The sequence below is a fragment of the Sediminibacillus sp. JSM 1682029 genome (assembly GCF_041366435.1).
In the GTDB taxonomy this organism is placed as follows: domain Bacteria; phylum Bacillota; class Bacilli; order Bacillales; family Amphibacillaceae; genus Sediminibacillus; species Sediminibacillus terrae.
Genome location: NZ_JBEWYY010000001.1, coordinates 689,055 through 746,725, shown reverse-complemented (window position 1 = coordinate 746,725; position 57,671 = coordinate 689,055). Strand labels below are relative to the sequence as shown.

Below are 57,671 nucleotides of genomic sequence, written 5' to 3'. Positions count from 1 at the left end.
AACTGAAGACTTGGCTATGGAGGATCGCCATCAATCATTGCAAAGATTTTTTAAAGAGTTGGTACACCAGAAATGTTTTCACCGATGGGTATGAATATTTTCAGAAGGTCATCAACCAAGATGATGTAGAGAATACAGTGATTCAGAACAGTGAGGATCGGGAGCTAATGGTTGTCGTCATGGAACTGTCAGTGAAATACAGAGAGGTCATTTATTTGTTTTATTATGAGGATTTATCGTTAAAGGAAGTATCGATGGTAACCGGGAAAAATCTAAATACCGTGAAGACACGATTAAGAAAAGCAAGAAAATTGCTGCGAAAAAAATTAGAGGGGTGAGCAAATTGGAGAAAAGGTTGAGCAAATTGAAAAACACAATGGACAAAACGATTTTCAAGGATTTGGACTTTTCGGAACGTCACAGAAGTGCCGTCTTCCAGGTAATAGAAAAAGAAGGGGAGAAAGAGGAGGATGTTTTCCGGGCTGTATTACAGCTGCTTGTTCAAGAGAAGACAGGTGTTGAACTAGCAAAACTACTCAGGGCAAGGGGAATAAAAAAATTCGATAGTAACGAAGGATTTCTTTACACCACGCTCCATCGACTGGAGCTAAAAGGTCATTTGACAGCCAATTGGAATGAGCGGAGAGAAAAACGGTATCGATTAAACCAGAGAGGAAAGCGCCTTTTGGAAAGAATGGAAAAAAACAGTTATAAACAGGGTGATTTGAAGGTATGGCTGGAAGTGACAGTTAATGAATAACAGCAAGAAAATTTTTCTTGAAACCGTTGGAACAGAGATAAAATCACCGTCTGTCCGAAAAATGATTGTGACTGAGTTGGAATACCATATCGATAAAGAGAAACAACGTTTTATAACATCAGGAATGGACGAAAAGGATGCAGAAGAAAAAGCAGTTGCACAAATGGGGAATCCTGTTCCGCTAGGGAAAGAATTGAAAAAACTTCACCGCCCCAAAGTTGATTGGTGGATCGCAGTTCTATTTATCATGGCTCTCTGTTTAGGCTTTTTACCTTTGATGGCGATAGGCGGAAATTTGGGGTTCGTGCCACATAAAATTATCTATGCAATATTTGGGTTAGTGATCACAGGTGGACTGATGCTGTTTAACTATTCCAAAATAGTCAAATTCCGATGGGCAAGTTATCTTGGCGGACTGTTTTTGTCATTCCTTTTATTCCTTTTTCCAACTGCTTACGTAAACGGCTTCCCTTATGTCGAACTGGGGCCGCTCGCTTTTAACATTCTGGACACGATTCCGTTCTTTTTCATTAGCTGGACAGGGTTTTTAAGGGATAAAAGAATGAATGGACTTGTCCTTTGCATTCTCTATCTGATTCCATTTTTGATGTTTGCGTTTATCGGAAATATTTTGGCGATGCTTCTCTATACACTTATTCTTATAGGTATGGTTGTGTGGGCTGATACGGCTCGACCTAACAAAATATATTTGCTCCTGATGGGTGCAGTTGGACTGGTTATCGGTTTAGCAACACGCTTAAAAACATATCTCCCAGGGGAATACACGCAAGAAAAAACGTTTGTTTATTCCAATATTCAAGAAGTATTTACCCATGCAAATTGGCTGGGGATGGGAGGGGATCAAGCTGCAGGTGTGCCGGAAGCTCATACGGATTTAGCCCTTGTTACCATCATTCAACAGTTTGGTTGGCTGACCGGATTATTCACTGTAATCGTGCTTTTTGGACTTCTGGTAAGAATGCTTTTCATTTTCCCGCGTGTCAATGATCCATTAGGAAAAGTACTGATTGGCGGTGCAATCACTTTGCTTGCCTTTCAAACATTCTACAACTTGGGTATGATTTTGGGGATTTTCCCTCTTGTGGGGGTACCGCTGCCATTCATCAGCTATGGGTCTTATCTGATAGTATTTAATGCTATCATGCTTGGACTCGTGCTCAGTGTTTATCGTAGAACATCGACTTTCCATGCAATCAAAGCATAGTGAATACTAAAACCCGTTTGAGCAAAAGATGCCAAACGGGTTTTTCTGCTGTTTGTATTTGTAACTATTGCTGAATTCCATCTTTTATCCACGATTTAAACTGAAAAGCATGTGCAGCATTCATTTTGTCTGCTTCGTTTTAGATTTCAAATATTGGCTAGTTTTAGCTGCGATTTCTCTTGCTTCATTGGCAAAAGGGGTATCCTCGAAAGCCTTATAAAACGGCCGGAGCAGTGATTCCACAACCGCAATTCGGATATCGTCGGCAGAAAGTTCTTCAAACAAGACATCAGCTAAATCGAGCATGTTTTTTGGTGTTTGCTTTGTCGAGATATCCTGTCTCAACCTTCCTAATAAGTGGAGAATGTCCCCTTTCGGTACCCGATGAATTTCAATTTTATTCTTCAACATTTCCATCGCTTCCAAATCCAGAAGTGCAGTGTTTTCTCTTACCATTACAGGAATGATTTCTTTAATATAGAGAATGATCGTCCTGGCTGCTTTTATCGGATCGAGCGCGGCATCATGGGTCATTCGCCATGTAATGGAAATGTGCTGCATCATTCCGTAAAAAAGCACAGCTGCTTCATATGAATAGGGCCGGACTGCTTCCCCGAAAACATCTGTAAACCGCTCAGCCAGCCATTCATGCTCATGAAGGCGATGCAGGGAAATCATTTTTTTCAATTCTTTATCCCCGGAATGAAGGATCGAATTGTACACAGCGATAAGGTTTTGCTGGTGGTTGATATTTAAAAGAACCGATATTTGCTGGATCAACAATTCGATATCAGCCGGGTCTTTACCGGCCAGCATTTCCTGTCGCTGTAGACTTGCTTCATAACGGGCCCTTTCTAAAATGACGAGTACGCACTCATTTTTTGAGGCAAAATAATTATAGAAAGTGCCTTTGGATATACCAGCCCTCGTTATGATGTCTTGAAGCGAAGTTTGCTCTATTCCTTTTTCGATAAACAGCTGCAAGGCGCTGTCGATTACTTGTTTTTTTCGATCACTCATATAATTCCTCCAGAAAATTATACCATTGGTATATTTTATAAAAGCTTATATATTAAGGCTGTCTATTTATTATTTCAAAACCCTTGATTTAATTATACCACTGGTATAGAATGTCTCAAGTGACCGAATTTTATGGTGAAGTAAAAGCTTCTTAATGATTTTCACTGTCCTGATTTTTTATTCAGCGACAATCAGACATAAAGCAACTTCCTATGAACTAATTTTATCTTAATAAGAAAGAAGGAATACTATGGTTGAAAGTCAAAACGCAGCATCCTCTCCGCAAAGTATCAATAAAATCCCGTTGATGATCGTGCTGATATCCGGAGCGTTTGCTGCTATATTGAACCAAACCTTGTTAGCGACTGCTTTGCCGCACATCATGAGGGATTTGGATTTGAATGCAAATACTGCCCAGTGGCTGCAGTCCATTTTCATGCTGGTAAACGGAATTATGATTCCAGTTACCGCTTTTTTAATTGAACGATTTACCACGCGTAAATTATTCTTTACTGCCATGGGGCTTTTTGGACTAGGTACAATAATTTGCGCATTCGCCCCTGGCTTTACGACTCTGATGGTCGGCAGAGTCCTGCAAGCATCCGGAGCAGGTATCATCATGCCGTTGATGCAGACCATCTTGTTTTTGATATTCCCTGTGGAGCGGCGCGGAACCGCGATGGGAATGTTTGGATTGGTTATTGCTTTTGCGCCGGCAATCGGTCCGACGCTATCCGGATGGCTAGTGGAAAATTATCCGTGGAGAAGCTTGTTTTATGTTATCTTCCCGATTATCGTGATTGATTTGATTGTTTCTTACTTTATTCTGAAAAATGTAACCGAACAAAAGAATCCAAAGGTCGATGTCTTGTCGATTATACTTTCCTCGTTAGGATTCGGCGGTCTGTTATATGGATTCAGTACTGCCGGTAACAGCGGCTGGACAAGCTATCAAGTAGTAATATCGATGATTGTCGGTGCGATAAGCTTATACTTCTTCATCAATCGTCAATCGAAGCTTAAACAACCGATTCTCCAGTTCAAAGTGTTTAAACACAAGATGTTTACGATTACTACAGCTCTTGGTATGATCGTCTTTATCGCCATGATTGGCGGAGCGGTTATCTTGCCGCTACTCATGCAGAATATGCTTGGCTATACTGCCTTTGAATCAGGGCTTATGCTTCTGCCGGGTGCTTTATTGATGGGGGTAATGAACCCGGTTATGGGAAGGCTGTTCGATAAATTCGGTGCCAAGTGGCTGGCCATTATCGGTCTAACCGATTTGGTTGTCACTACTTTCATGTTTACGAATTTAACAGCTGAAACGACCTTTACCTACCTGGCAACGGTCAATGCAGTCAGAATGCTTGGTGTAGCGATGGTCATGATGCCGGTGACGACGGCTGGCTTGAATCAACTGCCGCCGCATTTGATTCCACATGGAACCGCCATGAACAATACGATGCGTCAGGTGGCAGGAGCTGTCGGTACAGCGCTCCTGGTAACGGTTATGACCAATAATATCCAGCCTGAAAATGGCATCGATGGCGCTGTCCATGGAGTGAACGTTTCCTTTATCGTGGCGGGTGTCACTGCCATACTCGGGCTTATCCTGTCATTCTTTATCAAAAATTCCCGTCCTTCTGTGGAAGAGGGGACAGAGCAAGCTTAAATGCTAAAAAATGAAAAAACCAGTCAACTGTTAAAGTTGACTGGTTTTTTGCTATCTACTCGCAGAGAAGGAGGAGTGCTTCTGGAAGCTTTCAAATTTTAATCGTAAAAGACTACAAGTCGGTGCTATCTCTTTTTAAAACGAGAATTCCGTCTCCACACTCATCTATAAAAAAATTAATCTGTAACCATGTACGTTAGTCTTTCTCTGGATTTAAACCATTCCAGAAGAAATCAATAATCTGTTCTGCAGCTTCCGTTGTCGTCAGAAATATGCCGTTGCCATTCCGATCGCGATAGTTGCCGACCCGGAGCAATGCTACATAGGCATGGGCGGCAAAAGTAGGATGGATGGTGGATATTTCTCCTTTGTCTACTGCCTCTGTCAATGCTTGTTCAATCGATTTATATAAGTGTTCCTCGGCCTTTTGCATTCTGACGGTTTGTTCTTCTGATAAAGTATTTTTTGTCTCCCGCATGAAACTGTCTAAGTCAATATCGAACGTGGCAGTCAAGTGTGCTTCGGCAATTTCCAACAGGCGTTCGCGCAAAGGAATATTTTTCTGTAAAATCCCTTGGATTTGCCCATGAATCCGGTTCATTAGTTGTACGATGGTTTCTGTAAACAAGGCTGCCTTGCTTGGATAGTAATAATAAACGGTAGCTTTGGTGACGTTGGCGGCCCTGGCTACGTCGTCCACGGATACCTCCTGATAACCATTGGTCAAAAAAAGCTCGATGGCTGCCTGGAGGATGATGTCGGTTGTCGGTTGTTTTCGGTCACTTGCACGCGGTCTTCCCAGCGGCCGTTGGTTATTCGCGGTCAATTTCGTTCTCTCCTTGTTTCTTTTTACTTTTTGCAAGTATACCATAAGTTTTTCAATAAGAAATTTACTCTTGATTGAAAATTAACTTACCAGTATATATAATTGTATGCAGTAGTTATCTTTCAACCGGAGAAGGGGATTGCATGAATAAATTTCTGGAATGGTTAGGCAAAGCGGCAGCTGGCATAAAAACCAGATGGTTGACCGTGGTGATATGGATTGCGCTTGTGGCAGTAGTATCGATGGTGTGGCCGCAAGTGAATGAAGAAGAAACAGGATCGAATAATCTGTTACCGGAAGACGCGATGTCGGAAAAAGCCGCCACGCTTTCTGACGAACAGTTTCCTGATGATTCTGGTGTTCCGTTACTTGTTGTATGGTACAGAGATGGCGGATTGACAGACAAAGATTTTTCATCTGTAATATCTTTGTTTGGCGATTTGGAAGATAACCCGCTCGAAAATCAAAAGATGATTCCGCCGTTCGGAGAAATGCCGGTACCTGCATTGCAAGGTGCGGCCTCTGAAGATGAAATGGCACTGACGACTCCGATATTTTTCAAGGAGGAAGCTTCTACAGATGAGCTTCAATCGGCGATGGACAGTTTGCAGAAACGTATAAGTGACCGCTCGGAGAAGCAGGTCTTTGAAAAAGACATCGACTCTGAAGGGCTTCACGTAAGATTTACCGGCCCGGCAGGCATTCAGACGGATACCACCGCGTTGTTCAGCCAGGCGGATGTGACTTTGTTGATTGCGACTGTCTTATTGGTGTTGGTGTTGCTGATTGTGTTATACCGTTCCCCAATATTGGCGGTTGTTCCGCTGATAGGAGTTGGTTTTGCATATGGATTGATCAGTCCATTGCTAGGTTTCTTTGCTAGTCGAGGCTGGATTGTCGTCGATGCACAGGCAGTATCCATCATGACTGTCCTGTTATTCGGAGCCGGAACAGATTACTGTTTGTTCCTTGTTTCCCGTTACCGGGACGAACTGCAATTGGAGGCCAATAAATATAAGGCACTGCAGCTGGCGATTGCCAATTCTGGTGGCGCCATCATGATGAGTGCACTTACTACGGCAATCGGATTATTGACTCTGTCACTGGCACAGTATGCCTCTTACGACCGTTTTGCTGTTCCATTCAGTCTTGCTATCGTGATTATGTGCCTTGCAGTGCTAACCTTGCTTCCGGCAATTTTGGCCATCTTCGGCAGAACAGCCTTCTTCCCATTCATACCAAGAACAGATAAGATGGTGAAGGAATTAACAGAGAAAAAAGGAAAACCAGTGCGGCAGCCAAAAACGAGAAGCAAATTCAGTAAAGCGGCAGGACGACTGGTTACGGAGAAGCCCTGGGCACTCATTACTGTCTGTCTTCTCATCTTGGGCGGATTGGCAGCATTCGTTCCAAAAATCGACTACACGTATGGCGTGCTGGATTCTTTTCCGGATGATATGCCCTCACGGGAAGGTTTTGCTCTAATTGCTGAACACTATCCACCAGGAGAAATTGCCCCAGTCGACATGATCGTCGAGGCCGATGGAGGGATGGATGAAATGCAATCGGTATTGGCTGGAATGGAGAATGTCGCGGAGGTAAGTGATCCGACATTTAGTGAGAACAATGGGAATTTCGTTCATTACTCCATCACGTTATCCATCGATCCATACTCTTCTGAAGCCGTGGCCATGATTCCGGATTTGAAGGAGGGCGTTGTGGACGTTTTGGAACAGGCGGGTGTGGAAAATGCCGGTGATCGTGTCTGGCTTGGCGGAGAAACAGCAAATCTATTTGACACCGAACAAATAACCAGCCGTGATCAAAATATCATTATTCCGGTCATCCTGATAATCATCGCTATTTTACTGCTGGTATATTTGCGTTCGATTGTTGCAATGACTTATTTATTGTTGACGGTTGTTTTGTCCTTCTTCTCCGCCTTGGGGTTGGGTTGGCTGATTATCCATTACGGCATGGATGAACCGGCGATGCAAGGTCTTATCCCGTTGTATGCCTTTGTCTTCCTTGTAGCACTCGGCGGGGATTACAACATTTTTATGATATCGAGTATTTGGAGAAACCGGAAACGGATGCCTTTAAAACAGGCAATTGCTGAAGGGGTAGGCGAGACCAGCAGTGTCATCACATCCGCAGGTCTTATTTTGGCAGGGACATTTTCGGTATTAGCTGTGATGCCGATGCAGGTGCTGGTTCAGTTTGGAGTCGTAACCGCCATCGGCGTGTTGCTGGATACCTTTATCGTCAGGCCGCTTCTCGTGCCTGCTATTACGACAGTGCTCGGCAACTATGCGTTCTGGCCAGGGGCTTTATGGAAAAAAACAGATGCTCAAAGTCAGGAAAATAGAAGCTAAATATAGGAAGAGCATCGTCGATTAAAACTGACGGTGCTCTTTGTATATGTTGGAATGTTTCTTTTGATTTTGGGGGGGCTGTAATAGAAGCGGTTGCAGATAAGTTATAATTAATTGTGCGGAAAAAGCTTATAGGTTGGTAGTTCACTCCCTGATGAAAGCGGGTGGACATAGGAGTGTATTTGGATTGCTGGTTTTGTAATCAGCTTCGGAATGCCTTGCCGGTTCTACGCCAGAGAAAAACAAGCAGTGCCCATGTTTTCGTGGGTTAGAAAAAGGAAACCGATCTAACCTGCCCTTTAAAAAGAGCAAGATTACACTTCGGCAGGGTACCTCGCTTTCAGCGGGCACCTCTTCAGCTAACTTGGTAAAGAAAAGCACTTTACCAAGTTGATCTTCAGCTCGCGCTCATCCCGCAGGAGTCTGCGTACCTTGCCTCCGTGCCTGTGGAATTATTCGCAAACGAGCGATGCGTTTTTTCTCATATCGTTGTAGAAAGAAAGCTAAACTGAATGGAAAGAATGGGAAGACGAGTACTTCTTTTTAATTTTTTTGGTGCAGGTTCGCACGTTCCAATTTCTAAATAAAAAACCTTCCGTGCTGATGTTCGTCTTCGTCATTGTTTGGAAATACTCACACGCAATAGAAGAGTAGAGTTCTATTTATTTTGTTTTGATCATGTAAAAATTAGACCCCGAAAACATAGCGTAGTAGCTTGTCGTAGCATACGAAGCAAGCATCAAACAACAGGATAGTAAGAAGTCTAAATAAGGGACACAAAAATTAACAACCGAACGAATTTGATCGATAGTTAAAATTCGTTCGGTTGTCGCTTTGGTGGCCATGCTTTTGTCCGGCCATTTTTGAGAGTATCCCAGTAAATTAAACAACCTTACGGCAAGCATCTGCACACTTCATACAGATATCCGCACATTTCTGGCAATGTTCTTGTTCATGTTTTTTGCATTCATTTCCACAGTCCTCACAAATTTTTGCGCATACGGAAGCCAATTCTTCTACATATGGCGTGCCTCTCGTAATTGCTTGAGCGAGGTAACCGCAAATATCTGCACATTCCCGATCAAGGCGAATGCATGGGGCCATCATTTTTACGTCGTCTTCTTTCAGGCAAGCATCGTAACAATGGTTGCACTGTACCATACAGTCGTGCAAGGTGTCGAGGAGCTCTTGGTATTTTTCGTGTGCCATTATAATATCCCTCCATTAAGTAATTATATATATATATCTTCCCAATTCAGGATGAATTAAACGAATAAGCCTTAGATAAAGAGAGAAGGGGACTGAACGACCTAAAGAGTCGCCGATTAATAAGCGAATGAACTTGGTGGACAAGTGCACAATAATGCCATAGGTCATTATGCATAGGAGAAACATTACCTTTGTCTTATGGACTGCGACAAAGGTAATGTTAGTGTTTCTTGAATGGCGCTTACATGTGGCTTATGATGATAACGTCTGATATTATCTAATTTTATTGAAAGGAAGTATAGTATGGCTCAATCATCTGTAAAGGTTGCAATACAGAAGTTTGGTAATTTCCTTAGTTCCATGGTATTGCCAAACATTGGCGCTTTTATTGCCTGGGGATTGATCACGGCTTTGTTTATTCCGGATGGAATCATTCCGAATGAAGAACTTGCCAAGTTGGTCGATCCGATGGTTAAGTACTTATTGCCGCTGTTAATCGGTTATACCGGCGGTAAACTGGTTCATGATCAACGTGGAGGGGTGGTCGGTGCGATTGCGACCATCGGTGTGATTGTCGGAGCTCCCGATACACCAATGTTCCTCGGCGCAATGATCATGGGACCGCTTGGTGGATATGTGATCAAAAAGTTCGACCAATTAATCGAAGGGAAAATTAGAACAGGATTCGAAATGTTGGTCAATAACTTTTCTGCAGGTATTCTTGGTGGACTGCTTGCAATTCTGTCTTTCCTTGCCATTGGTCCGGCTGTAGATGGCTTCACGCAAGTGTTGGTCGTGGGCGTCGATTGGTTAGTGGGCGCAGGTTTATTGCCATTGACTAGTATCCTGATCGAACCGGCAAAAATCCTGTTCCTGAATAATGCAATCAACCACGGTGTGCTTTCTCCGATTGGGCTGGAGCAGGTACAGAACGCCGGGAAGTCTGTATTGTTCCTATTGGAAGCGAATCCCGGACCGGGTCTTGGTGTTTTGCTTGCCTTCTCTCTATTCGGTAAAGGTTCTGCAAAACAATCCGCTCCAGGTGCAGGAATCATCCACTTCTTGGGCGGTATCCATGAGATTTATTTCCCGTATGTATTGATGAAACCGATGTTGTTCATTGCTGTCATTCTAGGCGGTATGAGTGGTGTCTTTACATTGGTACTGTTGGGCGGAGGCCTTGTAGCTCCTTCTTCGCCGGGAAGTATAATTGCAATTACAGCTGTTACTCCTCCACAGACAATGGCTTATGTCGCCAACTATGCAGGAGTGATTGTTGCAGCGGTCGTTTCATTTGTCATTTCGGCAATTGTTCTTAAATCCGGTAAACAATCAGAAGAAGATATTGATGAAGCAACTAAGAAAATGGAAGAAATGAAAGGAAAGAAAAGTTCTGTAGCCGGCTCTGTATCTTCTCGTGGTGGAGAAAACACTGCAGAGCAGGGTGTAATGCCGGAAGAAGTAGACAAAATCGTCTTTGCTTGTGATGCCGGCATGGGCTCAAGTGCTATGGGAGCTTCTTTGCTCCGCAAAAAGGTGAAGGAAGCTGATCTTGACGTTACCGTGACGAATACGTCCATCAGCAACCTGCCGAGTGACGCGCAAATAGTCATTACACAGGAAGAATTGACACCGCGGGCGAAAAGCAAGCTTCCGAACGCTTACCATATTTCGGTGGATAACTTCCTATCCAGTCCCGAGTACGACAAGCTGATTGATAGTCTCGAGAGTGGGGTATCAGAAGAATTGGCGGAACTGACGGACGAGGCACAGGAAGAAGCGACAGAGCAAGATCCTGGGCAAGCAGAAGACGATGATCTGCTTCTCGAAGAGAACATTTTTATCGGGCAAGAGTTTGATTCCAAGGAAGACGCAATCCGCTTCGCTGGTGAGGCTCTGGTGAAAGCAGGCTATGTGGAAGAAAGCTATGTCGATGCCATGATCGAACGCGACAACATAACATCCACATATATGGGGAACAATGTAGCGATTCCTCATGGCACGGAAGATGCAAAAAAAGCGGTGCTCAAGTCTGGTTTCACGGTCGTACAAGTACCGAATGGCGTTGATTTTGATGGAGAAGAAACCAAACTGATTTTCGGTATCGCAGGAAAAGACGGTACCCACTTAGAAATCCTTTCAGGAATTGCTGTCATTTGTTCTGAAATGGAAAACATTGAACAGATGGTCCAGGCGAAAACAGCAAAAGAACTGAAAGATATCATCAACAGTAAATAAACGCAGCTTAGAGAAGAAAGGCGGGGTATTCCTGCCTTTCTGTTCTCATTTCAGTGAAAAGTTGGAATGATGGACTAAAAGAGATCCGTAAGTATTTTCTTGTTTTTCTGAACAGATGGACAAAGTACGTAGAAGAACATTTTAAAGTAGAAATGAGTGGGTAATATGTTTATTACATCACGAGAAAAATCCATCATCGATTTGATTGTCAGAACCTCAGGAAAGCATACCGCACAATCTCTGGCTGCATTTCTCAATGTAAGCGTCAGGACGATTCAGCGGGATTTGAAATCAATAGATAAACTATTGCAGCAATTTCAGTTGGAATTGACCAGAACGTCGAGTGATGGGCTCGTCATCGATGGAAAAAATGAGCATATTTACCGTCTGATGCAGCACCTTTCCAGTCTGAATCCGACAGACGAAACGCCGGAGGAGCGAAAACTTTATCTGCTGATCACCTTGCTGCAGGATGGGCCGTCTTTTAAGACGCAGGTGCTGGCAAAACAGCTTGGAGTAAGCACGGCTACTTTGAGTGCTTATCTAGATGACTTGGCAGCCTGGTTGGAGAAATTTCGGGTAAGGCTTTCGAGGAAACGTGGCGTAGGGGTGGAATTGTATGCGCAGGAGTCTGACAAAAGGAAAGCTTTGGCAGGCTATTTTTCCGTCCACTTCCATGAAGAACTGATCGAGCAGTTGTACTTGCTGCAAAAAGGGAACCAAGTTGAGGGGCCCGTGTTGGGTTACTTTTCACCGCAATATTTATTGGAAGTAGACACTTTGGTCAGCAGGACGATCAATAAGGGACAAACCAGACTGGCCGACAGTGATTACATCGGTTTGGTTATCCATATATGCATCACCATGCAGCGAGCGGAAAATCAGTATCCGATCGAGGAAAGGGATCAATATGTGGACAAATCCTCTATGGAATACCGGGGAATGAAGCAAATTTGTGAAGAGTTGACACAAAAGTATGCGTTGCCTCTCACGGAAAGAGATGTGCGATTTCTCTCGGTTATTTTAAAGGGATCCAAACTGCAGGCTGCCGATGCCATTGAATATGACAGCATCATGCTGGGCAGGCTGATCAAAAATGTCATCGCGGATGTTTCCAAACAACTCCACGTCCATTTGTCTGATGACTTCTCGTTATTTCAAGGGCTGCTCGCGCATATGGAGCCTTCTTTGTTCCGCTTGCAACAGGGAATGGAGTTATTCAATCCTTTGACTGAAGATATAAAACGGAAATATCCAGTATTGTTCATGGCGGTGAAAAACAATCTGGAAGAACAATTTCAAGATGTCCGGTTTCCTGATGAAGAGGTTGCTTTCATCGTGCTGCATTTCGGTTCGGCTTTGCTGATGAATGAGGAGAAAGCATCTATAGAGGCGGTGGTTGTCTGTCCGACAGGGATCGGGGCGTCGAAAATGCTGGCCAGCCGCATTCAACAGGAAATTCCGGAAATTCAAAAAGTAGAGATTTTGTCGATCAATGACTTTCAACATGCGGATGTGGAATCGTTCGATATCGTCATTTCAACCGTCCGGCTGCCTTTCACAGAGTTTGATTACATTCTGGTCAGTCCCCTGCTCAGCGAAGAAGACACGGAAGCGATACACGATTTTTTGCAACGAAACCTGGAAAAAATGACAAGCAAAAAACACTACCTACGACCAGCGGACGAAAGTGGCTCTGTAAATCAAACAGAACAACCGGCAATTCAGGATTTGCTGAAGGAAATCAAGGAGGTCCATTCCAGCATTGAAGGAATCTTGGCTAATCTTCGGGTTTACCGCCAACAGCAAACGGCTGATCATCGGGCAGTACTGGGGAGAATGGTCGAACAAGCTGAGGCCGACAACCTGCTGGATGATTCGCAAAAGATCGTGGAAGAGCTGGAAGAACGTGAAAATAGAGGCGGCTTAGGAATCCCTGGGACGAACATGGGCTTGTATCATTGCCGGGATGACCATATCCATGAATTGATTTTTCAAGTATCCCATTTAGAACAGCCTTGTACCATTAAAGGAATGGATGGACAGGAAGTGCAAATGAAAAATCTATTGTTAATGCTGGCACCCGATAGTATGAGCCCGCGCGAGCAGGAAGTACTTAGCCTGATCAGCACGAGTATCATTGAAAACGACGTCGCAATGATGATTTTTTCATCCTCTAACGAAGCAATGATTCGCAAAAAATTGGAGGATTTGTTTTTAGATTACCTTCAAAATAACTTGATAAAGGAATGATGACGTTGAAACAAACGGTGCACTTTGGTGCAGGAAATATCGGCCGTGGTTTTATCGGCGGTTTATTTGCCGAATCAGGTTACCATGTAACCTTCGTCGATATCGCAGATCAAATTATTGATAAACTGAATGAACAAAAAAGCTATCAGGTAAAATTGGCTACAGAGCAGGAACAAACGACTACGATTGAAAATGTATCCGGCTTGAATAATATGAAGCAGGAAGATGAAGTGATAGATGCAATCAAGAGCGCTGTTTACTTGACCACGGCAATCGGGCCGAACATTCTGCCGCGGATCGCCCCATTGATTGCCCGTGGGTTATCGGAGCGTGTCTATGAAACAGATGAAGCACTATATGTGATTGCTTGTGAAAACCAAATTTCTGCAACAGATATTTTGAAAAGACATATCATGGACAACCTGGATGAGGACACCAAGGAAAGACTGGAAGGCCGGGTGTATTTCTTCAACTCGGCAGTGGACAGAATCGTTCCTATCCAGGAAGATCCGGAATCGCTTGACGTCCTGGTAGAGCCATATTTTGAATGGGTTGTCGAAACCACGCAAACCATCCCGCCAATTGAAGGCATGACAGTGGTCGAAGAGCTTGCCCCTTTTATTGAGCGGAAGTTATTCACAGTAAATACAGGCCATGCGGTGATTGCGTATTTTGGCTATCTAGCCGGAAAGAGTACAATCGATAAAACGTTGGCGGATGAGACGGTTGCTAAGCAAGTAAAGGAAACGTTGAAAGAAACCGGTGCTTACCTTGTGAAGCAATATGGCTTAGACGAAGAAGAGCATCTTGCTTATATCCAGAAAATTATCGAGCGCTTTAAAAATCCTTATTTGAATGACGCAGTCACCAGAGTCGGACGTGCTCCGATGCGTAAGCTGGGACCAGAGGACAGACTGATTCGTCCAGCAACAGAGGCCCAGAAAGCAGGATTGTCGTTCACGAATTTAGCGAAGGCGATTGCAGCAGCCCTGCTGTTTGACTACGCTGAAGATGAGGAAGCTGTAAAAATCCAGGGAATGCTCAAGGAACACGGACCAGCATATGTGCTGAAAGAAGTGAGCGGCCTGGATGAAGATAGTGAAATCAGCAAAGAAGTAATCGAGCAATACCATTCTCTAAAGCAATAACGGAAAGATGATAGCGTGAAAACGCCTGAAGGTAATTACCTTCAGGCGTTTTTTGTTAATTTTTTTATGTAGGGTCGTAATAAATATAAACTACGACATAGCTTGAATGCGTCTTCCTGACGTCCTACTTTTGATGAGTTGGAGTTCGACGCTGCGGAAATACCCTGCGCTTTCCGCGGGCGGCTGGTGAGCTTCCTCGAGCTGACGCTCTGCGGGATCTCACCGAGGCCTTTCCTCCCGCAGGAGTCTCCGGGTATTTTCTTCGCTAAGAACAGCTTTCTGTTTATAAACGGGTATAACTAGACATTTTTTTATTCATCGTACTCCATGGACCGTATCATCAAATGACATTGCTAGAAAAACAAGCGGAAAGTCCAAGAACAGGAGATAAGACGGGAACTCCAACTGTCTTTTATGAAAAGGAATACCTACTTCCTGACAAACGTTTTTAAAATGGCTTTGTTGGTTCTCAGGAAAAAGTCTACGCTTCCGCTAATCAGCATGCTCCTTAGCGCAGGGAGCATACGAAGACTCCTGCGGGAACAGCACGAGCTGAAGATCCACTTGGTAAAGCGTTCTTTCTTTACCAAGTTAGCTGAAGCCGTGCCCGCGGAAAGCGAAGTATGCTGCCGAAGCGTTGGGTGTGCGCAGTTTCTAGCCAATTAACAGTGGAAGGGTAATTATTTGTTATGGAACGGTTAATGACGCAAGGACCGGATAAAAATACGTTTTTAAACAAAACTAACAGACAGAAGGTGTCAGATTCCTAATGGAAATTACCGTGATTTTCAGGAAAGGAAGATAACATGAAAAATCGCTTAATTGATTGGCCGACTTTCGTGGGAGCATTAATAATATTGCTGGCAGTTACCATCCCGCTAGTCTTGTTTCCTGAACAGGGTGAAGCATTTGTCCTGGCAGCTAATGATTTTGTCACCCAGAACTTCGGCGTTGTTTATTTGCTCGTCGGCTTTGTTTTGTTCTTCTTTCTGATATACGTGGCGTTTAGCGTGAACGGACATATCAAACTCGGCGAAAAAGACGAAAAGCCAGAGTTTAATACTTTTTCTTGGGCAGCAATGCTGTTCTGCGCGGGAATCGGCTCAAGTATTTTATACTGGGGAACAATTGAATGGGCTTACTACTACCAGGACCCGCCGTTTGGTATTGACACAGGATCACGAGAAGCGATCCAATGGGCCAGCTCTTACGGTATTTTTCACTGGGGACCGATTGCCTGGGCGATTTACACTCTGCCAGCGCTGCCGATGGCTTACTTTTATTACGTCCGGAAGAAACCGGTGTTAAAAATAAGTGAAGCGTGCCGCCCATTGATCGGGCGGCTCACAGATGGCCCTGTCGGTAAACTGATCGATATTTTATTTATGTTCGGGCTGATGGGCGGGGCAGGTACCACTCTTGCACTAGGTGCTCCGATGATTGCAGAGGGTGTTTCCCGGTTGACGGGTCTGCCTGCAAATATGACCATGCAGACAGTAATCTTGATTTTGTGTACGACGATTTTCGCTATCAGCGCTTATTCGGGCCTGCGAAAGGGAATCAAAGTGCTCAGTGATTTGAACCTGTGGTTGGCCATCTTTTTGCTGGCATTCATTTTTGTGTTTGGACCGACCACCTTCATTGCGGAGACGACGACCAATAGTATCGGCTTGATATTGGATAATTTCTTTCATATGAGCACATGGACGGAACCATTCAATAATTTAGGACCGTTCGAACGTACTGGTTTTCCGGAAGGATGGACGGTTTTCTATTGGGCGTGGTGGCTTGTGTACGCTCCATTTGTCGGCTTGTTTGTTGCAAAAATTTCCCGCGGCCGGACGATTCGTCAAATGGTTCTGGGAACGATTATCTATGGCTCGCTAGGTAGTTTATTGTTTTTCGGTATCATGGGGAATTTCGGGCTGTATATGCAGTTGACAGGCCAATTCGATGTTGTCAGTGTTTTGAATAACCAAGGGGCACCATATGCGATTATCAGCATAATCAATCAACTGCCATGGGCTCCTTTGATCATTCTGGTTTTTACCGTATTGGCTATTATTTTTTTGGCAACAACATTTGATTCTAGCTCCTATATCCTTGCTTCAGTTGTCCAGTCGGAAGTAGAAGATGAACCTTTACGATGGAATCGCTTGTTTTGGGCATTCACCTTATGTTTGATGCCATTGGTGCTGATGTTTATCGGAGGGTTATCGACGTTACAGACGGCCAGCATAGTCGGCGGCTTTCCTTTGCTATTTATCATGCTCATGCTGGCATGGTCTTTTATGAAAGCCTCTACTGACGACTTGAAAGCCTCCGAACATTATAAGCCGAAAACAATCAATCTAGACTCCAAAAAGATATTGCAGCGGTTGAAACGAAAAAAGAAGAGGCGGGAAGATGCCGATGAAACAGAAAACTGAATAATGATTTTCCCGATATGTCGGGCTTGTCCCCTTCTTCATATTCCCTTCGATCCGTCCGATATAAAAGGAGAAGGAAATAAAAGGGATATATGGGGGAGAAGACATGCAGTTAGGGTTTAAAAAGAGAAATGATTCAAGCAAGGGGACTTTCATCGAGGAAACACTAGCCGGGAACACAAGGCTGAATATCGATCACCATCAGGATCTGAAGAAACAAATAAAAATGATCAACCTGCAAAAACAGGATTTAGTGGTGCTCGCTTCCTTGAAGCCTTTTGTGCAGGAGAAAATCCATACTATCGTGGCCCAGTTTTATCGCAATTTGGAACATGAAAGCTCTTTGATGGGCATCATTGAGAGCAATAGTTCGGTCGACAGGTTGAAAAAAACGCTGCTCGTCCACATTCAAGAGATGTTTGACGGGAAAATCGACGATGAATTTATTGATAAACGGCTGAAAATTGCTCATATCCATTTTAAAATCGGTCTGCAGCCAAAGTGGTATATGTGCGCATTCCAAGATTTACTGCTGTCTTTGATTTCCATCATCGACGAGAAGATTCAAGCAAAAGAAGAATCACGTAAGGCAATCGAAGCCGTGACAAAAATAATGAGTTTGGAGCAACAACTTGTACTGGATGCATTTCAGCAAGAGAATGAAACGACCTATCGACAACAAGAGGAAGAGAAAAATATATTGCACAATGAAATCAAGGATACTTCTTCTGAGTTGGCAGCAGTGTTTGAAGAAACCACAGGATCGATCGGGGAGTTGGTGGCTAACCTGGAGGGTATTTTACGTATTTCCAAAGAGGGGACCGAAACATCCTTGGATGTTGAGCAGACATCCATCACTGGAAAGCAAGATTTGGAAGGCCAGCAGGATAAAATGACTGATATCAATGACCGTATGGAAAAAATCAAAAAAGAAACAGAGGGTCTCCTGGAAATATCCAACCAAATAGGTGAAGTCGTCACCATTGTAACCGGAATCGCAGAGCAAACGAATTTGCTGGCCTTGAATGCCTCGATTGAAGCTGCTAGAGCAGGTGAACACGGGAAAGGGTTTACGGTGGTTGCTGATGAAGTACGGAAGCTTGCCGAAGAAACGAAAAAATCGGTAGCAAGTGTATCCGAGCTTGTCGGTAAAACGGACGCTCAAATAAATGGTGTATCCTCCTACATTTCGGAAGTAAGGGAGTTGATTCATAACGGAACGGATGACATGAAACAAATCAATCAAGTGTTTGATACGATTGTATTAAAAATGAAACAAAGCAAAAATCAAAGTGACTCGATCGAAGGGGAAATCGAAACCTTTAAAAGCAGTCTTGACGAAGTGAATAATGCCGTGACCCACGTAGCCGGCTCCATTGACGGACTGGTGGAATTGACGAAAAAGTAATGTGCCAATAGTAGACCGGTTTATTTTTTCTTAGCAGTTCTTCCTGGTATCATCAGCGTTTTCTAAGATGCTGATGATATTTTTTTGCGGTTGCTTGATGTGGAATTAAGGAAAGTATTCATTAAATGGTCGATTGAAGAGGATTCAGACTTCCGGATTTCTTTTCAACCAACAGGCGTCCTCCAATCCCGTTCATTCTCTGGATACCTTCAGCTTTTGAATGGAGACAGGTTTTAGTGGAATATTACAATTTATTCCGCATTAAAGTTCTACCTTTTGCATCTCTTTGTATACTCTGAATGAGAATAGAAAAGGAGTGAGGAGATGCTGAAAAAGGTGCTGATTGTCGGGGTTCTGTTGTTTAGTCTGTTTCCTGCAGCAGTGTCGGCTGGATCATTTGGAAAAGGGGATCCTCCAGGGAATCCGGGTGAATGGTATATCGGAACAGCCCCTTCCAATGGTTCGGATGCCAATCATCCGATTTTGTTCGTTCACGGTCTCAACAGTTCTTCCTACACTTGGTGGGACGAGAATGATATGTATGATACAGCCCTTGTAAACGGATTTGAAACTGCTTTTATCGATTTATATCCGACTAGGGATATGTGGGAAAATGGAGCGTTGCTGGCCGAGAAGCTGCAGGAAGTCTATACTTATTTCGGCGAGAAGGTGGTGGTGGTAGCCCATAGTAAAGGCGGGATTGATGTGCAATCAGCTTTAGTTCACTATGGAGCCGCGCCATATGTCGAGAAAGTCATTACGTTATCGACGCCGCATCACGGCAGCCAGCTTGCAGACCTTGCTTATAGTAGTTGGGCTGGTTGGCTGGCGGGAATATTGGGGAGCAAAAATGATGCGACCTACTCACTGCAAACTGGTTACATGGCGTATTTTCGAAACGATACAGATCCGATTGCAGGTGATATTCCTTTTTTCACATTAGGAGGGACGAAACGAGGAGGCTTCGGCAGCTCCCTATTCTGGGGAGGGTTGTATTTAAGCAGTTATGGAGCGAATGACGGTGCAGTGACTGTCGTAAGCTCCCGGCTGCCATACGGAACTGAGATAAGCGCAGGGGCGTGGAATCACTATTCCATTAAACAGGGAAGTTCAACCTTTTCGATGTTTTCCCATTTACTAACCGAATCCACGGACGGAATGCAAGCTTCCATCAAGTCTGTCCCCGCAAGGGAAAAGGAGTTGGCCGTTCAACAAAGTCCCAAATATGGTTATATACTGAAGGGCGGTCAATCACATGGGGAACAGACAGAAACTTTTTATGTAGAAGAGAGTGCTGAAGAATTGTTAGTAGATTGGATAAGCGATAAAAAAATTACACAATTGCACCTCTTAGATCCCGATAAGAACAAGTATACAGCGTTTTCCGTGGAAGAAGATGAAACGGATTACTTAAACGGAGCGTACCACCATCGACTGCTAATCGAGAAACCAGCTGCCGGAAAATGGACGATTTCAGCTGCCACTGAAAAGACACAACATTACTTGCTTCAAGCAGCAATTGATAGTCCCCTTGATGATAAACTGAATGTGGGATTGTCGAAGGGGAAATTTAGTGTGGGAACAATCGACAAGGGAAAAAAAACGACTGTAACGGTGAAAACGGTGAAGTATCAACATAATCACCAGCAGACTCAAGCCGAGCAAAATTTAGGCCGGCATTTCACTTACAGCGTGCCTGATTTAGGAGAGGGCGTGTACAACCTAACATTTGATGTTTTCGGTGAAAGCGGAGGGGCGAAATACCAGCGTACCATCGTGAAGTCAATCTATGTAGACGATACAGGCAAGATGTATCCATGAATTTTTGTCGAGGAGCAGGGATGAAGGAGTCAGCCTTCCAGCTGACCCATGATCACCAGCTTGCTTTTTTCACGCCAGGAATTTGTCCTTTATAAGCTAATTCTCGAAAACATATCCTGCATAGCTTGAATTTGCGAATCACAGAGTGTGGTCGGCCACACCGCTCACATCTCGTATATTCTTGGACGCTGAATTTTTGTGGTCGTTTCTGTTTCGCAATCATCGACTTCTTAGCCATATGGTTGTACCTCCTTTTAGAAGATTGTTTATAAAAATAGACAGAATGTAATAGGTTGAAATGAACATTATATCATAGCACGGATAAATAAGATAATGGAAAGATTGCCCGATATATAACTTTGGTCTGGATATAAAATGCCGCCGTCACTTATCTGGCTAATTGTTCCCACTGGCCGTAGTAGTAATAGATTTCTTCCAGGACGCTTTGATCATCTTCGGCTTCCACACCTCCACGGATTCTGGCGATTGTCCCGTCTATTTCCAAAAGTTGTTCTTTTTCTACACTGAATTGGACGCGCCGTACGATTTTGTCCCAGGCTTTTTCCATCTTCGCAGCTTCGGTTTTCACCTCGTCCCAGTTCTTGTTCTTCACCCCTGCTTCAATCTGTTGAATGGATTCATAGAGACGATCATCCTTTCCAAGTGGCTGTTTTAGAAAGGCACCGCTGTTCATTACAGTAATGAAAACAGCCAGGGTTATGAATGGAATAAAGTATAAAAGAAACTTTTTCATCTATTGTCGCCTCCATTCTTAATAAGGGCCATCGTAATCACCCATTTCTGTTTCTTTCCCGATATTATCTTCAAATTTATCGACATACAGGCTGTCGTTGGGAAGGATCAAGGCAAAGGAAACATCTTTGACATCTTCTATATTGTGGGCGCGAAGTTGCTGATGAAGCCAATTTCTGTCTTTTTTCCGCTGCTCAAGGTTCTGATCCAATACAATGCCATCCTGGATCACTTCTGTGGCCAGGCGTCCGGGTCTAACGGGGATCTGCAGATCCTTGCGGGTGACTGGGAGAAACTCCGGTTTTTGTTTGACAGACAGCTCCCCATTAATTTCGAAAACGGCATATTCCACCTGGGTGATATCAAATATTTGCTGACTGCGCAACAAAGTCATCAGTTCGCTCAACTTGATTCGCATTTTTCCCAAGTTGGTCTCCAGAATTTTCCCGTTTTCTATGACGACTGTAGGCTCACCGTCTAGTACTTTGCCCAGATATCGGTTTTTAATCGTGATGAATTGCAACAATCCAGTCAGCAAAGCATAACCGACAAGCCCCAGCCAATGGGCCCAAGCTTTGGAGGAGAGATCTGTAGCCAAAGTGGCTGCGATGGATCCGATCGTTATGCCGTTGATATAGTCGAAAAAAGTGAGTTGGCCGACTTCTTGTTTGCCGAGCAGCCTGGTGAAAATCAGCAAGGTGAAAAATGAAATGATGACTCGGACGATGATGACAATGGTTTCGTTCATAACGGCAAATCTCCTTTCTACCATAAAAATATTTTCCGCAAAATCGGCAAATTTATTAGGCTAAACGAGGCATGTTTTGCAATATGCGTTATCGGAAATAATAAAAAAGAGAGGAATATAAAATTCACAATTCCGTAACAAACTTTTGACAAAAGTGTGAACAAGGTGGATAATGGAGATAAGAATAAAGGAGGATGAGTTGAATGGCAACAAAAGCTCAAATTCTCAATGCAACCAAAATAACAGGAGCTGTCGTACTCACGGCAGGGATTATCATTTTTCTGGCAGGTTTCTTTGCAAGCGGTTCCAGCATTTTGACTCCGATTGGAATCGGGACCGTGATGGGAGCCGTGTTTATCTTTCTTATGGGCGTTTTCTTTGTAGTGACAGAGGAAATCCTGGAGAAAATCGAACATCGCAAACAGATGGGTTCCAAACATGCCTAAAAAAAAGAGCACCTGGCTGCAGGTGCTCTTTCCTATTACTATTTCTTATACATATCCCCAAATCATCGCCAACAGTGTACCGAATACAGTAAGAAGGGCAATGATGACTCCATAGTAAATATTGAGGTAGATGGACCCTCTATCCTCTGATTCGCCGGCATGCATGAATACAATCAGCTGTAAGCCGGCTTGCGTGAAGGCTGTCAAAAGCAATACAGTCATGCCGACGGCGAACGACATATCCAGAAAGTAAACCAACAGGGCAACGATCGTCAGGACCAATGAAAAGACAAAGCCCATGACTTGCTTGCGTGGGAACAGTTCTTTCATATTACATCATTCCTTTCAAGTAGACGAAACTGAATATGAAAATCCAGACGACGTCCAGAAAGTGCCAGTAAAGCGAGAAAATGAATGATTTATTCGCCGTTTCCGGAGTGATGCCCCGTTTTTTGATTTGGATGAGGATGAACAATCCCCAGAACAAACCGAAGGTGACGTGTGCTCCGTGTGTCCCTAAAGTGGACAGCAAAATCGATGTGAACGCACTTGTCTGCAATGCAGCTCCTTCTTCAATATATGTGAAGAATTCCACTACCTCGAATCCGACAAAGGCAAGTCCTAACAGCAAGGTAATGCTGAAGAAAGCGATTGTCGCTTTTTTATTCATCAGTCGCATTGCATGGACGCCGAGACCAATGGTAAAACTACTGGTCAGCAGGATAAAGGTTTCAAAGATGACCGGCGTGATTTCAAAAATCTCGCTGCCGGAAGGACCGCTTCCTGTCCGGCCTTCTAATGTGAAATAAGAGGCGAACAAGGTGGCGAATAGCATGATTTCAGCCCCAAGGAACATCCAAAAGCCCAATATATTCAAGTTATTTTGTTCCGTACTGTATTCGAGAGGCTTTGTTTGGTCTACCTTCATTGTCGGGCACCTCCCAATTTTTCTTCCGTTTCTTTCACTTCTTCTACCGGTATGTGGTAGCCGTGATCCTGTTCAAAAGAACGGTGTGCCAGGCAGGCAAAGATACCGAGCAGCGCAATGACTGCCAAAATCCAGATGCTGAATACCAGGGCAAAACCGAGCACAAAGAAGATGGCACTCATGATAAATGGAACACCGCTGTTATTCGGCATGTGTATTTCTTTATAATTGCCTGGAAACAGCTTATGCCCGTTCTTTTTAGAATCCCAGAATGCTTCACTGGAATTGACCTGCGGTGTAATCGCAAAGTTGTAATCAGGTACTGGCGTGTGGGTGGCCCACTCGAGCGATCGGGCGTCCCATGGATCCGAACTGATATCTCTCGACGCATAGCGCGTGCTGTAATAAATGTTATAAACGATTGTCACAAACCCGGCAGCCAGCATGATGGCACCGACGAAGGAAATCATATTCCAAATACCGAATCCCGTGGCTTCCGAGTACGTGTACATCCGGCGCGCCTGTCCGTCCAGTCCGGATATGAACATCGGGAAGAAAGCGACACATGTACCGATAGAAATCAGCCAGAAGGATAATTTTCCGATCCGCTCGTTCAGCATGAAGCCGAACATTTTCGGCCACCAGTAGGTCAGTCCTGCCAACATGGCGAAGACAACCCCAGGAATAATAACTAAGTGGAAGTGGGCAACCAGGAACATCGTGTTATGGTATTGATAGTCGGCTGCCGACATACCAAGCATAACCCCGGTGACACCCCCGATAGTGAAAATCGGAATGAAGCCTAAAGAATATAGCATTGGAACAGTGATTGTAATTTTCCCTTTCCAAAGGGTAAACAACCAGTTAAAGATCTTGATTCCGGTCGGTATCGCAATCGCCATCGTCGTGATGGAGAAGATACTGTTGACCATTGCTCCTTGTCCCATGGTAAAGAAGTGATGCACCCATACGACAAAGGAAAGCACGGAAATCAATACAATCGATGCGACCATCGATTTGTATCCGTAAAGATTCCTCCGGGCGAAAGTCGGGATGATTTCACTGTAAATACCGAAGGCAGGTAATATGAGAATATAAACCTCCGGATGCCCCCATACCCAGAACAGGTTGGCCCACAGCATATCCATTCCGCCATCGGTCGTGGTAAAGAAGTTACCACCGAATAAACGGTCGATGGTTCCCATGGCCAAGGCCACAGTCAATACCGGGAAGGCAAACACGATGATCAAGTTGGTGATCAGTGCCGACCAAGTAAACATCGGCATTTTCATCAGTTTCATGCCCGGTGCACGCATTTTTAATATGGTTACGATAAAGTTGATACCGGTAATAAGTGTACCCAGACCAGCGATTTGAATCGCGATCATATAATAGTTGGTCCCGACGGATTGACTGAATTCATTACCCGCCAGCGGGAAGTACGATGTCCAGCCGGCATCGGGAGAGCCGCCGATGACAAAGGAAATATTGAACAGCATGGCTCCCCAGAAATAAAGCCAAAAGCTTAAGGCGTTCAATCGAGGGAAGGCCACATCGCGAGCTCCGATTTGGAGCGGTACGACAAAGTTCATCAATGCCATGATAAATGCCATGGCCATAAAGATAATCATCACCACACCATGGGTGGTGAATATTTCGTTGTAGTGCTGTGAATCGAGCAACGTATTTTCAGGGAGGGCTGTTTGCGCCCGCATCATGATGGCGTCGGCTCCTCCGCGGAAAAGCATCAGTAAAGCGGAGATTAAATACATCATACCGATCCGCTTATGGTCTACGGTGGTCAGCCACTCGCGCCATAGATAGCCCCATTTTTTTGTATAAGTGACTCCTGCAACAATCGCTACCAAGGTGAGCGCAATGGCCACCATGGAAGCATAAATCACAGGACTTGGATGAGGTATGGCAAATCTATCAAAAAAGTCCATCCTTTTGTGACTCCTTTCAGGAAATAACTCGGATTGTCTAACGCAACTTATGTTCTGTCAGTCTATTAGTCTTACTCGGAATGATCATGGGTTTCATCCATGTTTTCATGGTCCATCTCCATGTTTTCCTCTTCCGAGTCATCTGAGCTGCCGCCATGATGATGACCGCCATGCTCGCCCTCGGGAGCAGGAGAAAATTCCAAGTGGGTGCTGGAAAATGTCAGCTGTCCAAGATGTCCTGGCTCCAGCAGCTCGTTGTACTTGTCTTCCGTAAGCGGCTTTGCCGTTTCTTGGACCTCGTCGACCCATTCGTCGAATTCATCCGGTGTCACAGCGTTGACGCTAAAGGTGTTTTCAGCGAAACCTTCCCCGCTGAAGTTGGCGTTTCTCCCCATATATTCACCAGGAGCATCAGCCGCAAGGTGAAGGGTGGTAACCATATCGGACATCGCGTACTTTTGTCCGCCGAGCTGCGGTACCCAAAAGCTGGTGATCGGTCCGTCTGAGTAGAGTTTGAACTCTAACGCTCTGTCTGTCGGAATGTAAAGGTAATTGACTGTTTCTATCCCTTCTTCCGGATAACTGAAATGCCACTTCCAGTTGGAAGACTGAGCATAAACCACCAATGGATCCTGGTCTTCATAACCTTCCGGTGTCGCCTCGACAAGATAGTTGCTTCGGACAGAAACGATCGAAAGAACGATAACGATAAGAATCGGTATCCCGACAATAATTCCTTCGACAATGTGATTCCCCTCGATATGGGGAGGCTCATAATCGTCGCTTTGCTTCGAAGCGCGGTATTTCACCAACATATAAATTAAAATGGCAAAAACAGCTATAACGATAAAGGACATAATACCAATCGATAATAGGATGACATCTGCCTGCGTCTGGGCTTGCGGCCCTTTAGGGTTTAAAACCATCAATGGTTCACAGCCGGTCAATACAGCCATGACTGCAAACATAAGTAATAGTAAAGTGCCTTTTATTTTCATGAAGGTACCCCTTTCTGTTTATTTAGTAGCTTATCAAGAAGCTGAAGCGGTACATGGTCTTTTCAAGTAATTATCATAGTACGGTGTATGGAAAAATACAATTATATGTGAAGCTTGTCACAAAAGATTCATGAATTTATTGTGATTTTTGTCACTGAATGTTCATGATTATAAATAGGAAGAAGTTTACGAAAATTGTTTCAATATGTTTTTTATTTATTTTCCAAAAGAGCAATAAAGCTGCTGAAATGTTAGGCAAACAGAAGTTGTCCCTCATTTTATCTTGCCTTTTTGGTAAAATGAAGAAAAAGGAGGTAAGCGAAGTGTTGTATCAAAATCATGCAAGTAGTATTCCGCAAAAAGTAACGCTAGTCTTATTGGAAACGGCAATTTTGTTAACTGCAGCTTGGCTGCTTCTGGGAAATGGCGGCAGATTTGTACACGATTTAGCTGGGACAGGCTTTTTAAAAGGTGATACAGGAAGGAATAGTATGCTATTGTTTCTTTACTTCATTGTCTATATCCGCATGTTACTCACTATTTTTTATCTATTAAAAAGAGAAATGCCATGGAAAGAAGCATTTACAATTCCAATTGCTTTTTCATTCTATTATCTTGGTTTTACCCTGTTCGCCTTAAACACGGAAAAATCGCTTACCTGGTGGGACTTCCTGTTCGTTCTGCTTTTTCTGTTTGGATCTTTTCTGAATAGTTTTTCAGAGTTGCAGCGCCATTGGTGGAAAAAAAATCCGTTAAATCAAGGCAAATTATTCACCAGAGGATTATTCCGATTTTCCATGCATATCAATTATTTCGGTGATCTTGTTTGGGTGACAGCTCTGGCCCTTCTTACACGTTCTGTTTTTGCCTTGGTTATTCCCTTGTTATTATTTTTTCTGTTTGTCTTTTATAATATCCCCCTGTTAGACCGTCACTTAGCATGGAAATACGGTGAGCAGTTTGCTCATTATAAGAAAACTACCACTAAATTCATCTCCTTTATTTACTGAATTTACGTCACCGAACGTTGTATTTTTCTTTTCACAAGGGGAGGGCAAAGTACACGGATGTTTTAATAAAGAAAGAGTACGGCAACAGTTTATAAGATTGGTAGGGACGTTCAACTGACAGACTTTCGTTCATCCTATCTACCATCATAGGAATAAACGCTTTTCGAAAGAATAAAGGAATAAGAAAGCCCCGCTTTCCATATAACAAAACAGGGCAAAGTGAAAATTCCTACAGAACGGGTTTATGGCTGGTTACGGAAACACCGGCTTTTGTCATTTTTGTTTCTGCTTCTTGTTCGACTAAATGCCGAAACGTGGTCAGTGTCTGGTCGAAGTCGGTGTGCTGGTCCAGCAAGAAACTCATTTTATATTCCACTTCCAGCCAGGTAGCAATATCTGCCTCATTATGCTGCAGCTGTGCTTCCAGTTTATCAAGAGCATTGGCCACTTTCGCTTCATAAGTGGACCGATTCTCAAACTCCAGCCACAGTTGCTGGATGTCTTTCCCCAAATCACCTCCTAGTGACTTGCGGATATTTGCAATGGCCTGTTGTTCCCTTTCTTGTTTTTCTTTACGCGCCAGCTCGTTGTCCATCGTGTCAAATGCCGGGATATCCGTAGCCTCGGCCTCCACCAGATCATGAATGGTAATCATTTTCAGCAGCTTTGCCATGTCTGTTTTTTGGTCCAGATAAGGTTCCAGGAAAACAGCCATCAGCGCCACCCGCCATGTGTGTTCTGCGACACTTTCTTGCCGTCCATTGGATAGCCAGCTGTGCCGCAGCTCATACTTTAATTTTTCAGCTAATTTTAGCACTTCCAATATTCGCTTCAATGTTTCCTCCAAGGTTGATCTCCTCCTATATGTTCTTAACCTACTATCTCATTTGTCATCTGTCCGTTCCATGATTTTTTTCTTTTTTTTCCATTAAGAGAGGATGGGGGAAAATATATTGGCACTCAAACACGGATCCAGGGACACTTTCGTTAAAGTACTGATGTAACATAGTAGCGGCCGCTAAATGGTTGTTTCGTACAGTCGATGGTGGGATAATAGTGCAGAAGATAGATTGGAAATGGCAGATTAATAGAAGGAAGGATACTTGTGACAGGGAATTTTTTACGATCGGTAAAGCGTCGAACAGCAATGGTGTGGAATATTCCATCTTTCCCTATCTTATTGCTGTTGAATTTTATGGTAGGGCTTTCGATGTCTTTGTTTGTCCCTTTTTCCTCTATATTCGGTCTGGATGTAGTGGGGATGAGCAACATGGCATACGGTGTGTTTATGATGGTGATGGCTGTAGGCGGGGTGGTCATCAGTACTTACATCGGTAAATTGTCGGATCGGAACATAAGCAGGAAGATGCTTTTGGTCATTACGTCGTTCGCTGCGATAGTTGGTTATATCGGTTTTGCTTACATCCGTGATTATTATTTATTATCGATTGTAGCGTTTTTTCTGCTGGGCATGGCTTCTGCAACAATGCCGCAATTGTGGGCACATGCTAGGGAGATACTGGAATCGTCTGAAGTTCCCAAAAGGGAGATTCCTTTTGTGATGAACATATTTCGCATGTTTACGGCGCTTGCCTGGACAGTAGGACCGGCTTTTGCAGGATGGATACTGGTCCTGGTGGATTTTGAAGGGCTATTCTTACTGGTGGCTCTAGGCTTTTTTATATGTATCATCGCAGTAGTGGCATTTATTAAAGACGAGCCGAAAAGGCAGGATATGGCCGGAAAACAAGTGGTGTTGGGGAAGTTCATTTTTCGTCCTTATATCCTTGCCAACATAGTGGCCATGTTTTTGCTGCATGCAGCTACGACGATCAACATGCAGAATATTCCCCAGTTCGTCACAAAGGTTCTCGGAGGCACAGAAGCACACGTCGGGGTGATTTTCAGTGTCCCGCCTGTCTTTGAAGTACCTTTGATGATCGCCTTCGGAATTTTGGCGACAAAGCTGGATTTAGGATGGCTCATCAGACTTGGCTTTTTGTTTTCCTTTGTTTACTTTTTATTGTTATGGAAGGTTACTGCTCCATGGCAAATATACCCGCTGCAAATACTGAGCGCTGCCAACGTGGCCATAACAGCAGGTTTGGCCGTGACCTATTTTCAAAACTTCCTGCCAAAAGAGCCCGGTACAGCTACTACCTTATATATGAATGCACAAAAAATCGGCCAGACTATCGGTTTTTTATTGTTCGGTTATTTTTCCTCCCTGTTGAGCTATGAAAATGTGTTTGTCATTTGTATTCTTTTTACTGGAGGTGGATTTCTCATTCTGCTTGTTGCCGGGAAGGGAAAAAACAGTCATTCTCCCGTTTTAAGTGACGGGGGAAGGTAGCGGATATCGTTATTCATTCTGGAATCTGGTTCCTCAGTGCATTTTCATGCTGGATGTCTATATTCACTTGGACTTTGAAATCCAACCGTGGATAAACCTCTTCCCATTCGTCCTTTATCTCGCTCCAAAGTTTCCGGTCTTTATGACGGATGAATGACCTTATGAAAAATATGTCGAGGTTTTCCTCTTGCATTTTTGCAATGGTTTCTTCAATTTGCTCTTTAACGGAATTTGCAAGGACTTCTTCCATTTTTACAATGGACATCGCAAGAGGTTTGTCGATAATCGATACTTTTTCCTCGACCGAGATTGTCAATGATGGTTGATCTTTTTGTTTATCAAGCTTTTTGCTGGTGCTTTGGGCAATACTGCGGCCGACTAATTTTCCGTTCCCGGTGTTGATTTGTGTAATTGTCCCGTCTCTGACTTCCCCGCGAACAAATAACCATGCACGGGCTTCCCGTGCCGAAAGCTCCCGTTTTAGACGATAATTTTCAAGAAATGCAATCCTTTCTACTTTGATCCAACTGCTTTCACTACTGTCTGTCGTATGCAAAGCAGTGTCGGAAACCAATTCGGCAATCGGTATATAGGATAAGGAGTGTGGATCTGTTTCATGATTGAAAAAAACATTTAAATTCACTTTCTCGAATGTAGAAGAGCGGTTGCTTAACTGAATAATTTCTTTTATTCCCGTTGCTTCTACTTTTTCAAATGGGGTTTCAGCACGGAGCATCGACTCCGCTGTCCCCTTAACCATCACCAGGTTAACAGTCCGTCGAATTTCGAATTCCCGATCGATGACATTGATCACATCCTCAGCGTTTTTTGATAAAAGCTCTTCTCCCAATGCAATCAATTCCATGTGAGAAAAAATCGGTACCCGGGGAGAGATTTCAGTCAACTTTGCCATAGCCAATGGGATGGTATCTGCTTCTATAGAAAAGACGGTGTTTTCTTCCTGGCTGCTTGCCGCCCCCTCTGTGGAAAACTGAGGAGGGTAAGCCCATTGAAACGTGACGCGATATGTATCATCCTCGATCAAATCTATTCCCATTCCCATGATGAAATTGACATCGGAAATTTCTTTCCTGTCCCAACATGCAGTAAGCAACAACAGACAAAGCATGATCACTGCTGGTTTTCTAACGTGCTGCATGGCCCCTCGCCTTTCTGCGGAAGGTATAGCAAAGTCTGAGCGTCAAGGGAATACCGAGGTGAAACAAAAGGGATAAATAGACCCATTGATCAAAAATGAAAGAAACCAACGCATTACTGTTCGGGATAAACAACAAAATGACCGTGCAGGCAATGACCATCATTGCTACCCGGATCCGCTTGCTTTTTTTAATGTGAAACGTATTTTTCAACAAGGTCCAGGAAATGGTGAAAAATGTTCCAACGACTAGCATCACAGCTCCTGCCCAAAGGGTCACCAGAAAAATTTCCGTCCGTTCCAGAAATTCTCCGACCTGGATCAAGGTATTTAATTCCACGGTGGGATAACGCAGTCTTCTTAATTCATAGGGATCGAAAACCCCGATATTTTGGATGACTATCAAAGCAGTGATCAAAAGGCTGAAGAAAATCCCCGCCATTATCCTTGGTTGCTTCGTTATTTCATTTTTGTTGGCGAACGGAAGGAGGGAAGAGATCACGACCACCTGTCCGTAATGGGCGAATGGGATGAGTGTCCCGGACCAGAAGCCTTCCATAGAGTATGGAAGCAAGGGCTGAAAGTGATTTAAATTAACTTCGGGGATGACCGCCACGATTAAAAAAAGCAGGATGCTCGTCAAAAGAATCAGCAACATGGAACTTGCCCTGGCCAATACTTCGATTCCCAAAAAAGAACAATACAGCGCAAGTATCAGAACAAGCAGCAATGTAGCCAAAGAGGGTGTTCTTGGTAAAAATAACGTCCGGAACATGGTCACGATGATTTGCGTATGGATCAGGAACAGGATGAAATAGTAACAACTGTACAGAAAGCTCAGCAAAGTGCCGGGATATTTACCAGTCACTTTTTTTAAAACCTCCGTGAAGCTTTTGTCAGGAAATTGAAGGGATAGGTTTAACATCCCCCATCCGACCAGCATGGAAATCGTAATGGAAATGATCAGGGAGATCCACAAATGCTGTCCCATATGATCGGCCATGAAGGATGGAGCGAAGACATATATTTGTACAGATAAAGTCAGCATAATCAATGCAGTCATTTGTCCATAGGTGATTTTCAAGTTCGATCTTCCTCTTCCGTTTTTTGTCCCGGATTTTTTTTGCCGGGAAATTTTTTCAACGCAGGCCTGTCTGCAATGAAGGCAGGAAGGTCATTTTGCTTGAACAAGGGGAACCGGAAAACGGTGTCGCGTAACTCTGCTGGAATGAACGGAGCATGCGGGGCCATGTAGGGATAGCCGAAGGATCGCAGGCTCACCAGATATAAATACAGCGTCAAAAGTCCCCATACGATACCGAAAAAGCCGAAAGTGGCCGCTAAAAAAATGAACAAAAAGCGGAGCACCCGAAAAGAAGCACCCAAACTGTAATTAGGAATGATAAAGGAAGAAATTGCTGTTACAGATACGATAATGATAACCAGTGGACTGACAAAGCCTGCCCTTACAGCGGCATCACCGATTACAAGGGCGCCGACTATACTGATGGTGTTTCCAATTGCTTTGGGAAGCCGAAGACCGGCTTCTCTTAAAAATTCAAAAGTTATTTCGATAAACAACGTTTCAATCAACGCAGGGAACGGAATGGTCTCCCGCCCCGCAGCTATACTTAACGCTAGATCTGTAGGAATCATTTCATGATGAAAGGTAGTCAAGGCGATATATGTCGCAGGCAGCAATAAAGAGACAAACAAGGCGGCTATTCGAATGATCCGTAAAAGTGTGGCCAGGTACATGGAATCATAATAATCATCGGGTGCCTGTAATAAGGAGAATATATTGATCGGTCCATATAAAACGAAGGGGGTCCCGTCTACAAGGATGGCCACTTTTCCTTCCATGATATTTGCAGCGATTTTGTCCGGACGTTCTGTAGAGCCTATCAAAGGAACAATCGAATAAGAATGATCTTTTATAAAAGCCTGCACTTGGTGACTGGAATGGACTGCATCTACTTCTATACGGGAAAGGCGTTTTCTGACCTCTTTTACTATCTGGTTGTTTGCCACTCCTTCCAAGTATAGGAGGGCCGTTTCAGTTTTTGATATATTCCCCAACTGTCTTTTTTCTACCTTTAACTGATGATGGAAAATCCTGCTCCGGATCAGGGATATGTTTGTTTTCAAGCTCTCGTTGAATCCGAGTCTTGGTCCTTTGATGGATGCTTCTGCTGTAGGTTCTTCCAGAGCACGTTCCTTTCTTTTTTGTATATCGATGATAAAGGCTTCGCTGCTTTGATCGACAAAGATTGCGAGCCTGCCGCTTGTCAATTCCTGAACAATGTTTTTGAGATTCGTCTCTGTTTTATAATCAAATGATAGACCAGCCACGCCCTGATCGGCGTTGTTTCGAAGGGTATCGAGGATTCTGCTGACTTTTCTATCATCTACAATGGTTTCTATGTAAGCAATGCCCACCTTTTCGTTTAAAAGAAAGGAAATATAGTCATCCGTGTTTTCTAGATAGTTGGACGTTAGAAGATCCAAGTTTGTATGGGCTTTACGGGAAATGGAAAGGTCCTCTGTTGTAAAACGGCTGACGAAGCGTTGCTCTGCTGCCTTCATTCTCTTTCTTTTTCTCCACATAAATATACTGCCTTCCCTTTATACAGGTTTGTGTCCTCTATTGTGTACGTTAACCATCAGATTCATGCATGGCTGTTCTTCTGAAAATTCACAGGCATGAAAATCACAGGGAAAGGTATCTTTTTCTGGCAACAACTGATAATATTTGAAGGGTATGGGCATTTTTACCTATCTCCATTCATAGGAATTTATTCGTGTTTTTTGTCTGGTTATAAATCACCTCATCCATTTTAATCCCACTTATAAACTTAGTAGAGACAACAAGAAAAATCTAGGAGGCATCGATAACGATATAGGTAAATCAGCTTAGCGATTACATAAGGAGGCATTTATTAATGAAGTTTAAAAGTTTGAGAGGAAAAATGTTTGCAGTATTTTTACCCCTTGTAGTGATAGGATTGGGGTTATTCATGGTTTTTTCTTATATGTTCTCTAAAAACCAGATCGATGCGGAAATCAAGTCAAGAATCTCTATATTGCAGGATAATGCCATCAATAAAATAGAAAAACAGTTTGCCAGCCATCAACAGGTGGCGGAGTCACTTGGCTCTGTCGTACAAACTGCTGGTAAAACATTTTCCCGGGAGGATTACCAGGAGATACTGGGTAACAACATTTTGACGAACAAGGACACCCTTGGGGCAGGCGTATGGTATGAAAAATATGGATATGACAGCGACATAGAATACTTCGGGCCGTACGTCTATAAAGATGGAGACGATGTTGCCTACACGGAAGAATATGAAACGGCAGAATATGATTTTCCAAGTTGGGATTGGTATCAGCAGGCAAAGGGAGCCGAGGAAGCAGTGTGGGGAGACCCTTATTATGATGAAACAACAGGAATAACGATGGTCACGACCAGTTTGCCATTCCAAGATGGGAACGGTGATTTTGCCGGAGTGGTTACAGCTGATATCGATTTGAGCCAAATTCAGCAAATCATTTCCGACATTGAGATTTACGATACAGGCTGGGCTTTTGGCCTGGATAATTCCGGTAGGTTTATAGCCCATCGTGATGAAGACCAGGTGATGCAGGCAACAATGGAAGACATCCCGGCATTTCAACCATATAGAGAAGAAATAGCGAGTAACCAGACTGGTCATTTCCCGATGGACATAGAAGGCGAATCTTACCAAGTCTACTTTGACACGATTCCGAGAACGGGGTGGAAGTTGGGATTGATGGTTCCGGAAAGTGAATTGTATGCTTCTTTGGACAAGCTGCTTATTCGGCAGTTGCTCCTTGGAATTTCGGTGATTTTAATTCTTTTGACTATCATATTTCTGTTTGGATATCGGTTGACCAAGCCGATTACAGACCTTCAGCAGAAAACGGATCAAGTTGCCGGTGGAGATTTAACCGTGCAAGTGGAACATGATTCCTCAGATGAAGTCGGACTGCTATACGGTCATTTCAATAAAATGTTGGAAAATATGCGGGGGCTAATACAGCGTACGACGGAGTCTGCTGCAATTATCCGAAAAACAGCCGAAAACTTCAGTGCGGTGTCCGAGGAAACAACGGCATCCAATGAAGAAATCCAACATACGATGCACGGCATTGCCGACGGAGCAAACAAGTCAGCAGATGATATTGAAGAAATGCGGAAACAACTAGACTTGTTGTCCGGAGAAATAGAAAAAGTAACCGAAAACAGTGCACAGATGAGTGAACGGTCTCGACAAGCTGAAACTGTCAACAAGAAAGGGATAGAGCAGATGCAAACGTTGAGCGGCCGGGCAGATTCTTCTTCAGAAACAATAGAAGAGGTGGAAAAAGTGGTGTCGGAGTTAGCTGGACAAGTCAAAGATATCAGCTCCTTCGTTTACACAATCAATGATATTTCTGAACAAACCAACCTCCTTGCCTTGAATGCAAGCATTGAAGCAGCGAGGGCTGGTGAGCATGGCAAAGGATTTGCTGTTGTTGCGGAAGAGGTCCGGAAATTGGCCGAACAGACTGCCCGGTCCACCGGGGAAATTCAGCAAATAATCGAGCAGGTGCAAGGCAGTGCGGATGGTGCAATTGATAAAATGGCTGATGCTAAACAAATAACAAAAGAGCAAAGCGAAACGGTGAATGAGACAGTGGCGATTTTTAAAGAAATAGGCTCCTCATTCCGGGCTATCATGGACAGTATTGTGGAAAATGCTAGTCATATAGAGGAAATGAACCAAAGCAAGCAACATGTCGTTTCATCTGTGGAATCGATTGCTGCCAATGTGCAGGAAACAGCCGCAGGCAATGAAGAAATAAATGTCACAATCGATGAACAAACAAATGCTTTGCAGTCTCTTGCAAAGTCGGCTGAGGAATTGACCCAATCCAGTGACCAATTATTCGATACAATCCGGACCTTCAAAGTCGATGAGGATACAAAACAGAACAATTAAACCTGAAGAAACCTGGAAAAAGAGGATAGCGTTGCCCAAAACGAAACCGGACGAATTGGAATGAATTCGTCCGGTTTTCTCTTTTAAACGACCGGAGAAAAAACTGGAAAATGCAAATTTCCCTGCATTTAAGCTGTAAAGGGACAGATGATACTGTGTTCATTACTCCAGAGGTACTAAAACTTGGTGAAGACACGAGAGAGACCTAGGGAAACCACCGCAAAATATCGCAAGAATGTGTTTTGTGTTTACCGTAGAAAGATGAAGCTTGTTTTTACGTTTTCTACCAGCTGATTTCTGATCTTCGGGTAAGGGGAGGATTGGTAAATCTTGTTGTCGATAAATGTTGAAAAATAGCTGGGTAATGCCAGAAAGAATGGTATAATGTACGGAAAGAACAGTTGATATGGCACCGGTTACTTGGTTTTATTCGGCCAGGTGACCGGCTGTTTTATTTAGAGGCGTTGATGGTGGCAGAAAAGGGAATCCCCCCAAAGGGACCGACTCGACGATAAGGAGAACGATAGATATGCTTGCTAAATTTAAAGACCTAAAATATTTCAATCTGATTTTTAATAGCATTTCAGATATGGTATTCATGATTTCCTGTGACAGAAATGGCGGGTTCTCCTATGTGATGGCCAATCAATCTGCCATTGACAATCTTAATTTTCCGACTGATTTTGCCGGAAAGAAAATTGAAGAATTAATGCCGGCCTATTCAGCACAGGTTATTACGAAGATGTATGAAGAGGCATCGAATACGGGGAAAGTAGTCGTTTATGAGGAAACCATCGAATTCCCCTCTTCTGACGACCGTTCAAAAACCCGGTTAGGTTGGGTGGAATCGAAAGTGACGCCAGTATTGAATGAGCAGGGCAACTGTGAATATATTATTTCTGTTACCAGGGAAATCACCAATCGCAAAAACCGGGAGAAGGAATTGAATCGAATAAAAGAACAATTCGAATTGATTTTTCAAAATGTAGCGGATCCAGTCTTCACCTTCGATGAAGAAGGCAATTACCAACATGTGAATCCGGGTTTCAGCAAGCTGTTTGGTTGGTCGAAGGAAGAACTGGCCAATAATCCGTCTATCAGCATTCTTCCCGATGAGAAAAAAGAGAGAGATAAATTTTCCGAGATTCTCACCAGGCTGAAAAAAGGAGAAATCATCGAAAACGATTTTGCTGAACGACAAACCAGAAACGGTGGGACCATCCGGGTTATTGCTTCTTATACACCTATTCTTGAAGACGGAAAAATGAGCGGCGGGATTGCGGTTTATAAAAATATTTCCAATGTGGAGGAATTGCAGGAACAACTGCAGGAGAGCGAGGACAGATACCGGATTATCGTGGAGAATTCCAATGATTTGATTCGGGTAACCGATAGAAAAGGAGAGATTGTATATGCTTCTCCTTCTCATGAACGAATTCTGGGATTGAGTCCGGAATTTTTCGAAGGGAAGCCATTCCTTTCTTTTGTCCACCAGGAAGATATGCACAAGGTGAGTGACTTTTTTGCAAGGATTTTGGAAACCGGAACTTCAGATGAGATGGAATATCGTCGTCTCGATAAGCACGGAAGAATCATATGGGTCCATTCCAAAGGGGGGCCGATAAGGAATGCCAAGGGAGAGGTGGAGAAAATCGTTTTTGTTTCCAGGGATGTTTCCGAACGTAAACAAAAGGAGATTGATTTGGAAACACAGGCTTTACATGATGAACTGACTGGACTGCCGAACCGTACCTTGTTTAGCAGGTACCTGGACTCTGCGATGAATGACGCAGATCGAACTGGTAGTGTAATCGGATTGCTGATTCTGGACTGTGACAATTTTAAATGTGTCAATGATGTCCATGGGCACGATACCGGCGATGATGTCATCCGCGAGTTCGCCAGACGGATTGCCGACGTTATCAATGGAGAACAGATTGCATCGCGAATGGGAGGAGATGAATTTCAGTTATTATTGCCGGCCTTGATGGATAGGGATAAAGCAAAAATAATCAGTGAAAAAATCATCGCCTCGATGGAGGAGCCATTTGTTTTCCAGGGGGTTTCACTTCATCTGACAACGAGCATCGGTATCTCCTTCTATACAGCAAATGAACAAAAGACAAAAGAGGAGTTTGTGAAGGAAGCAGATTTGGCCCTATATCAATCCAAGAATCAGGGAAAGAATAAATACACCACCTATCGATTGCAAGATGACACAAAACAAGCTGATAAAAGAAGTTGGCTGAAGCGTTTGTTTAAAAGAGAAGATGACTAAAATCCTGCTGTAATGGTCAGCAGGATTTTTTTCGCAATTTTTAAGAGAAAACGGACAGAGATGAAATTTCGTCTGGACAAAAGGAATGAAATATAAGAGAATAAAGCAGATATATAAATCATAATGATTACTATTATCGCTTGTTTGCTATATATAAGGAAGTAGAAACCAAGTTTAAATTTTTGGAGGGAAGCCATGAATGTAAAACCGCGATCGTTGCTGTTTGATGGTTTGTTATTAGTGTTATTTCTAGCAACTCTGTACCTTGTTGCTGGAACAGGTTCATTTGGAAAAATGTTTCAGCTGCCATCTTCCTTGCAGCACATGAATACGATTTTCTTGAGTATTTTAATAGAAGCTTTGCCATTTGTTCTTATCGGTGTCCTGATTGCCGGATTGATTCAAGTTTTTATCACGGAAGATCATATCAAACGCTGGATTCCGAAAAATAAAGGAATGGCAATTGCCATGAGTTGTGTGGTAGGGGCTTGTTTTCCGGCTTGTGAATGCGGGATTGTACCGATTGTGCGGCGTTTGGTAGGGAAGGGTGTCCCGATTTATGCTGGTGTTGGGTTTCTATTAACAGGTCCCCTTATTAATCCAATGGTAATATTATCGACTTTTATGGCCTTTGGAAATGACATAAAGATAGCTGCAGAGCGGTTGATACTCGGTTTTCTTATCGCAATCCTCGTGTCGTGGGTTATCAGTCTCTTTTTTAGGAAGAATCAGTTAAAGCTCCCGATTGCAGCGGAAGTTTCCCATTCTCATGATCATCAGCCGCTGCAGAAGAAAATCAGTCATACTTTGACGCATGCTGTAGATGAATTTTTTGATGTAGGAAAGTACTTGATTGTCGGCTGCTTGTTAGCCGCTTTTGTTCAAACGTATATATCGTCAGAGACTTTGGTCAACCTGGGGGATGGACAAGCATCTTCGACAGCGGTGATGATGGGATTGGCATACTTATTATCTCTATGCTCCGAGGCAGATGCATTTATTGCTGCATCCTTCAGCAATGTTTTCCCGAATGCGGCCATACTCGGTTTTCTGATATATGGGCCGATGATCGACTTGAAAAATACGATGATGCTCCTGAGTGTCTTCAAGGTTAGATTTGTCCTGATCTTATTTGGAGTTATCACATCTGTCGTTTTCACTACGATATTGATTTTTCAGAATATGTTATAGCAGGGAGGTAAGCACATGCGGTTTCATGTACAGCAAGCTGTAAGAGCGGTAATCCTTTTAGGTTTTGCAGGGCTGATTGTTTACTTACACTACAGTGGAGACATCGTCAAGCTGATAAATCCGAAATACGAAACATTAAGCAAAATCGGAGCGATCATTTTTCTCCTTTTGTTCACCGTCCAATTAAGAAGGGTGTTGGCTCCAAAAGGGGCTGACCAGGATCATCCTCATGATCACGGAAGTCACCGACACGACCACGGCTATTCACCTGTCGATGCTAAGAAGTTATTATCTTACTCTATCGTTGTCCTTCCATTGGTAACAAGTATTCTGATTCCGTTATCTACTTTGGATGCTTCTATTGCAGCCAAAAAAGGTACCATGCTTGCATTGACCAGCAACGCGGAGAATCAAGAAAAAAAGACAGAAAGGGAGAATGATGCAGGGGTTGCGATTTCTGAAACGGAACAAGCAGTGCCGAAGGAAGAAAACATAGAAGAAGAGGGAACAATACCTGATACATCCGGTTCGGATGGCACACCTGATCCAAACCTTTATTCTAATTCCGTCTCGGAAGAAACGTACCAGCAACTGATGGACGAATTGGAAGTTCGAGAATCCATCCAGATGCCTGATCAAGTATATGCCGCTTATTACGACGAAATCAGTAGTAATGTAGAGCAGTATATCGGAAAAGAAATCACGGTGAATGGTTTTGTTTATAAAGAAGAAGGATTTTCGGCGAATCAATTGGTGGTTGGAAGATTTCTGATCACTCATTGTGTAGCTGATTCCAGTATCATCGGTTTTCTTGCAGAGTTTGACGACGCAGAGTCGATTGCTGAAGATGCGTGGCTGGAAGCAACGGGGATAATTCAACTGGAAACATACAATGGCCATGAACTCCCTGTCCTGAAAATAACAAAGTGGCAAAAAATAAAAGAACCGGAACAACCATACCTGTACCCTTTGAATATCAAATATTCCTGACCCTTGAATGATTGGGGACTGTCCCTCCCATCGCTGTCCCTCCCATCGTAAAACGAGGGGGAGGGACAGTCCCCCCGAATGTTTAGTTTGGGAGGAGGTTTTGTTCTTTCAGGTATTTGATGATCGTTTCGGCAGCCTGTTTCACTGAATGGTGCTGTGTATCTATGGTCAACTCTGGATCGAGGGGGGGTTCATAGGGTGAATCGATGCCTGTAAAGTCGCGGATGATCCCTTGCCGCGCTTTTTGGTAAAGTCCTTTCGGATCCCTGCGCTCACAAACATCGAAAGGACAATCAATGAAGATTTCATGGAATTCCCCTTCCTCAAAAATCTTTCTAACCTGGTCCCGGTCTTTTCGGTAGGGGGAAATGAAGGCAGTCATAACAATCTGGCCGCTGTCGACAAATAATTTTGCTACCTCGCCGACTCTACGGATATTTTCCACTCTGTCTTTCGGACTGAATCCGAGTTCTTTGTTCAGACCATGGCGGATGTTATCGCCGTCCAGGACGAAACTCCTTATCCCTAGTTTATGGAGCTGGTAATCCAGTTCGTTGGCCAGCGTCGACTTTCCCGATCCAGAATAACCGGTAAACCATAAAGCGCAGCTTTTATGATTATTCAGCTTCTGACGATCTGTTTTTGTTACTGTGGCAGGATGCCAAATAATATGGTTTTGTCTCATGTGTTACTCCTCATTTCGCTTACAGTTTCCGCCATTCCTTCAATCAACTTGCTGGCAACTTCCGGCCTGCTGAATTGCTTTGGAGGCATATTGCCTTCACGGAGCATTTTTCGTACTTTGGTTCCCGACAATGCAATATGATGTTCCTTTCCATGAGGACACGTCTTGCTGGTCCCCATTCCTTCGCATTTCCGACAGAAGAAGCTATTTTCAAAGCGTAAAATCGTTATGCCGATTTCCTCTTCAGAAAATTGATCAAATATTTTTTGTGCATCATAGGTACCATAGTAATCGCCGACACCTGCATGATCACGGCCGACAATAAAATGGGTGCACCCGTAGTTCTTACGGACAAGCGCATGGAAGACGGCTTCTCGTGGGCCGGCATAGCGCATGGCTGCCGGAAAAACGGACAGAAAGACTCGATCTGCGGGATAATAGTTTTCAAGTAAAATTTGATAACATTCCATGCGCAGGTCACTAGGAATATCCCCAGCTTTTGTTTCGCCGACCAAGGGATGGAGCAGCAGACCATCGACATTTTCCAAAGCGGTTTTTTGAATATATTCGTGGGCCCGGTGTACCGGATTGCGAGTTTGAAAGCCAACAACACTTTTCCAGCCGAACTCGGTGATTTTTTCTCTCGTCTGGATTGGCTCCAAGTGATAACCGTCGGAGAAAGCTGCTTTTGGCGGGAACTTAACCAGCGTAACCGGACCACCGAGGTAAACGTTCGGACGCTCATATAGTTTTTTTACGCCAGGATGCCCTTGGTCTGTTGTTTGGAATACTTTAGCCGCTTCCACATCTTTGTCTGGTGTGAAGATATCCTCGATAGACATTACCCCGTATATTGTCTCATCGTAAACGAGGTTGACTGTATCATGAATCCGGAGGCGGCTGGCCACCTCGGCTTCGACCGGCAAGGTAATGGGAATACTCCAGGGAAGACCGGAGTCCAGCCGCATCCCATCGACTACTGCCTGGTAATCGGGTTCTTTCAGAAAGCCGGTCAAGGGACTGTAGGCACCAGTCGCTATCAGCTCCAAGTCACTGAGCGCCATATCGTCCAATTGTATTCGTTCATCGTTCTCGTCCGGGTGATAAGAGGTATCTACCCGGTCTATGAGTTTATCACCGTGGGGCTTTATCATTTTTTCATTACCTCCTGATTGGTTAAAACTACAGGTTTTTCATATAACGGGCTAGGCTGTTCGTCGGGTTTCCATAAAGACAGAAGCCCGACGAGTCCGACAAAGGCCACAATCATCAGGACACCTGATAAATCAAAATCAACCATTATTTTCACTAGATTATAAGAAATGACCAGTGAGAACAGCGGAGAGAGCAGCCAGGTTTTGACCAGTTTGGCGAAAATCGCACGTTTCCATAGCTTGTTACCCTGCTCTGCTGCACCGGCTCCTAAAATACTGCAGGTGGTCACCTGTGTATGTGGAACTGGGATGCCGAAAAGCGAGGAGGTTATTACCAGAATAGCGCCAATCCCGGAAATGGCGCTTCCTTGAAGCAGGCTTAGATTGGTAATCTTCTTCCCGTTCGTTTCGATTACTTTGCCTCCTAGAAAAAAAGCTCCGGCAGCGACAAACAAACCTCCGGTCAGCGTTCCAGGGCCGGTGGATATCATGCCTGATGCAACCAATGGGCCGACAGCATTGGCGACGTTGTTCATTCCCGCCGAGAATGCTTCCAAGAATCCTGTGAAAATGACCAAAAAAGTGAGCGTTTTTTTCCAGCGGTCACTTTGTAGTATGGGAAAAAGAATCTCGATTCTCCGGATCAATTTATTGGCTGTAAAGGCGAGCAAAAATGCCAAACAGGGAATGAAGAGCCAGCAAAGGACAATGATCAGCAATGTTTTGAGATACAATATCTGAAAGGCTATGCCGACACCTACAATGGCACCTACGGTTACCTCGCTGGTGGATAAGGGGATTCCGCCCAGATTGGCGATGAATAATGCCAAACCAGCTGAACTGAGGATGACGAGTACAATGGGAGCGGAAATAATGTTTTCCGGCACGATCCCGGAACCGAGCGTCTTGACGACTTCTCCACCTCCAAGCGCGGCTCCAAGACAAACCCCGGCTGCACATAAAAACAATGCCGACTTACGGGTTTTGACGGCGCCTGATCCATAAGCGATTCCCATGGAAGCTGCAGCACCGCTGGCACCGATATTCATAGCAAAGAAACCGGCAATCAAGAATGCAAGTATAATCATAACCATTGGCAACAGCCCCTAATCAGGCTTGATGAAGCCCACACTCTTTTTTGGAAAAATTCTTCCACCGCCCTGACCGGGAATCATGGTCGGATAGGACCTGCACGGTGCACTTCGAACAGCCGATGCTGGGATAATGCTGGTCATGCAGCTCGTTGTAAGGTAATTGGTTGAGCTTGATATAATTCCAAACATCCTCCCATGTCCAGTGGATCAATGGGCAAATTTTTATCTTACCGAATTTCTCGTCTTTATTTACATAGTCAACCATACTTCTGGAAGGGGATTGCTCGCGTCGCAGTCCGGATATCCATGCATCGACATCTTGCAGCTGCTGTTGCAGGGGTTCGATTTTTCTAATGTGGCAGCATAGATCAGGATTTTTTTCCCACAAGTTTTCACCGTGCTCGGCCGCTTGCTGTTCTAGTGTTAGGGCAGGCTTCGCCAAGATGAGTTCCAGCATCGGATATTTTTGCTTTACTTTTTCGATTAGTGAATAGGTTTCTGAAAAATGTAACCCTGTATCAAGAAATATCACTTTTGCTTCCGGCTTCACTTTCGAAATTAAATCAATCAGGACCATCCCCTCGGCACCGAAACTGCAAGCATATGCAATCCGGTCTTCGTACGTGCGATATGCCCACTTGATGACATCCATAAAGTCTTTCAATTGTAAATCAAGCTGTTGTTTTTTTCTTTCCTCCCAAGTTTCAAACGTTAATTTCTCTGTTTCCATTATGCTCCCTCCGCTTAGTCCTGAGTTGTTTTTAATAAAAAGGAAAGATCGATTCCCCTCTTTTCAGGCATTTGGGTGTTTGCCTCAAGGTAATTGTATTCAGATAGCTGTCTGATTGTTAAAAAGAGGCTGTCCCCTTCTGCCGGTGTAACGAAATTCATCTGGGCGAATATACATGTGATAGGCTGCAGGAGTTAAATAGACAGAGGCAACAGCGGACGATAACGGGCAAGCGAAGTTCGTGTGCCGGAGACTGTGTAGAAATTCACGATTGGGCGGTGAATGGGAAATTGACAGAAACAAACTTGTTGTTACCGATGAGGGAGAGTAAGCCGAGAGAAAGCGGGATCACTGTGTTGATCGACAATGGAGCACCCTTCGAATCACTTAAGGCTACAGTAGATAATGCCGGTGAATATATCGATTTTATCAAATTCGGCTGGGGAACTTCTTTGCTATCGAAAAAATTGCCAGAAAAAATCAACTATTTAATCAGGAATGAAATTGATTATTTCTTCGGTGGAACCTTATTTGAAAAGTTTTTGAGTCAGAGAAAAGTAGAAGCTTTTTACGACCGTTGTCGGAATTTTAATTGCAATTATGTAGAGATTTCCAATGGAACACTTGCTATCCCCAATCATCAAAAAGCGGAGTATATACGGGAATTTTCCCGAGATTTTTCCGTTTTCAGCGAGGTTGGCACTAAGGATTCTTCAGAGGCTTTAAAGGAAGATTCCAAAGAATGGCTGACCAACATACACGAAGACATCGAAGCGGGAGCCGCTAAAGTCATCACCGAAGCAAGGGAATCCGGAAGCGGTGGTATTTGCGGGGAGGACGGCAGCATCCGTGGTGATATTTTTGATGAGATTGTCGCTGCCGGAATCCCGATGGAACGGCTCATATTCGAAGCACCGAACAAGTCGTTGCAAACCTTTTTCATCAAACAAATAGGACCCAACGTCAATTTGGCCAATGTTGCTTTAAGCGACGTGATAAGTTTAGAAACACTGCGTCTGGGTCTGCGTTCGGATACATTTCATTTATACTAGGGGCTTTCCGCAGATTGTTGATTACCATTTGATACAAACTGCGCACTAACTACAGGTGGAAATACCATTTCCTATGCAAAAAGCGTGTCAACTACCGCTTCGGTAGCATACTTCGCTTTCCGCGGGCACGGCTTCAGTTAACTTGGTAAAGAAAACCGCTTTACCAAGTGGATCTTCAGCTCGTGCTGTTCCCGCAGGAGTCTGCGTATACTACCTGCGCTAAGGAGCATGCTGCTTGTCGTAAGTATAGAGAATTTTCTTTGAGCCCAACAAGCCATCTTAAAAACGGTTGTCAGAAAACATGTACTTCTCTTCATAAAAAGAAAGTTGGAATTCTGTATTTGCCCCTTCTCTTGAACTTTCTGCCTTGTTTTCCCAGCTATGTCCTTTGATGATGCGGTGCATGGAGTGGAGTATTAGGAATAAAAAATTTCGAGTACACGCGTTTCTAAACAGAAATCTGTTCCTAGCGAAGAAAATACCCGGAGACTCCAGCGGGAGGAAAGGCCTCGGTGAGATCCCGCAGAGCGTCAGCTCGAGGAAGCTCATCAGCCGCCCGCGGAAAGCGCAGGGTATTTCCGCAGCGCCGAACTCCCACTCAACGAATGTAGTTAGGAAGGGGCAATAAACAATGTGGTAGTTTATAGCTTTTGGGGAGAAAAAACATTCTTTTAGAAAATGGTTTACATTATAAAAACGAGGTGGAGGAAATGAGAGAAACGAACAAAGTTTTTCACTTAGCGATTCCGTGCAAGGAGTTGGACGAAACGGTTGAATTTTACGAGAAACTGGGTTGTAAACTGGCCAGAAGATACGATGACCGGGTCACTTTCGATTTTTTCGGTGATCAGGTTGTCTGCCATTTAAGTCCGAATAGCATTGATGAAAATCCTAAAATGTATCCAAGGCATTATGGAATAACTTTTTTGAATCGAGAAGAGTATGAACAGGCGCTGGATTATGCCATGAAGGAAAAGTTACCGTTTTACACGGAGCCGATGGTCAGATTTAAAGGGAAACAGGAAGAACACATGACATTCTTTCTAATCGACCCGGCCAACAATTTACTGGAGTTCAAATACTACCACGATTCTTCCATGGTTTATTAGTCCGCAGAACTACCCGGCTTACCCAAGCCGGGCTTTTGCATGGAATTCGGTTATGAAGCTCGTATTTTGGGTGTTGCAAGCTAGAAAAAAGTTTATCTCCTAATGAGGCTTGAAATGGAATGGTGGTTCAAAAAACTCTTCGGGTCAGAAAAGATAATGTTTGCAGGGAATCTGCATAGCGATGGCCTGATTTTATGATTGACTATTCTGCCAATTCAAATGAAAAATGGTATGATGGAAAAAGAAGATATTCTACAAGAATAGGTGGTCGAATGTCAGTGGTAGGTACGCTTTCCGCGGGCACCCGTAAATGGGCCATATACTTGTCTATACGCATGTGAACCACACTCGCCAGGACTCCTGTCTCTATCATGAACACTGCCTGGAAGGCAAGGCTTCTTGTCCGGCGATTGAAAGAAGGGCAGGGAGAAAGGCACAATCGCTAGGTATGGAAAGGAGGGAGGAAGGTGAGCATTCCTCTACAGGGCGATGAGTCGTTGTTGGAACAGGTTAAATGCCTGCAAGGAAAAGACTATTTGACGATAGAAGGAACGGAAGGGCTCACGGAGCGAAAGCTGATATGTCTCATTCAATTGCTAAAGGATCATCGGGAGTTGAGAAAAATCCCGACCATTACGATTCTTGTTGAAGGCAATGTCTCGGAGAACCTGGAAAGCGAATTAAGGAATGGACGCTTTTATTTGCATGACGAAGTTGTCTTTTATCAAAGAGGGCTTGAAGAATTTCCCGCTGTTCATCCAGTATGGGACATACGCTCTTTGAATGAGTTGGACCAACAAGACTTCTTGAAGGTGTGGGAGAAGGTCATCTCTGGTTCTTTGAATGCGGCCTCCACGCTTTCAATGGAAAAACAGATGGACAGCGTCAAGGCTGAACTTGGAAATCGATATAAGGATTCCTGTCTCACAGTTTTTGAAGAAAAGAAACCAATCGGGGTAGTGATTCCCCATATCGAGCCCGGAACAGAAGCGGAGGGACGACTGTTTTATTTTGGGCTGGTTCCGGAAGAAAGAAACAAACGAAAAAGCAGGTTGCTGCACTTGCATGCTTTAGCAAGATTGAAGCATGATTTTCAAGCTGCGGTATATGTTGGGAGTACAAGTGTGAACAATCTTCCGATGAGAAAGGTTTTCGAGCGGAACGATTGTGAATGGACCAGCAAAAAACAGATTTATAAACGTACTATTACTTGAAAAGAGAAATCTGCACTGAATATCAGATGATCACCAAAAGGGGGGAATCGATTGAATTCAAATAATATCTTGATTATACCAGCGGGATTGTTTATCGGGTTAGGCTTCGGCATATTGTTTCACAATCCGGCAGCCGGGATATTTATCGGTTTGGGTACGGGGTTTTTGATCCGCTTTGTACTTTCTTTATTTGAAAACAAACTAGCAAATAAAAATATCAGGGGAGATTAAAAATGAAATTATTTCAGACTGTAAGGATTGTCCTCATCCTATTTGTCATCGGCTCTTCCACCATTAACCTACTGTCTGGCAGCGTTGACTCATTTCCGGTCACGATGCTTGCGGGAGCAGTTTTGCTTTTATTGAATGGAATTAGTGAACTTACCAGACACAATCCGACTAATTGGGGATACATGAGCTTAACAGCGTCTTTGTTTTTGTTAATCATATCGATGGAAGGATTTTTAAATTAGATTCTTTGCATCTGTTGCTTTTCAGTCTTCCGATTTGGCATGGGATTAGACAGGACGCATGACTAGCTTGCTTTGTTGCTGTTTGAATGGAGCCGCTCTTAGAGCAGTATTTTCCGAATGCGTAAAAACAGCACGCATCTTGCAAAGATTTTGCATTTTATTTCGTACTTAACAAAAGGAGAGACTTGATTGAAAAACACAATTACCACTACAAAACGACTAATCATCCGGCCGCTGGAAAATCCGGATTACGATAACTGGCTGACACAATTCAAAGCAAGACAACCGTCCAGGTATAAGTACGACCGCGGGAAAATCGATATGACCGAATGCACAGAAAATTGGTTTACAGCATTAGTGGAAAAACACCGGGCACTTGCAGCCGTGGATGATGCCTATATTTTCGGCATTTTTCGAAAAGCAGACGGAACGCATCTCGGAATGATTGACTTTTCCACCTATGAACGGGGTGCTTTTCAATGGGGAAGAATCGGCTACACGATTCATAATCAATTTTGGCGTAATGGTTATGGAAAAGAAGCGGTAAAGGCTGCCTTGCAGATGGCATTGACAGATTTGGGTTACCATCGGATTGAAGCGCATATTAACTTAGATAACAACCCGTCGATTAATCTCGCTGTCAGCTGTGGAATGGAATACGAATGTACAAGAAAAGGATTTATCTATGAATTTGATCAATGGACAGACAATCTTATTTATTATAAAAATGCTATAGGTTAGGACATTTTCTTTTTGGAGGAAGGCCAATGCCATATTGTTACATAGAAAATACTGCTGTTCATTATCAAATAAGGGGGCATGGCATTCCAGTGTTGATGCTTCATGGATTCGGGCCAGACTCAAGATTGATGAGCGGTTGCATGGAACCGATTTTTGAACGGAGGGATGGATACCAGCGGATTTATGTCGATCTCCCTGGGATGGGAAGGACCAGAGGAAGATCAGGAATTGGGAGTGCGGACGGCTTTTTAAAACTGATTCTTAAATTCATCGATGAAGTTATAACGGAAAAGCCATTTTTAGTAGCCGGGGAGTCTTACGGTGGGTACCTGGCCCGCGGACTGCTGGAATGTAGACAGAACCAAATAAAAGGTGCAGTGTTCATTTGTCCTGTCATATTTCCTGACAAGCAAAAGCGGACCTTGCCGGAAAAGATGCACGTTTCACGAGATGAAGTGTTCCTTCAATCACTCGATTGTGAAGATAGGGAAGCTTTTGTAAGAGAAAACACGGTGCTTGATCGTCAAACATGGGTTCGTTTTCGTGAAGAAGTATTGGCGGGACTGCGGATGGCCGAAGAGGATTTCCTTATCGAAGTCCGGGACAACTATCGGTTTACTTTTCCGATTGACACGATGGCTTTTTCTGAGCCATGTCTGTTTTTATTGGGCAAGCAGGACGCAGTTGTCGGTTATAAGGATGCGTTCAAGCTGGATGAAATTTTTCCGCGAAGTACTTTTGTCGTATTGGATCGGGCAGGACACTATCTGCAAATCGAACAAGCGCAATTGTTTGAAGTACATATGAATGAATGGCTCGACAGGTTCGAGAAGATATAAGATAGCAGCCGGAACGGAGGGAGAAGAGGGATGCGAAAACAGAAGGCAAAATTAAACGCAACACTTTTGCTGGCAGGGGTGGGAATTTCTTCATTTGGGGACTTTGTTTACTTGGTTGCTATCAATGTACTCGTTCTCCAGTTGACTGGGTCGGCGGCAGCCGTAGCAGGACTTTGGATAATGGGCCCCGTCGCTTCTATTTTGACGAAATTCTGGTCTGGAAGCTTGATAGACCGGATGAACAAACGGAGGTTGATGATTCTTACGGATGTTTTTCGCGCTTTGTTGGTAGCTGTCATTCCGTTTATTGCCACTGTATGGCTTATATACTTCTGTTTGTTTTTCCTGTCTGTAGCCAAAGCATTTTTTGAACCGACTTCCGTTTCTTATATAACCGGAGTGATACCAAAACAGCAGCGGAAACGATTCAATTCATTCCGCAGTCTGGTCACCTCCGGCGCTTTTTTAGTCGGACCTGCCATTGCTGGTGTGCTGCTTATGGTGACATCTGCCAGTATCGCTATCTGGATCAATGCTGTATCTTTCTTGTTTTCCGCCATTCTTCTTAGCTGGCTGCCCAATTTGGATGTGGAGGATGATACTTCAAGAACGTTTTCTTGGAAACTTCTAAGAGAGGATTGGCATCAAGTCATCGATTTTAGTAAAAATCATCAGTACGTCATGCTGGTTTATTTAGTTGCCCAGTTGTTCATGGTGGCAGCGTTAGGAATGGATGCGCAGGAAGTTGTTTTTACTCAGCGGGTGCTCGGTTTGACAGAGGCAGATTTCGGATTGCTTATCAGTATAACCGGAGCTGGTTCTATTGCCGGGGCAGCCACTATAACGATTCTTGCAAAGAAACTGTCAATCCGGCTATTGGTTGCCAGCGGCTATTTACTAGTTGCAGCGGGTTATTTAATTTATGCTTTTTCCTTCTCCTTCTGGTCGGTAGCTACTGGATTTATTATTCTCGGATTCTTTAATGCTTTTTCGTCTACGGGTCTCCTGACGTTTTACCAAAATAATGTGCCATTATCCATCATGGGGAGAATCAGCAGTGTGTACGGTAGCTTGCAAAGTCTGCTGCAAATCTTGTTTATCTTGTTGATCGGTTTTACCGGGGACTTGGTACCGTTACGTTATAGTATTATTGCGGGTTCCTTGTTGATTGCAGCTTTGAGTGTCATACTTACGGTATTGGTTTATCAGCCTTCCAGGAGTCGGCATTTTGCGGAAGAATCAGAAACACTAGAGCAAGCCCATTAAGTAACAGGAGGCTGATTGGATGAATGAAAACCATGTTCTGGTCATCGGTGGTACAGGTATGTTGTCAAAAGTGTCAATATGGCTGGCGGATCATCATGCACAAGTTTCCGTGATTGGCAGGACGCAGGAGAAACATAGCGACTTGATGAAGATGGCTGGTGATCCGGCACGACTTAACAATATCGCAGTAGATTATTATAATTTGGACGCTTTGGAGACAGAGCTGAAGCGAGCTATGGACAAGCATGGGCCGATCACTTTGGCAGTCTGCTGGTCGCCTTTTTACCCTGCCGTGGAACGAATCAGCCGGGTAATCACCGAATGGTCAGACAGATGGCGGCTTTACCATGTGAAAGGAAGTAGACGTTACTTTGAAGATGAACCATTAAGCGTGCCTGCATCCTGTCAATATCGAAGTATTTACTTGGGATTTGTCATGACTGGAAATGGATCAAGATGGCTGACACACGCTGAAATAGCTGATGGTATTATAGAAAGCGTGAAGAATGATGAAGATGGAGCTGTCGTCGGGACGGTCCATCCATATGAGAAACGTCCTTGTTGAATGGTGGAAGAGAGGTGCATATGATGGATATCAGGCATTTAAAATACTTTATAGAAGTTTGTCAGTACAACAGTTTTACTCGGGCCGCGGATCATTTGTATGTGACGCAGCCTACCATCAGTAAGATGATAAAAAATCTTGAAGCGGAGCTGGGTGTAGAGCTTTTTGATCGGTCAAAAAAGCAGTTGGAATTGACGGATGCTGGAAGAATCATACTCGAACAAGCCCATACAATCGATAAGGCATTTGACAATTTACAAACAGAACTTGACGATTTACTGGGATTGCAAAAAGGGCATATTCGTATCGGTTTGCCCCCGATTATGGATGCCGATAAATTTATTCGTATTTTAGGAGACTTTCATCAGCTTTATCCACAGATAACATTTCAGCTTATCGAAAACGGGACAAAAAAAATCGAAGAAGATATTTATCATGATGAATTGGATGTGGGAATTACCGTTTTGCCGACAATGGAAGATGAATTCCATTACTTTTCTTTCATGAAAGAAGAGTTGCGGGTAGTAGTCCCTGAATCCCATTCGCTTGCTTCCAGAAAACAAGTGAAATTGGAAGAATTGAAGGAACAGCAATTTATATTGTTCAATAAAGATTTTGCGCTGAATGATCAAATTTCAGAGGCATGTAGAAATGCAGGATTTATCCCCCGGGTCGTTGCTGAAAGCTCCCAATGGGATTTTATCGGAAAAATGATTGCGACCGATTTGGGGATCTGTATCCTGCCTTATAGTGTTTCCCAACTCTTAAAAGAAAAGGTGCGGACAATAAAAATAGTAAAACCGACGATTGAGTGGGATTTGGCGGTAATATGGAGGAAAAATCATTACTTATCGTATGCGACCAGGGAGTGGCTTGAGTACACCCAAGAACGCTTGACTTTAGGAAACACCTCGACATGAGGCCACTAAAATATAGAAGTTTTATGATAGGTAGCATTTTAAAAAAGCGGTCAGTGCGGAATTAAATTTCCCCACTGACCGCTTTTCGTCTGATTTTTAGAGCATTAGTTTAACGATTCGTTTTACGTTTGCCGTGAAAATCCCCATAGCACCTTGAACGCGCATGCCTGCGAGACCCGGTGATGAGGCGGCCTCATATCCGTGTTCTATGCTTCAATTCGCTATTTTCAGCTTCAATCTTATATCGTTCCTTCGCACTTTTTTTTAAGGTATCACTGTTTTGAAAGGTGAGTTGATCGATATGTTCTTCGGATTTTAAGCTGACCGAATAACTTTTGGTTTTGGCATCAGGTTTATAACACCCTTTCTGAAGAGGACAACGTTTACGCTTTTCGACATCAAAATAGTGGGTTTCTAGCTGATTTTGAGGTTGACCCTAGGATGGAGGCGGCATAGCCAATAAGCTCAGAAATAAGTACAGCTGATCGTCTGTCAAAAGCTGTGAATTGTCCGATTTTCCCTGAAGTTGGAAGAAAGGCGCATTTATTTTTCTAATGCGTTTTGCCAAAACCATACTTTTCCTCCATAGGTTGAAGCGATTACATAGATAAAATCTATCCTTTCAATAAAAAATATCCATTTTACGAATCCTTTCCGGCAGTTTTACACTCAGTATGTACACAAAAAACGAAGGAAGGATCGATCAAATGGTTGATGCAAAGAATCCAAAGGAAAGTTTGATAGTCAATACGGATCAAGTAATGATTAATGATTTGAACAATTACAACACGTTGTTCGGTGGAGTGCTAATGAAAAAACTGGATAACAATGCTACATTATCGGCAAGACGCCATGCCAGGGTAAAAGAATGTGTGACAGCTTCGACAGATTCTATTGATTTCTTGCATCCGATTCATCAGACTGATTCGGTTTGTGTAGAATCCTTTGTTTCTTACACAGGGAATAAATCCATGGAAATTTTTTGCAAGGTGATTGCAGAGGATATGCTTACAGGTGAACGTCGCATTGCAGCAACGGCATTTTTAACGTTTGTAGCTTTAGATGAAAATAAAAAACCGATTAAAGTACCTGAAATCATTCCCGAAACCGAGGAAGAAATTTTCCTTTACGAGTCAGGTAAAGAGCGTGCAGAAATCCGGAGACAACGTAGAAAGCATAGCAAGGAACTAACGGAAAAAATCGGCATACTTAAGCCTTGGGAAAGAGGAGAGAAGATACATGACCAAGAAATTAGCTAGTCTATCAGAAATTTATCAGGCTAAAGAGGATATAGAACACTTAAAACAGCAAAAGCCGGAGCTTTATGAACACCTTCTTCACGTAGTGAGCCTGACAAGACAGCTGCAGATCAAATACGGGTATTTGGGTTCCTTGTTGATGGAGGAGACACCAAAATATCAACCGGAATTTGTGAGGGAATCCGTTCTCAGCTTGTATCTGGAAGAAGTAGAAAAACTTAAAAACCGGGCGGATATTAATTTGGTAAAAGATATTATCGAAAGGCATCGGCAGGTCAGCGAGTCAAAAATATGTCTGCTTCTACTTGGAGCGAAACCAGAACTGCTCCAAGGTTCGACTATTATGAAGTAAGGATGGGGCGGATCACAAAGGGCGATTTTAATTGGAAAATGCGAAAAAGCAGAATATATATTTTGGAGTGTTGCTATCTGCAGTGCTTCCCCATCGAGGTTTTAAGACAATCCTCTCTGTGTGGCAAAATGCCATAAGCTTACACTAGAGAATTTCTGGAATGATAACTGGCAAAAAGTCTATGCAGCGAAAGTGCAGAGAGGAATTGAAGGCCGGCTATGCCTCCGCCGCCAACCGGCCGCTTTCTGACCAGGATGAGAAAAGTACTCTTGCAAGCCATAATCAGAATTCATGCTTTGCCAACGTTATGGCAATCTCGTCTTCGATTGCGGTGATTCCAGAACTGCCAGAACTGGAACCTAGATAATTATTGATCAGGACGGCAAAGATCAATTTTTCTCCGTCTTTGGCAGTGACATAGCCAGACAGTGTTGAAACGCTGTTCAGTGAACCGGTCTTTGCTTTAACGTTTCCCTTTGCAGGATCTTCTTTCATCCGATTACGGAGGGTTCCCCCGACCAGGCGGTCGGAAATGCCGGCAATAGGAAGAGATTGTTCCCAGACCGGAAACCAAGGTTTCTCCTGTGCGTGGTATAATAACTGGGACAGACTATTGGCAGGGATATAGGTTTTATGAGACATACCGGAGCCGTCACGCAATTGGATGGTGCCGGTGTCTACCCCCAATTCTTTCGCAACCGACTTGGTCACTTGCAAGCCTTTATCCCAGCTTCCTTCACCATGCTCTACTTTGCCCATTTCTTTCGTCAACATCTCTCCATGTCCATTGTTGCTTAATTTCATAAAGGGGATTAACAGCTCTTTCAGTGGCATTGATTTCTTTTCAGCAAGCCTCTTTGCCTGTTTAGGGGTTTGATGGAAACCAATATCGGTTTTTCCGATAAAAGAAATGCCTTCTTCCGCCAGGATTCGTTTGAAAACATTCAAAGCATAACCTGTGGGTTCCCATACAGAGGACCACGATTTAGATGGCGATCCGTTTAATGGCATGCTGCCCTCAATAACGATTTCGTTCGTGCCATGCTGACGGATGATGGAAATATCCTTTGTTTCCTTTTCAGCGACCATCTTTGTCTGATTGTTGATCGTTATGTAATCATTCTCAGGTGTCAATCGGATGTTGGCTGGCTCTCCGACCTGATCAGAAGGGGTTACTTCGACAATGACCGTTCCGGCATCAAAATCGGAATCAGGTGACAACGTAAGAGCGGATACCTGGGCTCCGGTGTAGTAGGGTTCATCCGACCAATTCAAATCTTCAGATAAACGTACGTCATCATACCACGTATCATCCCCGACGAGCTTGCCTTTAATTTTGTGAATGCCTTGATTCTGCAACGCTGCTGCGAATTGCCTTAAGTCTTCCTCCATCAATGTCGGGTCCCCTTTTCCCTTGAGATAGAGGTTGCCGTGTAGCACTTTGCCTTTTACTGATCCGTCCGTCCATACTTCGGTCGTGAATCGATAGTCCGGTCCCAGTGTGTCCAAAGCGGCGGCACTCGTCAATAATTTCATGTTGGAAGCAGGACGTAAACGTGTATTCCCATTGTGTGAATATATCTGTTCGCCGGTTTTGGCTTTCCGGACGCTGACTCCTGTCACAGTACCGGCGAGTTTATTATCTGCCAGAATTTCGTCCAATTTTTGTTTTAATGTCTTTGTCTCTGTTGTTTGGCTTGAGGGCGGATCTTCCGAAGCAGTAAGCTGAAAGTTCATCGTTTGTCCGGCTAACGGAAGGAAGAGAAGCATTGCGAAAACGAGCAGCATTAAGGTACGCTTTTTAATGATAGACAAACTTGCACATCCTCTCTTAAATGTTTGAATAGTTAAATAATAATGGAATTACATCCTGATTTGGTGTTTTTTTCGGAAATCAAGCCCCATTACCCACTTGGATGGAAGCTTATATGGCTTTTAGAGCAGGAACTTAGTCGGTGCCTTTATCCAGCCTATTTAAAAAGTGTAGGAAAAAGAAGTATTTTCTATGCAAGAGCAGACAGGAAATATAAATACAAAAAGGAGAGAAGGCGTTGGAAAAGAAAAAGGATTATTTTTCCCATACAGAACAGGTCGAAATCGTATCCGGAAACAATGAACATTTCCGGCTGATGGTGAGCGTACCCGATCAGGAAGTACCGGAGGAGGGATTTCCTGTGCTTTATGTGTTGGACGGAAATGCTTTCTTCCAAACGATTCGTGAAATGGCTCGTGTCCAATCGCATAAGCCGGACAAAACTGGTGTTTCACCACTGGTCATAGTCGGCCTCGGGCATCCGACAGAAAAGGACTTTGATCCAGCATACCGAATCCGAGATTATACTTTCCCGATTAAAAACGGAAAAGTTCCTCCTCAGTTTTCCGACTATGAAAATGGACAGGCAAAAGCTTTTGCGAATTTTATTGAGTCAGAAGTAAAACCAATGATTTCAGAGCATGTATCTATTAATACACGGAAGCAGGCACTGTTCGGCCACTCTCTCGGAGGGTTGTTCGTCCTTTATTCGCTTTTAAACTATCCTGGTTCATTTCAGCGCTATGTCGCATGCAGCCCGTCGGTATGGTGGGATGATCGGGGGATTTTCCGCTATTTGGAAGAGTGGGATAAAGGCAAAAAACAAACAAGAGCAGGTACGGGGGTTTTTCTGGCAGCGGGTTCGTTGGAAAGGGATTTCATGCGGGAAGACGTCAGGCGGCTGGCAGATACCTTTGCTAGGTTATCCCCTTCCTTGTTTTCCGTCTATCATGAGGCGGAAGGGGAAAATCACATATCGGTGGTCTATAATGTCATGAGCAAGGTTCTCAGGTTTGTTTCCTCCTGAAGGCTAGGGGTTGTAATAGAACCATTGGACCGTTACAAAAGCCCCGGGAAAGGGAGTGGAAACAAGAATTTTCCTTCTTTTGGTCCCTTTCTCGTGTCCTCTTTTTTTTATAAAATGAACATACTTCTTCACATAGACCAACATATGCGTATGCATTACCTCATTTGAGCTTTTCTTAAAAATTCCCTATCCACAGTGATTATATCAAACAATAACATTGTTAATTTTCCGAAAAATCAAAAAATAGCTTGTTTTCTTGAAGTCCATCCCATATAATTAATCTTGTCACTCTTTATATCCTTTATTTTCTATTTATGATAAAAAATGTAATTTATTGCTTTTCATTTTTATCCATGAGATACGGGGAGGGAGAATATTGGCTGATACGTTACTCGAGATTCAGCATTTAAACACGTCTTTTCGAATCCATGATGGTTATTATGCTGCAGTAGACGATGTGACGTTGACGGTTAACAAAAATGAAGTGTTGGCAATTGTCGGTGAATCAGGCTCAGGTAAAAGTGCTCTGGCTTTTTCCATCATGGGGTTGCACAATCGGGCAAAAATAGAAGGCAGTATATTATTTAAAGAGCAAGAACTGGTTGGGTTGCCGTATAGCAAGCTTAATCAGCTCCGCGGTGACCAACTTTCCATGATTTTTCAGGACCCGTTGACGGCTTTGAACCCCCTCATGAATATTGGAGATCAAATAGGGGAAGCCATTCTGCTCCACCAGAAAAAACTTACCAAAAAAAAGCGGAAAGAAAGAGTGATCGATTTACTGAATCAAGTGGGCATTCCCCGACCGGAACAAATCTGTGAACAATTCCCCCATCAATTGTCAGGGGGGATGAGACAGCGGGTGATCATTGCCATCGCCATAGCCAACAGACCGGAATTGCTGATAGCCGATGAGCCGACAACAGCGTTGGATGTAACCATCCAGGCGCAAATTTTAGATTTGATCAGAGAATTAAAAGAAAACATGCATGCCGGAATCATTCTGATTACCCATGATCTTGGGGTGGTGGCTGAAATGGCGGACAGGGTCGCTGTGATGTATGCAGGCCAGATAGTGGAGCTGGCAGACGTCCATACGTTATTTGAAAAGCCGCTCCATCCTTATACCCGATCGCTTTTGCATTCGGTTCCGAATGAAGGACAGGATAAGCTGCATGTCATTCAAGG

51 protein-coding genes and 1 pseudogene (2 of these 52 cut by a window edge) are annotated in these 57,671 nt (G+C 43.7%); 32 read left to right on the top strand and 20 right to left on the bottom strand.

The features are described from left to right. The 3 genes in view from ABVF09_RS03745 to ABVF09_RS03735 are tightly spaced (at most 5 nt apart) and all read left to right on the top strand, a layout consistent with a single transcriptional unit that may run on beyond the window. Positions 1 to 338: the 3' portion of a sigma-70 family RNA polymerase sigma factor gene (locus ABVF09_RS03745; RefSeq protein WP_371068651.1), read on the top strand. The gene continues 193 nt to the left of window position 1, outside the view; the window shows 338 of its 531 coding nt (coding positions 194–531); its start codon lies off the left edge, out of view; it ends in the stop codon at positions 336 to 338. 5 nt (positions 339 to 343) lie between these two features. Continuing rightward, entirely contained in the window at positions 344 to 760 is a 417-nt protein-coding gene (locus tag ABVF09_RS03740) for a PadR family transcriptional regulator (protein WP_371068650.1), read from the top strand. Then, the gene (locus tag ABVF09_RS03735; protein ID WP_371068649.1) at positions 753 to 1,985 is read left to right on the top strand and encodes an FtsW/RodA/SpoVE family cell cycle protein; all 1,233 of its coding nucleotides are present in this window, start codon (positions 753 to 755) and stop codon (positions 1,983 to 1,985) included. Before ABVF09_RS03740 ends, ABVF09_RS03735 begins: the two co-directional genes overlap by 8 nt. Positions 1,986 to 2,105: 120 nt before the next feature. Here the strand turns inward: ABVF09_RS03735 and ABVF09_RS03730 are convergent, their stop codons facing one another. Beyond that, entirely contained in the window at positions 2,106 to 3,005 is a 900-nt protein-coding gene (locus ABVF09_RS03730) for a TetR/AcrR family transcriptional regulator (protein WP_026771698.1), read from the bottom strand. A gap of 250 nt (positions 3,006 to 3,255) precedes the next feature. On the opposite strand from ABVF09_RS03730, the gene ABVF09_RS03725 reads away from it, so the two are divergent. Then, positions 3,256 to 4,680, top strand: coding sequence for a DHA2 family efflux MFS transporter permease subunit (locus ABVF09_RS03725; RefSeq protein WP_153462208.1), 1,425 nt, complete (start codon positions 3,256 to 3,258; stop codon positions 4,678 to 4,680). Positions 4,681 to 4,876: 196 nt separating this feature from the next. Here the strand turns inward: ABVF09_RS03725 and ABVF09_RS03720 are convergent, their stop codons facing one another. Continuing rightward, positions 4,877 to 5,506: a TetR/AcrR family transcriptional regulator gene (locus ABVF09_RS03720; protein WP_237648598.1), complete on the bottom strand. Its 630-nt coding sequence runs from the start codon at positions 5,504 to 5,506 to the stop codon at positions 4,877 to 4,879. A 143-nt stretch (positions 5,507 to 5,649) separates the two neighbouring features. Here ABVF09_RS03720 and ABVF09_RS03715 point away from each other — a divergent pair, with 143 nt between their 5' ends. After that, the gene (locus tag ABVF09_RS03715) at positions 5,650 to 7,881 is read left to right on the top strand and encodes an MMPL family transporter (RefSeq protein ID WP_371068648.1); all 2,232 of its coding nucleotides are present in this window, start codon (positions 5,650 to 5,652) and stop codon (positions 7,879 to 7,881) included. Positions 7,882 to 8,763: 882 nt separating this feature from the next. On the opposite strand, the gene ABVF09_RS03710 is transcribed toward ABVF09_RS03715, so the two are convergent. After that, on the bottom strand, positions 8,764 to 9,090 hold the full coding sequence (locus ABVF09_RS03710) for a four-helix bundle copper-binding protein (RefSeq protein ID WP_026771693.1): 327 nt from the start codon (positions 9,088 to 9,090) through the stop codon (positions 8,764 to 8,766). A 303-nt stretch (positions 9,091 to 9,393) separates the two neighbouring features. Between ABVF09_RS03710 and ABVF09_RS03705 the strand changes: the two genes are divergently transcribed. The 6 genes from ABVF09_RS03705 to ABVF09_RS03680 all read left to right on the top strand — a co-directional run bounded on the left by ABVF09_RS03705 (position 9,394) and on the right by ABVF09_RS03680 (position 20,387). Continuing rightward, entirely contained in the window at positions 9,394 to 11,328 is a 1,935-nt protein-coding gene (locus tag ABVF09_RS03705) for a PTS mannitol transporter subunit IICBA (RefSeq protein WP_371068647.1), read from the top strand. A 165-nt stretch (positions 11,329 to 11,493) separates the two neighbouring features. After that, positions 11,494 to 13,581 carry a BglG family transcription antiterminator gene (locus ABVF09_RS03700; protein WP_371068646.1) on the top strand — a complete coding sequence of 696 codons (2,088 nt, stop codon included), beginning with the start codon at positions 11,494 to 11,496 and terminating at the stop codon, positions 13,579 to 13,581. Between the two features lie 5 nt (positions 13,582 to 13,586). Further along, positions 13,587 to 14,729 carry a mannitol-1-phosphate 5-dehydrogenase gene (locus tag ABVF09_RS03695; protein ID WP_371068645.1) on the top strand — a complete coding sequence of 381 codons (1,143 nt, stop codon included), beginning with the start codon at positions 13,587 to 13,589 and terminating at the stop codon, positions 14,727 to 14,729. Positions 14,730 to 15,535: 806 nt separating this feature from the next. After that, a complete protein-coding gene (locus ABVF09_RS03690) occupies positions 15,536 to 17,158 on the top strand; it encodes a BCCT family transporter (RefSeq protein ID WP_026571577.1) in 1,623 nt (540 codons plus the stop codon). Positions 17,159 to 17,264: 106 nt separating this feature from the next. Continuing rightward, a complete protein-coding gene (locus ABVF09_RS03685; RefSeq protein WP_371068644.1) occupies positions 17,265 to 18,566 on the top strand; it encodes a globin-coupled sensor protein in 1,302 nt (433 codons plus the stop codon). 324 nt (positions 18,567 to 18,890) lie between these two features. Next, positions 18,891 to 20,387, top strand: coding sequence for an esterase/lipase family protein (locus ABVF09_RS03680; protein WP_371068643.1), 1,497 nt, complete (start codon positions 18,891 to 18,893; stop codon positions 20,385 to 20,387). Positions 20,388 to 20,439: 52 nt separating this feature from the next. On the opposite strand, the gene ABVF09_RS03675 is transcribed toward ABVF09_RS03680, so the two are convergent. From ABVF09_RS03675 to ABVF09_RS03665, 3 genes are all read right to left on the bottom strand, one after another. Continuing rightward, entirely contained in the window at positions 20,440 to 20,625 is a 186-nt protein-coding gene (locus ABVF09_RS03675) for a type Z 30S ribosomal protein S14 (RefSeq protein WP_026571575.1), read from the bottom strand. A gap of 150 nt (positions 20,626 to 20,775) precedes the next feature. After that, complete coding sequence (locus ABVF09_RS03670; protein ID WP_026571574.1) at positions 20,776 to 21,141, bottom strand: DUF4363 family protein; 366 nt, start codon at positions 21,139 to 21,141, stop codon at positions 20,776 to 20,778. A gap of 18 nt (positions 21,142 to 21,159) precedes the next feature. Further along, positions 21,160 to 21,888 carry a DUF421 domain-containing protein gene (locus ABVF09_RS03665; protein ID WP_026571573.1) on the bottom strand — a complete coding sequence of 243 codons (729 nt, stop codon included), beginning with the start codon at positions 21,886 to 21,888 and terminating at the stop codon, positions 21,160 to 21,162. Positions 21,889 to 22,091: 203 nt separating this feature from the next. Between ABVF09_RS03665 and ABVF09_RS03660 the strand changes: the two genes are divergently transcribed. Beyond that, positions 22,092 to 22,334, top strand: coding sequence for a hypothetical protein (locus tag ABVF09_RS03660; RefSeq protein ID WP_026771686.1), 243 nt, complete (start codon positions 22,092 to 22,094; stop codon positions 22,332 to 22,334). A 45-nt stretch (positions 22,335 to 22,379) separates the two neighbouring features. On the opposite strand, the gene qoxD is transcribed toward ABVF09_RS03660, so the two are convergent. The 4 genes from qoxD to qoxA form a co-directional block, all read right to left on the bottom strand. Beyond that, positions 22,380 to 22,664: a cytochrome aa3 quinol oxidase subunit IV gene (qoxD, locus tag ABVF09_RS03655; RefSeq protein ID WP_026571571.1), complete on the bottom strand. Its 285-nt coding sequence runs from the start codon at positions 22,662 to 22,664 to the stop codon at positions 22,380 to 22,382. 1 nt (position 22,665) lies between these two features. Beyond that, positions 22,666 to 23,262 carry a cytochrome aa3 quinol oxidase subunit III gene (gene qoxC, locus ABVF09_RS03650; protein ID WP_153462198.1) on the bottom strand — a complete coding sequence of 199 codons (597 nt, stop codon included), beginning with the start codon at positions 23,260 to 23,262 and terminating at the stop codon, positions 22,666 to 22,668. Next, on the bottom strand, positions 23,259 to 25,208 hold the full coding sequence (qoxB, locus tag ABVF09_RS03645) for a cytochrome aa3 quinol oxidase subunit I (RefSeq protein WP_153462196.1): 1,950 nt from the start codon (positions 25,206 to 25,208) through the stop codon (positions 23,259 to 23,261). Before qoxB ends, qoxC begins: the two co-directional genes overlap by 4 nt. Positions 25,209 to 25,279: 71 nt before the next feature. Continuing rightward, complete coding sequence (qoxA, locus tag ABVF09_RS03640; protein ID WP_026571568.1) at positions 25,280 to 26,206, bottom strand: cytochrome aa3 quinol oxidase subunit II; 927 nt, start codon at positions 26,204 to 26,206, stop codon at positions 25,280 to 25,282. Positions 26,207 to 26,529: 323 nt separating this feature from the next. On the opposite strand from qoxA, the gene ABVF09_RS03635 reads away from it, so the two are divergent. After that, the gene (locus ABVF09_RS03635; protein WP_371068642.1) at positions 26,530 to 27,216 is read left to right on the top strand and encodes a DUF1295 domain-containing protein; all 687 of its coding nucleotides are present in this window, start codon (positions 26,530 to 26,532) and stop codon (positions 27,214 to 27,216) included. A 229-nt stretch (positions 27,217 to 27,445) separates the two neighbouring features. Here ABVF09_RS03635 and ABVF09_RS03630 read toward each other — a convergent pair whose 3' ends face one another. Then, entirely contained in the window at positions 27,446 to 28,063 is a 618-nt protein-coding gene (locus ABVF09_RS03630) for an HD domain-containing protein (RefSeq protein WP_026571567.1), read from the bottom strand. Between the two features lie 258 nt (positions 28,064 to 28,321). Between ABVF09_RS03630 and ABVF09_RS03625 the strand changes: the two genes are divergently transcribed. Further along, positions 28,322 to 29,569, top strand: a complete 1,248-nt coding sequence (locus ABVF09_RS03625; RefSeq protein ID WP_371068641.1) for a sugar efflux transporter — start codon at positions 28,322 to 28,324, stop codon at positions 29,567 to 29,569. Positions 29,570 to 29,582: 13 nt separating this feature from the next. Here ABVF09_RS03625 and ABVF09_RS03620 read toward each other — a convergent pair whose 3' ends face one another. The 3 genes from ABVF09_RS03620 to ABVF09_RS03610 are packed head-to-tail and all read right to left on the bottom strand — an operon-like array spanning position 29,583 to position 33,332. After that, positions 29,583 to 30,728: a Ger(x)C family spore germination protein gene (locus ABVF09_RS03620; protein WP_371068640.1), complete on the bottom strand. Its 1,146-nt coding sequence runs from the start codon at positions 30,726 to 30,728 to the stop codon at positions 29,583 to 29,585. Continuing rightward, positions 30,715 to 31,809: a GerAB/ArcD/ProY family transporter gene (locus ABVF09_RS03615; protein ID WP_371068639.1), complete on the bottom strand. Its 1,095-nt coding sequence runs from the start codon at positions 31,807 to 31,809 to the stop codon at positions 30,715 to 30,717. Before ABVF09_RS03615 ends, ABVF09_RS03620 begins: the two co-directional genes overlap by 14 nt. Next, positions 31,806 to 33,332, bottom strand: a complete 1,527-nt coding sequence (locus ABVF09_RS03610; protein WP_371068638.1) for a spore germination protein — start codon at positions 33,330 to 33,332, stop codon at positions 31,806 to 31,808. The genes ABVF09_RS03615 and ABVF09_RS03610 overlap by 4 nt, the downstream gene beginning before the upstream one ends. A gap of 335 nt (positions 33,333 to 33,667) precedes the next feature. Here ABVF09_RS03610 and ABVF09_RS03605 point away from each other — a divergent pair, with 335 nt between their 5' ends. The 4 genes from ABVF09_RS03605 to ABVF09_RS03590 all read left to right on the top strand — a co-directional run bounded on the left by ABVF09_RS03605 (position 33,668) and on the right by ABVF09_RS03590 (position 40,190). Continuing rightward, entirely contained in the window at positions 33,668 to 35,731 is a 2,064-nt protein-coding gene (locus tag ABVF09_RS03605) for a methyl-accepting chemotaxis protein (RefSeq protein WP_371068637.1), read from the top strand. A 529-nt stretch (positions 35,732 to 36,260) separates the two neighbouring features. Next, on the top strand, positions 36,261 to 38,009 hold the full coding sequence (locus tag ABVF09_RS03600; protein WP_371068636.1) for a PAS domain S-box protein: 1,749 nt from the start codon (positions 36,261 to 36,263) through the stop codon (positions 38,007 to 38,009). Between the two features lie 195 nt (positions 38,010 to 38,204). Next, on the top strand, positions 38,205 to 39,200 hold the full coding sequence (locus ABVF09_RS03595) for a permease (protein ID WP_026571562.1): 996 nt from the start codon (positions 38,205 to 38,207) through the stop codon (positions 39,198 to 39,200). Between the two features lie 15 nt (positions 39,201 to 39,215). After that, entirely contained in the window at positions 39,216 to 40,190 is a 975-nt protein-coding gene (locus tag ABVF09_RS03590) for a TIGR03943 family putative permease subunit (RefSeq protein WP_371068635.1), read from the top strand. Positions 40,191 to 40,272: 82 nt separating this feature from the next. Here the strand turns inward: ABVF09_RS03590 and cysC are convergent, their stop codons facing one another. From cysC to ABVF09_RS03570, 4 genes are read right to left on the bottom strand one after another with little or no spacing between them, the layout of a single operon-like run. Beyond that, positions 40,273 to 40,875 carry an adenylyl-sulfate kinase gene (cysC, locus tag ABVF09_RS03585; protein WP_371068634.1) on the bottom strand — a complete coding sequence of 201 codons (603 nt, stop codon included), beginning with the start codon at positions 40,873 to 40,875 and terminating at the stop codon, positions 40,273 to 40,275. Beyond that, positions 40,872 to 42,029, bottom strand: a complete 1,158-nt coding sequence (sat, locus tag ABVF09_RS03580) for a sulfate adenylyltransferase (protein WP_371068633.1) — start codon at positions 42,027 to 42,029, stop codon at positions 40,872 to 40,874. Before sat ends, cysC begins: the two co-directional genes overlap by 4 nt. Next, positions 42,026 to 43,123 (bottom strand): sulfate permease, encoded by a 1,098-nt coding sequence (locus ABVF09_RS03575; RefSeq protein WP_153462178.1) that lies wholly within the window; start codon positions 43,121 to 43,123, stop codon positions 42,026 to 42,028. Before ABVF09_RS03575 ends, sat begins: the two co-directional genes overlap by 4 nt. 16 nt (positions 43,124 to 43,139) lie before the next feature. After that, on the bottom strand, positions 43,140 to 43,853 hold the full coding sequence (locus tag ABVF09_RS03570) for a phosphoadenylyl-sulfate reductase (RefSeq protein ID WP_371068632.1): 714 nt from the start codon (positions 43,851 to 43,853) through the stop codon (positions 43,140 to 43,142). 290 nt (positions 43,854 to 44,143) lie between these two features. On the opposite strand from ABVF09_RS03570, the gene ABVF09_RS03565 reads away from it, so the two are divergent. The 10 genes from ABVF09_RS03565 to cidR all read left to right on the top strand — a co-directional run bounded on the left by ABVF09_RS03565 (position 44,144) and on the right by cidR (position 52,032). Beyond that, positions 44,144 to 44,905, top strand: coding sequence for a phosphosulfolactate synthase (locus ABVF09_RS03565; RefSeq protein WP_026571557.1), 762 nt, complete (start codon positions 44,144 to 44,146; stop codon positions 44,903 to 44,905). A 710-nt stretch (positions 44,906 to 45,615) separates the two neighbouring features. Then, positions 45,616 to 46,014, top strand: coding sequence for a VOC family protein (locus tag ABVF09_RS03560; protein WP_026571636.1), 399 nt, complete (start codon positions 45,616 to 45,618; stop codon positions 46,012 to 46,014). 467 nt (positions 46,015 to 46,481) lie between these two features. Beyond that, positions 46,482 to 47,228 (top strand): hypothetical protein, encoded by a 747-nt coding sequence (locus tag ABVF09_RS03555; RefSeq protein WP_371068631.1) that lies wholly within the window; start codon positions 46,482 to 46,484, stop codon positions 47,226 to 47,228. A 51-nt stretch (positions 47,229 to 47,279) separates the two neighbouring features. After that, positions 47,280 to 47,459, top strand: coding sequence for a hypothetical protein (locus tag ABVF09_RS03550; RefSeq protein WP_026571637.1), 180 nt, complete (start codon positions 47,280 to 47,282; stop codon positions 47,457 to 47,459). Positions 47,460 to 47,461: 2 nt separating this feature from the next. Beyond that, the gene (locus ABVF09_RS03545) at positions 47,462 to 47,701 is read left to right on the top strand and encodes a hypothetical protein (RefSeq protein WP_371068630.1); all 240 of its coding nucleotides are present in this window, start codon (positions 47,462 to 47,464) and stop codon (positions 47,699 to 47,701) included. Positions 47,702 to 47,890: 189 nt separating this feature from the next. Beyond that, complete coding sequence (locus ABVF09_RS03540; RefSeq protein ID WP_153462172.1) at positions 47,891 to 48,442, top strand: GNAT family N-acetyltransferase; 552 nt, start codon at positions 47,891 to 47,893, stop codon at positions 48,440 to 48,442. 26 nt (positions 48,443 to 48,468) lie between these two features. Beyond that, on the top strand, positions 48,469 to 49,281 hold the full coding sequence (locus ABVF09_RS03535) for an alpha/beta fold hydrolase (protein ID WP_371068629.1): 813 nt from the start codon (positions 48,469 to 48,471) through the stop codon (positions 49,279 to 49,281). Between the two features lie 30 nt (positions 49,282 to 49,311). Further along, positions 49,312 to 50,547 carry an MFS transporter gene (locus ABVF09_RS03530; protein WP_153462168.1) on the top strand — a complete coding sequence of 412 codons (1,236 nt, stop codon included), beginning with the start codon at positions 49,312 to 49,314 and terminating at the stop codon, positions 50,545 to 50,547. Positions 50,548 to 50,566: 19 nt separating this feature from the next. Beyond that, positions 50,567 to 51,112, top strand: coding sequence for a Rossmann-fold NAD(P)-binding domain-containing protein (locus tag ABVF09_RS03525; RefSeq protein ID WP_371068628.1), 546 nt, complete (start codon positions 50,567 to 50,569; stop codon positions 51,110 to 51,112). A 23-nt stretch (positions 51,113 to 51,135) separates the two neighbouring features. Then, on the top strand, positions 51,136 to 52,032 hold the full coding sequence (gene cidR, locus ABVF09_RS03520) for a cidABC operon transcriptional activator CidR (protein ID WP_026771669.1): 897 nt from the start codon (positions 51,136 to 51,138) through the stop codon (positions 52,030 to 52,032). Between the two features lie 96 nt (positions 52,033 to 52,128). On the opposite strand, the pseudogene ABVF09_RS03515 reads toward cidR, so the two are convergent. Continuing rightward, positions 52,129 to 52,456 (bottom strand): annotated as a pseudogene (locus ABVF09_RS03515) (transposase); the annotation flags it as partial. 283 nt (positions 52,457 to 52,739) lie between these two features. Here ABVF09_RS03515 and ABVF09_RS03510 point away from each other — a divergent pair. Then, the gene (locus ABVF09_RS03510; RefSeq protein WP_026571644.1) at positions 52,740 to 53,291 is read left to right on the top strand and encodes an acyl-CoA thioesterase; all 552 of its coding nucleotides are present in this window, start codon (positions 52,740 to 52,742) and stop codon (positions 53,289 to 53,291) included. Further along, on the top strand, positions 53,272 to 53,643 hold the full coding sequence (locus ABVF09_RS03505; RefSeq protein WP_026571645.1) for a hypothetical protein: 372 nt from the start codon (positions 53,272 to 53,274) through the stop codon (positions 53,641 to 53,643). The genes ABVF09_RS03510 and ABVF09_RS03505 overlap by 20 nt, the downstream gene beginning before the upstream one ends. 282 nt (positions 53,644 to 53,925) lie before the next feature. Here the strand turns inward: ABVF09_RS03505 and dacB are convergent, their stop codons facing one another. Beyond that, positions 53,926 to 55,431 (bottom strand): D-alanyl-D-alanine carboxypeptidase/D-alanyl-D-alanine endopeptidase, encoded by a 1,506-nt coding sequence (gene dacB, locus ABVF09_RS03500; protein ID WP_371068663.1) that lies wholly within the window; start codon positions 55,429 to 55,431, stop codon positions 53,926 to 53,928. Between the two features lie 263 nt (positions 55,432 to 55,694). Between dacB and ABVF09_RS03495 the strand changes: the two genes are divergently transcribed. Both ABVF09_RS03495 and ABVF09_RS03490 read left to right on the top strand, forming a co-directional pair. Next, positions 55,695 to 56,483, top strand: coding sequence for an alpha/beta hydrolase (locus ABVF09_RS03495; RefSeq protein ID WP_371068627.1), 789 nt, complete (start codon positions 55,695 to 55,697; stop codon positions 56,481 to 56,483). 376 nt (positions 56,484 to 56,859) lie between these two features. Beyond that, positions 56,860 to 57,671: the 5' portion of an ABC transporter ATP-binding protein gene (locus ABVF09_RS03490; RefSeq protein ID WP_371068626.1), read on the top strand. Its footprint extends 196 nt past the window's final position; only the first 812 of its 1,008 coding nucleotides appear in the window; its start codon is at positions 56,860 to 56,862; its stop codon lies off the right edge, out of view.

Coding starts and splice junctions, on each gene's coding strand:
- ABVF09_RS03735 (WP_371068649.1), top strand. CDS start 753: ATGAATAACAGCAAGAAAATTTTTCTTGAAACCGTTGGAACAGAGATA.
- ABVF09_RS03730 (WP_026771698.1), bottom strand. CDS start 3,005: ATGAGTGATCGAAAAAAACAAGTAATCGACAGCGCCTTGCAGCTGTTT.
- ABVF09_RS03725 (WP_153462208.1), top strand. CDS start 3,256: ATGGTTGAAAGTCAAAACGCAGCATCCTCTCCGCAAAGTATCAATAAA.
- ABVF09_RS03715 (WP_371068648.1), top strand. CDS start 5,650: ATGAATAAATTTCTGGAATGGTTAGGCAAAGCGGCAGCTGGCATAAAA.
- ABVF09_RS03710 (WP_026771693.1), bottom strand. CDS start 9,090: ATGGCACACGAAAAATACCAAGAGCTCCTCGACACCTTGCACGACTGT.
- ABVF09_RS03705 (WP_371068647.1), top strand. CDS start 9,394: ATGGCTCAATCATCTGTAAAGGTTGCAATACAGAAGTTTGGTAATTTC.
- ABVF09_RS03700 (WP_371068646.1), top strand. CDS start 11,494: ATGTTTATTACATCACGAGAAAAATCCATCATCGATTTGATTGTCAGA.
- ABVF09_RS03690 (WP_026571577.1), top strand. CDS start 15,536: ATGAAAAATCGCTTAATTGATTGGCCGACTTTCGTGGGAGCATTAATA.
- ABVF09_RS03685 (WP_371068644.1), top strand. CDS start 17,265: ATGCAGTTAGGGTTTAAAAAGAGAAATGATTCAAGCAAGGGGACTTTC.
- ABVF09_RS03680 (WP_371068643.1), top strand. CDS start 18,891: ATGCTGAAAAAGGTGCTGATTGTCGGGGTTCTGTTGTTTAGTCTGTTT.
- ABVF09_RS03675 (WP_026571575.1), bottom strand. CDS start 20,625: ATGGCTAAGAAGTCGATGATTGCGAAACAGAAACGACCACAAAAATTC.
- ABVF09_RS03670 (WP_026571574.1), bottom strand. CDS start 21,141: ATGAAAAAGTTTCTTTTATACTTTATTCCATTCATAACCCTGGCTGTT.
- ABVF09_RS03665 (WP_026571573.1), bottom strand. CDS start 21,888: ATGAACGAAACCATTGTCATCATCGTCCGAGTCATCATTTCATTTTTC.
- ABVF09_RS03660 (WP_026771686.1), top strand. CDS start 22,092: ATGGCAACAAAAGCTCAAATTCTCAATGCAACCAAAATAACAGGAGCT.
- qoxD (WP_026571571.1), bottom strand. CDS start 22,664: ATGAAAGAACTGTTCCCACGCAAGCAAGTCATGGGCTTTGTCTTTTCA.
- qoxC (WP_153462198.1), bottom strand. CDS start 23,262: ATGAAGGTAGACCAAACAAAGCCTCTCGAATACAGTACGGAACAAAAT.
- qoxB (WP_153462196.1), bottom strand. CDS start 25,208: ATGGACTTTTTTGATAGATTTGCCATACCTCATCCAAGTCCTGTGATT.
- qoxA (WP_026571568.1), bottom strand. CDS start 26,206: ATGAAAATAAAAGGCACTTTACTATTACTTATGTTTGCAGTCATGGCT.
- ABVF09_RS03620 (WP_371068640.1), bottom strand. CDS start 30,728: ATGCAGCACGTTAGAAAACCAGCAGTGATCATGCTTTGTCTGTTGTTG.
- ABVF09_RS03610 (WP_371068638.1), bottom strand. CDS start 33,332: ATGTGGAGAAAAAGAAAGAGAATGAAGGCAGCAGAGCAACGCTTCGTC.
- ABVF09_RS03605 (WP_371068637.1), top strand. CDS start 33,668: ATGAAGTTTAAAAGTTTGAGAGGAAAAATGTTTGCAGTATTTTTACCC.
- ABVF09_RS03600 (WP_371068636.1), top strand. CDS start 36,261: ATGCTTGCTAAATTTAAAGACCTAAAATATTTCAATCTGATTTTTAAT.
- ABVF09_RS03595 (WP_026571562.1), top strand. CDS start 38,205: ATGAATGTAAAACCGCGATCGTTGCTGTTTGATGGTTTGTTATTAGTG.
- ABVF09_RS03590 (WP_371068635.1), top strand. CDS start 39,216: ATGCGGTTTCATGTACAGCAAGCTGTAAGAGCGGTAATCCTTTTAGGT.
- cysC (WP_371068634.1), bottom strand. CDS start 40,875: ATGAGACAAAACCATATTATTTGGCATCCTGCCACAGTAACAAAAACA.
- sat (WP_371068633.1), bottom strand. CDS start 42,029: ATGATAAAGCCCCACGGTGATAAACTCATAGACCGGGTAGATACCTCT.
- ABVF09_RS03575 (WP_153462178.1), bottom strand. CDS start 43,123: ATGGTTATGATTATACTTGCATTCTTGATTGCCGGTTTCTTTGCTATG.
- ABVF09_RS03570 (WP_371068632.1), bottom strand. CDS start 43,853: ATGGAAACAGAGAAATTAACGTTTGAAACTTGGGAGGAAAGAAAAAAA.
- ABVF09_RS03560 (WP_026571636.1), top strand. CDS start 45,616: ATGAGAGAAACGAACAAAGTTTTTCACTTAGCGATTCCGTGCAAGGAG.
- ABVF09_RS03545 (WP_371068630.1), top strand. CDS start 47,462: ATGAAATTATTTCAGACTGTAAGGATTGTCCTCATCCTATTTGTCATC.
- ABVF09_RS03535 (WP_371068629.1), top strand. CDS start 48,469: ATGCCATATTGTTACATAGAAAATACTGCTGTTCATTATCAAATAAGG.
- ABVF09_RS03530 (WP_153462168.1), top strand. CDS start 49,312: ATGCGAAAACAGAAGGCAAAATTAAACGCAACACTTTTGCTGGCAGGG.
- ABVF09_RS03525 (WP_371068628.1), top strand. CDS start 50,567: ATGAATGAAAACCATGTTCTGGTCATCGGTGGTACAGGTATGTTGTCA.
- cidR (WP_026771669.1), top strand. CDS start 51,136: ATGGATATCAGGCATTTAAAATACTTTATAGAAGTTTGTCAGTACAAC.
- ABVF09_RS03510 (WP_026571644.1), top strand. CDS start 52,740: ATGGTTGATGCAAAGAATCCAAAGGAAAGTTTGATAGTCAATACGGAT.
- ABVF09_RS03505 (WP_026571645.1), top strand. CDS start 53,272: ATGACCAAGAAATTAGCTAGTCTATCAGAAATTTATCAGGCTAAAGAG.
- dacB (WP_371068663.1), bottom strand. CDS start 55,431: ATGCTGCTCGTTTTCGCAATGCTTCTCTTCCTTCCGTTAGCCGGACAA.